The 57,671-nt window shown below is 57.2% G+C and carries 49 protein-coding genes and 8 pseudogenes (1 of these 57 only partly in view); 37 read left to right on the forward strand and 20 right to left on the reverse strand.

The genetic code is table 11. The annotated features are described in order from the left end of the window. Positions 1-794 precede the first annotated feature (794 nt). Positions 795-1,025 carry a hypothetical protein gene (locus ELQ88_RS12445; RefSeq protein WP_138965320.1) on the forward strand — a complete coding sequence of 77 codons (231 nt, stop codon included), beginning with the start codon at positions 795-797 and terminating at the stop codon, positions 1,023-1,025. Positions 1,026-1,115: 90 nt separating this feature from the next. Here ELQ88_RS12445 and ELQ88_RS12450 read toward each other — a convergent pair whose 3' ends face one another. Further along, positions 1,116-1,463, reverse strand: a complete 348-nt coding sequence (locus ELQ88_RS12450; protein ID WP_138965322.1) for a hypothetical protein — start codon at positions 1,461-1,463, stop codon at positions 1,116-1,118. Between the two features lie 199 nt (positions 1,464-1,662). Between ELQ88_RS12450 and ELQ88_RS12455 the strand changes: the two genes are divergently transcribed. Further along, positions 1,663-2,856 carry a cytochrome P450 gene (locus tag ELQ88_RS12455; RefSeq protein ID WP_138965324.1) on the forward strand — a complete coding sequence of 398 codons (1,194 nt, stop codon included), beginning with the start codon at positions 1,663-1,665 and terminating at the stop codon, positions 2,854-2,856. Between the two features lie 214 nt (positions 2,857-3,070). On the opposite strand, the gene norR is transcribed toward ELQ88_RS12455, so the two are convergent. Further along, the gene (gene norR / locus ELQ88_RS12460; protein WP_138965326.1) at positions 3,071-4,594 is read right to left on the reverse strand and encodes a nitric oxide reductase transcriptional regulator NorR; all 1,524 of its coding nucleotides are present in this window, start codon (positions 4,592-4,594) and stop codon (positions 3,071-3,073) included. Positions 4,595-4,753: 159 nt separating this feature from the next. Here norR and norV point away from each other — a divergent pair, with 159 nt between their 5' ends. Together norV and norW are read left to right on the forward strand one after the other, a co-directional pair. Then, positions 4,754-6,196: an anaerobic nitric oxide reductase flavorubredoxin gene (gene norV, locus ELQ88_RS12465; protein ID WP_138965328.1), complete on the forward strand. Its 1,443-nt coding sequence runs from the start codon at positions 4,754-4,756 to the stop codon at positions 6,194-6,196. Beyond that, a complete protein-coding gene (gene norW, locus ELQ88_RS12470) occupies positions 6,193-7,326 on the forward strand; it encodes an NADH:flavorubredoxin reductase NorW (protein ID WP_138965330.1) in 1,134 nt (377 codons plus the stop codon). The genes norV and norW overlap by 4 nt, the downstream gene beginning before the upstream one ends. Before the next feature lie 255 nt (positions 7,327-7,581). Here the strand turns inward: norW and ELQ88_RS12475 are convergent, their stop codons facing one another. Continuing rightward, the gene (locus ELQ88_RS12475; RefSeq protein ID WP_138965332.1) at positions 7,582-9,036 is read right to left on the reverse strand and encodes a site-specific integrase; all 1,455 of its coding nucleotides are present in this window, start codon (positions 9,034-9,036) and stop codon (positions 7,582-7,584) included. 1,069 nt (positions 9,037-10,105) lie between these two features. Between ELQ88_RS12475 and atpD the strand changes: the two genes are divergently transcribed. The 10 genes from atpD to ELQ88_RS12525 all read left to right on the forward strand — a co-directional run bounded on the left by atpD (position 10,106) and on the right by ELQ88_RS12525 (position 17,279). Then, entirely contained in the window at positions 10,106-11,569 is a 1,464-nt protein-coding gene (gene atpD / locus ELQ88_RS12480) for a F0F1 ATP synthase subunit beta (protein WP_346342819.1), read from the forward strand. Next, the gene (locus ELQ88_RS12485; protein WP_138965336.1) at positions 11,550-11,954 is read left to right on the forward strand and encodes a F0F1 ATP synthase subunit epsilon; all 405 of its coding nucleotides are present in this window, start codon (positions 11,550-11,552) and stop codon (positions 11,952-11,954) included. Before atpD ends, ELQ88_RS12485 begins: the two co-directional genes overlap by 20 nt. Continuing rightward, positions 11,951-12,292, forward strand: coding sequence for an AtpZ/AtpI family protein (locus ELQ88_RS12490; protein WP_138965337.1), 342 nt, complete (start codon positions 11,951-11,953; stop codon positions 12,290-12,292). Before ELQ88_RS12485 ends, ELQ88_RS12490 begins: the two co-directional genes overlap by 4 nt. Then, on the forward strand, positions 12,285-12,611 hold the full coding sequence (locus ELQ88_RS12495; protein ID WP_138965339.1) for an ATP synthase subunit I: 327 nt from the start codon (positions 12,285-12,287) through the stop codon (positions 12,609-12,611). The genes ELQ88_RS12490 and ELQ88_RS12495 overlap by 8 nt, the downstream gene beginning before the upstream one ends. After that, positions 12,602-13,303, forward strand: coding sequence for a F0F1 ATP synthase subunit A (locus ELQ88_RS12500; RefSeq protein ID WP_138965341.1), 702 nt, complete (start codon positions 12,602-12,604; stop codon positions 13,301-13,303). The genes ELQ88_RS12495 and ELQ88_RS12500 overlap by 10 nt, the downstream gene beginning before the upstream one ends. 42 nt (positions 13,304-13,345) lie before the next feature. After that, positions 13,346-13,636 carry a F0F1 ATP synthase subunit C gene (locus ELQ88_RS12505; protein ID WP_138965343.1) on the forward strand — a complete coding sequence of 97 codons (291 nt, stop codon included), beginning with the start codon at positions 13,346-13,348 and terminating at the stop codon, positions 13,634-13,636. Positions 13,637-13,639: 3 nt separating this feature from the next. Further along, entirely contained in the window at positions 13,640-14,413 is a 774-nt protein-coding gene (locus ELQ88_RS12510) for a F0F1 ATP synthase subunit B (RefSeq protein WP_138965345.1), read from the forward strand. Then, positions 14,410-15,987 (forward strand): alternate F1F0 ATPase, F1 subunit alpha, encoded by a 1,578-nt coding sequence (locus ELQ88_RS12515; protein ID WP_138965347.1) that lies wholly within the window; start codon positions 14,410-14,412, stop codon positions 15,985-15,987. Before ELQ88_RS12510 ends, ELQ88_RS12515 begins: the two co-directional genes overlap by 4 nt. Further along, a complete protein-coding gene (locus ELQ88_RS12520; protein WP_138965349.1) occupies positions 15,987-16,901 on the forward strand; it encodes a F0F1 ATP synthase subunit gamma in 915 nt (304 codons plus the stop codon). The genes ELQ88_RS12515 and ELQ88_RS12520 overlap by 1 nt, the downstream gene beginning before the upstream one ends. A gap of 120 nt (positions 16,902-17,021) precedes the next feature. Further along, positions 17,022-17,279 carry a hypothetical protein gene (locus ELQ88_RS12525; RefSeq protein ID WP_138965351.1) on the forward strand — a complete coding sequence of 86 codons (258 nt, stop codon included), beginning with the start codon at positions 17,022-17,024 and terminating at the stop codon, positions 17,277-17,279. 559 nt (positions 17,280-17,838) lie between these two features. Here ELQ88_RS12525 and ELQ88_RS12530 read toward each other — a convergent pair. The 5 genes from ELQ88_RS12530 to ELQ88_RS12550 form a co-directional block, all read right to left on the reverse strand. Further along, a complete protein-coding gene (locus ELQ88_RS12530) occupies positions 17,839-18,543 on the reverse strand; it encodes an ROK family protein (protein ID WP_138965353.1) in 705 nt (234 codons plus the stop codon). Beyond that, on the reverse strand, positions 18,540-20,369 hold the full coding sequence (locus ELQ88_RS12535) for a glycoside hydrolase family 15 protein (RefSeq protein WP_138965356.1): 1,830 nt from the start codon (positions 20,367-20,369) through the stop codon (positions 18,540-18,542). The genes ELQ88_RS12530 and ELQ88_RS12535 overlap by 4 nt, the downstream gene beginning before the upstream one ends. Before the next feature lie 3 nt (positions 20,370-20,372). Further along, positions 20,373-21,779 (reverse strand): glucose-6-phosphate dehydrogenase, encoded by a 1,407-nt coding sequence (gene zwf / locus ELQ88_RS12540; protein WP_178084685.1) that lies wholly within the window; start codon positions 21,777-21,779, stop codon positions 20,373-20,375. Between the two features lies 1 nt (position 21,780). Then, positions 21,781-22,311 (reverse strand): NAD(P)-binding domain-containing protein, encoded by a 531-nt coding sequence (locus tag ELQ88_RS12545; protein WP_138965357.1) that lies wholly within the window; start codon positions 22,309-22,311, stop codon positions 21,781-21,783. A 1,012-nt stretch (positions 22,312-23,323) separates the two neighbouring features. Next, complete coding sequence (locus ELQ88_RS12550; RefSeq protein ID WP_228761601.1) at positions 23,324-25,810, reverse strand: arylsulfatase; 2,487 nt, start codon at positions 25,808-25,810, stop codon at positions 23,324-23,326. A 180-nt stretch (positions 25,811-25,990) separates the two neighbouring features. Here ELQ88_RS12550 and ELQ88_RS12555 point away from each other — a divergent pair, with 180 nt between their 5' ends. After that, a complete protein-coding gene (locus ELQ88_RS12555; protein WP_138965359.1) occupies positions 25,991-27,106 on the forward strand; it encodes a formylglycine-generating enzyme family protein in 1,116 nt (371 codons plus the stop codon). Positions 27,107-27,350: 244 nt separating this feature from the next. Here ELQ88_RS12555 and ELQ88_RS12560 read toward each other — a convergent pair whose 3' ends face one another. Further along, positions 27,351-27,992: a DUF1109 domain-containing protein gene (locus tag ELQ88_RS12560; protein ID WP_138965362.1), complete on the reverse strand. Its 642-nt coding sequence runs from the start codon at positions 27,990-27,992 to the stop codon at positions 27,351-27,353. After that, entirely contained in the window at positions 27,989-28,561 is a 573-nt protein-coding gene (locus ELQ88_RS12565; protein ID WP_138965364.1) for a sigma-70 family RNA polymerase sigma factor, read from the reverse strand. Before ELQ88_RS12565 ends, ELQ88_RS12560 begins: the two co-directional genes overlap by 4 nt. Positions 28,562-28,636: 75 nt before the next feature. Here ELQ88_RS12565 and ELQ88_RS34100 point away from each other — a divergent pair, with 75 nt between their 5' ends. The 7 genes from ELQ88_RS34100 (at position 28,637) to ELQ88_RS12595 (ending at position 33,451) form a co-directional block, all read left to right on the forward strand. Then, positions 28,637-28,774 carry a hypothetical protein gene (locus ELQ88_RS34100; protein WP_161599957.1) on the forward strand — a complete coding sequence of 46 codons (138 nt, stop codon included), beginning with the start codon at positions 28,637-28,639 and terminating at the stop codon, positions 28,772-28,774. A 36-nt stretch (positions 28,775-28,810) separates the two neighbouring features. Continuing rightward, positions 28,811-29,083: a DUF2282 domain-containing protein gene (locus ELQ88_RS12570; protein ID WP_010461569.1), complete on the forward strand. Its 273-nt coding sequence runs from the start codon at positions 28,811-28,813 to the stop codon at positions 29,081-29,083. A 28-nt stretch (positions 29,084-29,111) separates the two neighbouring features. Further along, complete coding sequence (locus tag ELQ88_RS12575) at positions 29,112-29,966, forward strand: DUF692 domain-containing protein (protein WP_138965366.1); 855 nt, start codon at positions 29,112-29,114, stop codon at positions 29,964-29,966. After that, positions 29,963-30,730, forward strand: coding sequence for a DNA-binding domain-containing protein (locus tag ELQ88_RS12580; RefSeq protein ID WP_138965368.1), 768 nt, complete (start codon positions 29,963-29,965; stop codon positions 30,728-30,730). The genes ELQ88_RS12575 and ELQ88_RS12580 overlap by 4 nt, the downstream gene beginning before the upstream one ends. A 20-nt stretch (positions 30,731-30,750) precedes the next feature. Next, the gene (locus ELQ88_RS12585) at positions 30,751-31,224 is read left to right on the forward strand and encodes a DoxX family protein (protein WP_138965370.1); all 474 of its coding nucleotides are present in this window, start codon (positions 30,751-30,753) and stop codon (positions 31,222-31,224) included. Between the two features lie 181 nt (positions 31,225-31,405). Further along, positions 31,406-32,152 (forward strand): YkgJ family cysteine cluster protein, encoded by a 747-nt coding sequence (locus ELQ88_RS12590; RefSeq protein WP_138965372.1) that lies wholly within the window; start codon positions 31,406-31,408, stop codon positions 32,150-32,152. A gap of 387 nt (positions 32,153-32,539) precedes the next feature. Further along, complete coding sequence (locus ELQ88_RS12595; protein WP_138965374.1) at positions 32,540-33,451, forward strand: YeeE/YedE thiosulfate transporter family protein; 912 nt, start codon at positions 32,540-32,542, stop codon at positions 33,449-33,451. A 405-nt stretch (positions 33,452-33,856) separates the two neighbouring features. Here the strand turns inward: ELQ88_RS12595 and ELQ88_RS12600 are convergent. Further along, positions 33,857-34,836: pseudogene (locus tag ELQ88_RS12600) on the reverse strand (IS5 family transposase). A 96-nt stretch (positions 34,837-34,932) separates the two neighbouring features. Here ELQ88_RS12600 and ELQ88_RS12605 point away from each other — a divergent pair. From ELQ88_RS12605 to ELQ88_RS12660, 13 genes and pseudogenes are all read left to right on the forward strand, one after another. Next, positions 34,933-35,160 (forward strand): annotated as a pseudogene (locus tag ELQ88_RS12605) (serine dehydratase beta chain); the annotation flags it as partial. Between the two features lie 46 nt (positions 35,161-35,206). Beyond that, positions 35,207-35,293: pseudogene (locus ELQ88_RS35045) on the forward strand (RidA family protein); the annotation flags it as partial. Between the two features lie 71 nt (positions 35,294-35,364). Next, a complete protein-coding gene (locus ELQ88_RS12615) occupies positions 35,365-36,300 on the forward strand; it encodes a LysR substrate-binding domain-containing protein (RefSeq protein WP_138965376.1) in 936 nt (311 codons plus the stop codon). 326 nt (positions 36,301-36,626) lie between these two features. Beyond that, positions 36,627-37,817 (forward strand): aromatic ring-hydroxylating dioxygenase subunit alpha, encoded by a 1,191-nt coding sequence (locus ELQ88_RS12620; RefSeq protein ID WP_178084686.1) that lies wholly within the window; start codon positions 36,627-36,629, stop codon positions 37,815-37,817. 10 nt (positions 37,818-37,827) lie between these two features. Next, entirely contained in the window at positions 37,828-39,273 is a 1,446-nt protein-coding gene (locus ELQ88_RS12625) for an aldehyde dehydrogenase family protein (protein WP_138965378.1), read from the forward strand. A 5-nt stretch (positions 39,274-39,278) separates the two neighbouring features. Continuing rightward, a pseudogene (locus ELQ88_RS34625) lies at positions 39,279-39,443 on the forward strand (rubredoxin); the annotation flags it as partial. After that, complete coding sequence (locus ELQ88_RS12630; RefSeq protein WP_228761642.1) at positions 39,432-40,685, forward strand: FAD-dependent oxidoreductase; 1,254 nt, start codon at positions 39,432-39,434, stop codon at positions 40,683-40,685. The pseudogene ELQ88_RS34625 and the gene ELQ88_RS12630, both read left to right, overlap by 12 nt. Before the next feature lie 10 nt (positions 40,686-40,695). Then, positions 40,696-42,024 (forward strand): FAD-binding oxidoreductase, encoded by a 1,329-nt coding sequence (locus ELQ88_RS12635; protein ID WP_138965382.1) that lies wholly within the window; start codon positions 40,696-40,698, stop codon positions 42,022-42,024. Further along, the gene (locus ELQ88_RS12640) at positions 42,021-42,392 is read left to right on the forward strand and encodes an ethanolamine utilization protein EutQ (protein WP_138965384.1); all 372 of its coding nucleotides are present in this window, start codon (positions 42,021-42,023) and stop codon (positions 42,390-42,392) included. The genes ELQ88_RS12635 and ELQ88_RS12640 overlap by 4 nt, the downstream gene beginning before the upstream one ends. 100 nt (positions 42,393-42,492) lie before the next feature. After that, a complete protein-coding gene (locus ELQ88_RS12645; RefSeq protein ID WP_138965386.1) occupies positions 42,493-43,794 on the forward strand; it encodes an MFS transporter in 1,302 nt (433 codons plus the stop codon). A gap of 51 nt (positions 43,795-43,845) precedes the next feature. After that, complete coding sequence (locus ELQ88_RS12650) at positions 43,846-45,093, forward strand: Xaa-Pro peptidase family protein (RefSeq protein ID WP_138965388.1); 1,248 nt, start codon at positions 43,846-43,848, stop codon at positions 45,091-45,093. A 229-nt stretch (positions 45,094-45,322) separates the two neighbouring features. Further along, complete coding sequence (locus tag ELQ88_RS12655) at positions 45,323-46,879, forward strand: BCCT family transporter (protein ID WP_138965390.1); 1,557 nt, start codon at positions 45,323-45,325, stop codon at positions 46,877-46,879. Positions 46,880-46,969: 90 nt separating this feature from the next. Beyond that, a complete protein-coding gene (locus tag ELQ88_RS12660; RefSeq protein WP_138965392.1) occupies positions 46,970-47,533 on the forward strand; it encodes a hypothetical protein in 564 nt (187 codons plus the stop codon). Positions 47,534-47,561: 28 nt separating this feature from the next. On the opposite strand, the gene ELQ88_RS12665 is transcribed toward ELQ88_RS12660, so the two are convergent. Beyond that, entirely contained in the window at positions 47,562-48,227 is a 666-nt protein-coding gene (locus ELQ88_RS12665) for a LysR substrate-binding domain-containing protein (protein WP_138965394.1), read from the reverse strand. 48 nt (positions 48,228-48,275) lie between these two features. After that, positions 48,276-48,536: pseudogene (locus ELQ88_RS12670) on the reverse strand (hypothetical protein); the annotation flags it as partial. Position 48,537: 1 nt separating this feature from the next. Between ELQ88_RS12670 and ccmE the strand changes: the two are divergent. Together ccmE and ELQ88_RS12680 are read left to right on the forward strand one after the other, a co-directional pair. Continuing rightward, positions 48,538-48,873: pseudogene (gene ccmE / locus ELQ88_RS12675) on the forward strand (cytochrome c maturation protein CcmE); the annotation flags it as partial. 45 nt (positions 48,874-48,918) lie between these two features. Beyond that, positions 48,919-49,269 (forward strand): annotated as a pseudogene (locus ELQ88_RS12680) (heme lyase NrfEFG subunit NrfE); the annotation flags it as partial. A gap of 138 nt (positions 49,270-49,407) precedes the next feature. Here the strand turns inward: ELQ88_RS12680 and ELQ88_RS12685 are convergent. From ELQ88_RS12685 to ELQ88_RS12715, 7 genes and pseudogenes are all read right to left on the reverse strand, one after another. Further along, positions 49,408-50,862, reverse strand: a pseudogene (locus ELQ88_RS12685) (tyrosine-type recombinase/integrase). 385 nt (positions 50,863-51,247) lie between these two features. Beyond that, on the reverse strand, positions 51,248-52,240 hold the full coding sequence (locus ELQ88_RS12690; RefSeq protein WP_138965396.1) for a LacI family DNA-binding transcriptional regulator: 993 nt from the start codon (positions 52,238-52,240) through the stop codon (positions 51,248-51,250). A 75-nt stretch (positions 52,241-52,315) separates the two neighbouring features. Then, positions 52,316-53,815 carry a sucrose-6-phosphate hydrolase gene (locus ELQ88_RS12695; RefSeq protein WP_138965398.1) on the reverse strand — a complete coding sequence of 500 codons (1,500 nt, stop codon included), beginning with the start codon at positions 53,813-53,815 and terminating at the stop codon, positions 52,316-52,318. Then, a complete protein-coding gene (gene ugpC, locus ELQ88_RS12700; protein ID WP_138965400.1) occupies positions 53,812-54,957 on the reverse strand; it encodes a sn-glycerol-3-phosphate ABC transporter ATP-binding protein UgpC in 1,146 nt (381 codons plus the stop codon). Before ugpC ends, ELQ88_RS12695 begins: the two co-directional genes overlap by 4 nt. 27 nt (positions 54,958-54,984) lie before the next feature. Further along, on the reverse strand, positions 54,985-55,827 hold the full coding sequence (locus ELQ88_RS12705) for a carbohydrate ABC transporter permease (protein WP_138965402.1): 843 nt from the start codon (positions 55,825-55,827) through the stop codon (positions 54,985-54,987). After that, positions 55,824-56,786 carry a sugar ABC transporter permease gene (locus tag ELQ88_RS12710; RefSeq protein WP_138965404.1) on the reverse strand — a complete coding sequence of 321 codons (963 nt, stop codon included), beginning with the start codon at positions 56,784-56,786 and terminating at the stop codon, positions 55,824-55,826. The genes ELQ88_RS12705 and ELQ88_RS12710 overlap by 4 nt, the downstream gene beginning before the upstream one ends. Positions 56,787-56,806: 20 nt before the next feature. Then, positions 56,807-57,671: the 3' portion of an ABC transporter substrate-binding protein gene (locus ELQ88_RS12715; protein WP_138965406.1), read on the reverse strand. It continues 410 nt past the right edge of the window; 865 of the gene's 1,275 nt are visible here — the last part of the coding sequence; its start codon lies beyond the right edge, outside the window; the stop codon is at positions 56,807-56,809.

Below are 57,671 nucleotides of genomic sequence, written 5' to 3' on the forward strand. Positions count from 1 at the left end.
AGCAGATTCGAAACGACCCGCTTCCGGTTTATTCAACAGGCATCGCATTGAATATTGTTAGGGTGAATTTGTCGGCAATACAAACTCACTTCTTCATGTGCTGATGATTGTCGGTGGGGAGCCGAATTGTGTAAAAACGCTCTTTTCACCTGTATTAGATTTGCCATTTTGAGCAATCGTTCAATTTTATCAGGATGTATTGGAAGGCGTGTGGTTAATTTTCGCCAATGGAGAATTAATTGTTACATGCTAAGTGTGTCGTATTCGCAACTCCCGGAGTTGAGTGCTGGTTATTTGTCTTGATCATCGTTCCTTGAAGTTGTGTTGCGTAAGTCACTAAAATATATTGAATTTAAAGTATGGCGTGGAGGATATGTTGGACGTCAGCAAAGCCCTGTGTAAGCTCGGCAATATGTCCGCGGTGGTAAATTAAAAATAGCTTCTCGAAAAGAAAGAAAACTTGTTTGAAGTAAGGCTTTGCTGAAATCATTGTTGTTTTGACTATGAGGAACTCGGAGTCCATCCTATCATCGTCGGAGTCGGGGTAGGAGGTGCTGGAGCATTTGGGGGTGGGCGCTGCCGGCAGAGTGCCGGCAGTGGATCGTTTATCAGCGTGAGTGGCGGCAGTTATCGATGTCTGTCGTTTTTAGTCATATCAGCGTTGCGACGATCTTAGCCGCAAGAGTTGCTGATGTGCAGCAGTCTTCTCTCCGTCAAGTCATTTTCAAGTGCCTGTAATTCGTTGAAGGGAAGGGTTGAACTGCGCTTAACGTTCTACAGAGCGGCTATGCGACATGAGCGAAGATCGAGTTGTTGCGCTTGAGATAGCGTTGAAAACGGTGATGGCGATCGCCAGAAATCATGGACTTGATATTGATCAACTATGCAGACAATCAATTGGCGCGATAATCGGTGACTCCGCAATGACCTGGGTAAAGGCTGATCACGCCGGGATGCCATCGTCGGGATTGAAATCGCCCAGGCTGACATTGCGCGCCTGCCGCTGTTTTCGACGTGATAGCTGAGGGGTTTACTGAGGCTTGACCAGATCGAGAAGGTAAATAGTCAGGGCTTTAACGTTCAAGTCCCACATTGAGGGCCCTGGTTATTTGGGGTTAAAAAGGGAGCGGCAGGGGGAAGGCAATGGCATTCAGATGGCCCAGGAAGAGAAACCCCGAAACCAATACCGCGTTGATCGACCAGGCCACTGTGAGGAAACGGGCGATCTGACCGTAAATGGGGTCACTGACATTGTCCGCATTGCGCCATACAGCATTGAGCATGCACGCGGTGTAGGCCACAAAACCCAGCAGCATTAGACCAAACAGGGAGGGGGCAACTTTGTTGAAGGCGACCAGGATCAGGCCAAACAGTACATTGCTGAGCACTACGCCGTAGAGCCAGAAAGCCACCCACAGTGCAGTGCTGCCTTGCGAGTTTAACCACCGCTGAAGCTTACTCATCACATCTCCCTAGCTAGCTAGTGGCCCGATTTTCCCTACAAGCCCGTACAGACTTCACCCGGGTGATGCCGACGTAGGGACGTCGTGCACGGTTTCAGTCTAGCGGGTTTTTCCAACATGTCCCGACCGAGTACGGGTAGGTCGACTAACCTTGCTACCTTGTTTCCGGATTCAGCGGGACGGTTTTATGGAGTAAACGATGGACAAGAAATCACTACCTGATTGGGATCCCAGGTCTGAATCCGTATTAAAGGATCAGACGACAGCCTACGACGACATGCGCCACCGTTGCCCGGTCGCATACAGTCAATATGGCTATACGTCATTATTCAGGCATGAGGATGTGCTCCGCGTACTTAAGGATCATGAAACCTTCAGCAATGCCGTCTCGCGTTTCCCCTCGGTCCCCAATGGAATGGATCCGCCCGAGCATACGGTGTACCGGAACCTCACCGAGCCTTATTTTAGCCCGGAGCATATGGATGCCTTTGCCCCGGCGTGCCGTGATATAGCGGTTCGTCTGGTGCGGGCATTACCGGATGAAGGCCCTTCAGAACTGATAGGCGAATTTGCCCAGATCTTTGCGTTGCAGACCCAGTGTGCATGGCTGGGCTGGCCGGCAGATCTTCATGAACCGCTGCGCCTATGGACGCTGAAGAATCACTCGGCCACCCTGTCCAGAGACGACGCTGCCCTGAGTGCCGTGGCCCTCGAGTTTGACGGTTACATCAAGGATCTGCTGGACGTGCGCCGTACGGCCGGCGCTGCTGCGCCGAATGACATCACGACCATCTTGCTACGCGATCAGTCCTTGGGAAGGCCCCTGACAGACGACGAGATCGTCAGCATTTTACGCAACCGGACGGTCGGCGAACTCGGAACCATTTCCGCCTCAGTTGGCATTCTCGCGCATCATTTGGCCATCAACTCCGGATGGCAGCAGCAATTGCGCGAACAACCCGCGCTGTTACCTGCCGCCATCGATGAAATACTGCGTATTCATGCACCACTGATCATGAACCGTCGGGTGACTACGAAACAGGTCTCGCTGGGCGGGCGCACGCTGGCAAAGGGGTCGCGTATCGCCCTCAACTGGGCGTCCGCCAATCGGGACGAAGCGGTCTTTGGAGATCCCGATGAATTGCGCCTCGATCGCGATCCCGAGCTGAACCTGCTCTATGGTGCCGGCATTCATGTCTGCCCCGGTGCGCCGCTTGCCAGACTGGAGCTACGGATCGTGATGGAAGAATTGCTTGGACGCACCAGCTGGATTGCACTGGCGCCGGATAAGGAACCAGTGAACGCGTTTTTCCCTGCCAGCGGGTTTTCTTCTCTGCCCTTGCGGATTCAAAAACCGTCTTCCCAAGCTTTGGGAGCCTGCCTGACCCCCTAGATCCGATGATCCCAGGACAGTCCTTTAATGCTAGATGGCTTGGCGGCGATACCGGCATGTGGGTCAGCATGATTGACGTCAGCTTAGAGCGGGTAGTGCGTCGGGTAATGCAGCTTCGCAACGCCGGTGTCGGTAGCGGCCTTGACTGACCTGAAATCGGCCAGTCGATCAATGCTTGGTTCTGGCTGAATTGAGCCCTGATCGGCCGTGAGTGTTATTTCAAACCAAGCCGCTTCGCCAGTCGGTGCAGGTTGGCCACGTCCATATCCAGCATTCGAGCACAGGCAGACCATTTCCTTGCGCAATTATTCAGCGCGTTGTCAATCAGCTGACGCTGGAAGTCATCCGTCGCATCCCGCAAACCCTGGTCAACACCGAGGGAAGGAACATCCAGAGCAACAGGCGGCGTATCCATCTGCTCGGGTACTTGATTGAAATGCTGTGCTTCAAGCAGCAGCTCGTCACTTTGCTGGGTCGCACGAGCAATGATTGTCGCTCGATAAACAGCATGCTCCAGTTCGCGAACGTTTCCTGGCCACGTGTACTGCTTGAGCAACGACAGACAGTTGGCAGCCAGAGCCACCCGTTTCAATCCCATGCGTTCCCTGCTCTGCTCACAGAAAAAACCCGCTAGCAACGTGATGTCCTGCCCACGCTCACGCAGTGGTGGTACATGCACAGGGAATACGCTTAAACGGTGGAACAGGTCTGCACGAAACCGATTGTTCAACACCTCCTGCTTCAGATCACGATTGGTCGCGGCAAGCACCCGTACGTTGACCCGCAAGACGTTATCGTCACCAACCCGTTGCAGGTCGCCGTATTGCAGTACCCGCAACAGTTTCGCTTGCAGATTCAGTGACAGTTCACCGATTTCGTCGAGAAACAGTGTGCCGTTATCTGCCATTTCGAACTTGCCGGTGCGATGATGGATAGCGCCGGTAAAAGCCCCTTTGACATGGCCGAACAACTCACTCTCAGCCACTGATTCCGGCAGCGCAGCGCAGTTCAGATAGACCACAGGCTGACCGGCGCGTGATGAACCTTCATGTATGGCCTTGGCGACCAGTTCCTTGCCGACTCCGGTTTCTCCAGTGATCAAGACGTTCAGGTCGGAACCTGCCACCATTTCGATCTCTCTTTTCAACTGACGCATGACTTCGCTGAGCCCGACCATTTCGGTGCCGGGTTTGCCCGCCGGGATATTACTTATGGAGAGAGGAGTAATGGTCTGACTTTCCAGTTGCTCCACCAGCAATGCATTGGTCAAGGCAGCAGACGCGAGGGCTCCCACCAGTCGCAGCTCTTCATCGCTGAAGTGATCAAACTGTGCCGGGTCCATGCCATCGATCGTCAGCGCACCAATCAGTGTCTGGTCCGCGAACAACGGCAATCCGATGCAGGCGTGCACTTTGAGGTCCTGCCGGCTCGGTATCAGTCCGTCATAGGGATCAGGCAAATGACTTTCTGCCGGAAAGCGCACCACGTCACCGGCGCGAGCGATGGCTTCCAGTCGCGGATGTGCATCAAGGCTGAAGCGACGCCCCAGAACATCCGGTGCCAGGCCGTCAATCGCCAGCGGACGGAACTGTCGCTGTTCATAACGCAACAAGGCAGAAGCGTCGCAACCCAGCAATTGGCGCAAGGTATTGATTAGACGTTGAAAGCGGTCCTGATGGGAAATGCCGCTTTGCAACTGAATAGCGATGCGTGCCAGGGACTCAACGGATAGACTCATGTTTTGTCACTTTGACAATGATTAGTCATAAAGACAGTAAATGGGTAATGTCATATTGACAATGGTTGTTTTTTTTATCCTTTGTAATCAACAGCTTATTGTCTGGCGCGAACATTGCTATCTTCGGTGTAGGACATCATTTCTATACCGAGGTAGGTCATGTCAATTCACGTCAAGAACAACATCCATTGGGTCGGTCAGCGCGATTGGGAAGTGCGGGACTTTCATGGCACAGAATACAAATGCCACAAAGGCAGCAGTTACAACAGCTATCTGATCCGTGAAGAAAAGACCGTACTGATTGACACGGTTGATCACAGGTTCAGCCGGGAGTTCATACAGAACCTGGCGATGGAAATCGACCTGAACACGCTGGACTATATCGTCATCAATCATGCCGAAGAGGACCATGCGGGGGCGCTGACAGAGTTGATGTCGCTGATCCCGAATACGCCGATCTATTGCACCGCCAATGGCGTGGACTCGATCAACGGTCATCACCATCATCCAGAGTGGAATTTCCACGTCGTACATACCGGCGACACTCTGGACGTCGGCAATGGCAAACAGTTGGTTTTCGTGGAAACCCCGATGCTGCATTGGCCGGACAGCATGATGACGTACATGACCGGCGATGCCGTACTGTTCAGTAACGACGCCTTTGGCCAACATTACTGCGACGAACACCTGTTTAATGATGAAGTGGATCAAAACGAACTATTCGATCAGTGCCAACGCTACTACGCCAACATCCTCACGCCCTTCAGTCGTCTGGTCATTCCCAAGATTACCGAGATCCTCGGTTTCAATCTGCCGGTCGATATGATTGCAACCGCGCATGGTGTGGTGTGGCGTGATAATCCGACGCAGATTGTGCACCGCTATCTGGAATGGGCGGCGGACTATCAGGAGGACCGCATCACACTGTTTTACGACACCATGTCGAACAACACCCGCATGATGGCCGATGCCATCGCACAAGGGATTCACGAAGGCGATCCGCGTGTGGCGGTGAAGATTTTCAACGTCGCGCGCCACGACAAGAATGAGATTCTGACCAACGTGTTCCGCTCAAAAGGTGTTCTGGTGGGCTCGTCCACCATGAACAACGTCATGATGCCGAAAGTCGCTGCCCTGCTGGAGGAAATAACCGGTCTGCGTTTTCGTAACAAAAAGGCTTCGGCGTTTGGCAGTTATGGCTGGAATGGTGGGGCGGTGGACCGTATCCAGACGCGTTTGATGGACGCTGGTTTTGAAACCACATTGGCGCTCAAAGCCAAGTGGCGGCCAGACGGTGACTCGCTTGAGGTTTGCCGGGCTCATGGCCGTGAAATCGCTCGGCAATGGGCGCTGCATCCATCGACTGACGCACAAATCGCACGACCGGCAGCCGCTGCAACTGCCCAGGCAGAACCAAGCGCGGACAACGGCCCGCGCATGCAGTGCAGTGTCTGCCAATGGATTTACGACCCGGCGATTGGCGAGCCGATGCAGGATGTGCAGGCCGGTACGGCCTGGTGTGATGTGCCTGATTACTTCCTGTGCCCTGAATGTTCACTGGGTAAATCGGTATTCGATGAGCTTGCTTCGGAGGCGAAATGAACAAGGAAATCGTCATTGTGGGCTCCGGCTTCGCGGCTCGTCAGGTGGTCAAGAACTTGCGAAGGCTCGATGCAGCGGTGCCCATTCGGTTGATCGCTGCAGACAGTTGCGATGAGTACAACAAGCCCGACCTGAGTCACGTCATCAGTCTCAATCAGACAGCGGACGACATGACTCGTCAGTCTGCGGCGGAGTTTGCCGAGATGTATCGGTTAACCCTGAATGCTGGTTGCCAGCTGACTGCAATTGATCGCGAAAACAAGTGTATCAGCGCCGGCAGCGAGGCATTCAGCTACGACAAACTGATTCTTGCCACGGGTGCGCAAGCCATCGTTCCGCCGATTCCCGGACGGGAGTGGATGGTGACTTTGAACAGTCAGCAAGAATACCGTCATGCACAACATGCTCTGAGAGCGGCGGAGCGCGTACTGATCCTGGGGGCCGGCTTGATTGGCAGTGAACTGGCCATGGATGTCAATCGTGCCGGAAAGCAAGTGGTACTGATGGATAAGTCCTGCAGCCTGCTGGCATCGTTGCTGCCTGTTGAGGTGAGTAGTCGCTTGCAGCATCGGTTATGCCAGATGGGTGTGGAAATGGTGTTCAACCAGGCTTTGGAATCCATTGAAAAGAGAGACGATAGCCTGTTGGCGACTTTGTCCACTGGCCGGCAAATCTCCACCGATGTGATCATTGCCTCAATCGGATTGAAACCTGATACGACGTTAGCGGCGCAGGCTGGCCTACGGGTTGATCGTGGCATTGAAGTTGATGAACGCATGTGCACCTCTGACCCACACATATTTGCCGTTGGCGATTGCGCGCAAATCCAGGGCAAGCTGCTGCCGTTTCTACAACCCATTCAGTTAAGCGCCATGACCCTGGCGCGTAATGTGCTGGGTGGCAATGAGCAGGTGAAGTTCCCGGCGATGCTGGTGAAGATCAAGACCCCGGAAATGCCGCTGCACCTGGCCGGAGAAACCAACCGGAAGGACTTGCAATGGCAGATCAGCCTTGAGTCGCAGGGGCTGGTAGCCAAAGGTCTGGACATGGCAGGGCAGCTACGGGCGTTCGTCGTCAGTGAAGACCAAATGAAGCAGGCCTTTACATTACTACGGCAACTTTCGTTGTAAATTAAATTGGCAGAACTCACCCGGATCGACCAGTCGCGCTGTGTGTTTTGTTCTTCCTAGACTTATTGTCGGCGCCAAGTCTGCAATCGCCAGATCGGTTTTGAGTAATTGACGTTAGACCGTTTTGCCGAACTAAAGCCGGAGTTGTGTGATCGCGACTTGTATATCGTGCAACCCGGCCTCGACCTGCGTTGGCATGGATTGCAGCAACACAACACGGGTTCGCAATTCCGGAGAGCGCTGGGTGCAACAGCCCTATGACGGCGTCCGCGTCTCTGTCGCCGCGTACGCTGGAAAAGACAGCATCGACTCGGTTGGCGAATGCTCGTAGGTTGAGGACAGCACTGCACTGAGGCGATCGCCCAAGAGGTTCCAGGCGCGTTTCTTCTCTTCGGCATAGTCGTGATGCAGGTAGTGGCGCCTCACCCGGGAGCCAGCTAGCACATGGTTTTGGCAGCGGTCGATGACGTCCAGGCTGACCCCCAAAGCCTGCATCATGGTTGCGCCGGTGCGGCGCAGGTCATGCGGCGTCCAGTCGCCGTTTTGGCCGTCGGCCAGGACCAGAGTGTCGTCATGACGCCGTCTGGAGAGAGCCTTACGTTTTTTGAACCGGGCCTGGCGATCGCCGACCTGTTTACTCACCACCTTTACGTCCACATGCCCATCATCCTGCTTGTTCGGAAAGCACCACTGGGAGTCTCCCGTCAGGGTCTTGAGTTCCTGAAAGAAATGCAGGGCGAAGGGGGAGAGGAAGACATGGTGGTCCTGTTTCTTGCCGCGAGTGCCTTTGACGTTTTCGCTGGGGAGGAACCACGTCTGCCGCTCCAGATCGACATTTTTCCATTCGGCCTGGAGCAACTCGCCGATCCGGCACAAGGTGCCCAGGCTGATCCAGAGCGCGATCTGCGTTTCCTTCTTTAGCGGCCGAATGCCGTCGTATTTTTGGCCTGCGGGGAGAGCGTTGTAATCGGCGGTCATTTGCTGGAAGCGGTTGTGCAGTTCCAACAGCTCAGCCGGCGAAAGGATGCGGCTTCTTTCCGGTTCGTAGTCGGCAGGGATCAAGGGGGAGATGTCGACCAGCTCAGTTGGATCACCCTCGATCAATAAGGTCCGCCAAGGTTGGCGCTTTCTGGCCCAGCTAAACATCTGGGTAAGGTCGGCGAAGAAGCTGATGGCTTGCCGGTAAGCGCCGCGGTTGAGCACGGCCCGGATCAGAGCGCGAACATCGTGTTCGGAAACATTGTTCACCGCTGTCCTACCGAGTGCCGGGTATAGGTCCTTGTTAAAACGGCGCTGCAGCTCGGCATTGCCGTCTTTACGCGCGACGCCATCCAACAGCCAGGCCTTGGCCAGATCCTGGACGGTCAGCGTTTGCACCTTGATCGTTTTTACTTGTTCGGCCTCTACGTTAGCCGCGGCGTATGCCTGTGCCTTGGCGGTTTTCTTTTGCTCGTTGGGATTGATCTGCTCATCGATGAGCGCCCTGGCCTGGTTACGCGCCTTGCGGATGTCCGTCAGGGATTTGCGTGGCCAGGACCCACAGGCGTACTCTTTGTTCTGGTCGCCCCACCGATAGCGATAGAAAAAGCTGACCGACACGCCGTCCTTGCGCGCGGAAATTCGACCGGCGAGATTGCCATCCTCCCGGAGGATTCGGCCTGCATCGTTGGCGGTCAGCGACTCGAGTTCTTTGATGGTGATTTTGGCCATAAAATGGGTTCCCCCTACTTTTACCCCCACAAAAACGTCGGCTCTTGATGGACGTTACTGGACTCTCGTAGAGCAGAACACCGCTGGAGCTCAAGTAAATACTAGCTTAGAAAAATCCAGAGTAAAATTTTGGAAGCTTTCAAGAAGTATGAAAAAGGAGATGGGGTGCTAGGGGTCGAGTGTTCGAATCACTCCGTCCCGACCATTTATTCTTTAAGAAATCCAGTCACTTAGCGGTGGCTGGATTTTTTTATGGCCTACCGTTTTTTCGAGATCTTGATTTTTGCCCCACTTTTTGCCCCGCCGCGAGTTTTTCCAGATTTTGGCGTGTGCTGCTTGGCACAGCTGTATGAGCTGTTAAGAACCGCTCAGGGACCTGAACCTGATTGGTTGGGGGCTAGGTGAGTTACCTGCTGAAAGAAAAGACTTGGGTCTCACGCGCATCCTGAAAGTGGATCGCTTGCGAATACGTGGCGTGAATGGCGCATCCGATGAGTTCACGCTGACTGCCGCGTACAGAACCTGCGACGGCTGGCGAAACTTACTCTCAAGGGCCACCGCTTATGGATAGGTGCGTCTGCATTCCGCAAAAAACGTCAACCCAACCGACTAAGAGAGCAGCAAAGTCAACGAAGAGCCGAGAAACCACTCAACGTGGTGAGTAGGCTCTCCGGTAGTGCTCGTGCCTGAGTTGAGGCGAGTTAAAAGTCGGACTTTTCAATAGAATCGGTCTAAAGCGGTTGTTCGTGGCAGGCTAGTACTGAGGTTTTCAACGAGCAACAGCATATACTTGTCCCCCATCTGGTCCCCGATTTTTAGGTTGGCTTCCCCTTGTGCTTGGCGGATTGTGGTGGACGTGTTGCGTTCGCCATAGCGCCTTACCCGTCTGTCATGCGCTCACAGCGCATGTTCATTGACGCTATTACGGCCCTTTGTGTTCGCTACCGAACGGTTAATGGGAGGGTGGGCGGGCAAGATGTAAACAGCAAGGTATTGGTGACTGTGCTATGACTCTCCATAGGTACGCTACGAGGACCCTGCGGGAGAAGGTGTGATGACGGAACGCCGAATGACGACCGAGGAGGGTGCAGCGAGCGTTGGTGTGGTAGCTGCGGTGCGCGGTAGTGTTGTGGACGTGCGTTTCGACGGCACGCTGCCGCCCATCCACACCCTGCTGCGCGCCGCGGACGGCGGCCAAGTGGCCATCGAGGTATTGGCCCAGCGCGACGAGCACCACGTACGTGGCATCGCGCTGACACCCACGCAGGGTCTGGCACGAGGGATGCTTGTGCATAACACCGGTGGGCCTTTGAAAGCCCCTGTTGGAAAGCAGATCCTGTCGCGGATGTTCGATGTCTTTGGCTCCACGATCGATCGCCAGCCTGAGCTGGACGGTGTGGAATGGCGCTCTGTGCACCAACCACCACCATCGCTGGTGCGCCGCTCAACCAAATCGGAAGTGTTCGAGACCGGTATCAAGGGCATTGACGTACTCACCCCGCTGGAGCGCGGTGGCAAGGCCGGTCTCTTTGGCGGAGCCGGCGTCGGCAAGACGGTGTTGCTGACCGAAATGATCCATAACATGATCGGTCACCAGGCAGGTGTGAGCATCTTCTGCGGTATCGGTGAGCGCTCGCGAGAGGGTGAGGAGTTGTACCGCGAAATGAAGGCCGCCGGGGTGCTGCCTAACATGGTGATGATCTTCGCCCAGATGAACGAGCCGCCCGGCGCGCGCTTCCGGGTAGGGCATGCCGCGCTGACGATGGCTGAGTACTTCCGTGACGACGAACACCGTGATGTGCTGCTGCTCATCGACAATATTTTTCGCTTCATCCAGGCCGGCTCGGAGGTGTCGGGCTTGATGGGACAGATGCCGTCCCGTTTGGGGTACCAACCGACGATGGGCACCGAACTCTCGGCGCTGGAAGAGCGGATCGCCAACACTGACAGTGGCGCGATCACCTCTATTCAGGCGGTGTATGTGCCGGCCGACGACTTCACCGACCCGGCGGCGGTGCATACCTTCTCGCACCTTTCGGCGTCGATCGTGCTGTCGCGCAAGCGTGCCAGCGAAGGGTTGTTTCCAGCCATCGACCCGCTTCAGTCCAGTTCCAAAGTGCTCACGCCGGGTATCGTCGGCGAACGCCATTACCAACTTGCGCAGGCTATCCGTCGCACGTTGGCCCAGTACGCAGAGCTCAAGGACATCATCGCCATGCTCGGGCTGGAGCAGTTGTCGCCTGACGACCGCAAAGTAGTGGCCCGTGCGCGGCGTCTGGAACGCTTCCTCACGCAGCCATTCTTCACCACCGAGCAGTTCACCAACATGAGCGGCAAGCTCGTCAGCCTGCAAGATTCGCTGGATGGCTGCGAGCGCATTCTGGCGGACGAATTCAAGGACTTTCCCGAGAGCGCGCTCTACATGATAGGTGCGGTCGATGAAGCCAAGACCAAGGTTAACGCCAAAGCTGAGGTCGATCCGCAGGCCAGCAAGGCTGCCAAGGAGCCAACTCATGCCGTTGATGACACTTAAGGTGTTGCTGCCCTTCGAAGTGTTTGCCGTCGAAACGAACGTGTCGAGCATTATTGTCGAGACGGCACAAGGGGCATTCGGCTTGCTGCCCCGGCGTCTGGACTGCGTGGCGGCACTTGTGCCGGGCATCCTCAGTTTCGAGAGCGAATCGCAAGGTGAAGTATTCCTGGCGCTGGACGAGGGCGTATTGGTCAAGACCGGGCCGGATGTCGTGATTTCGGCGCGACGGGCGTTGCGCGGCGCTGATCTGGCTCGGTTGCGCGACGCCGTCGAGCAGGAGTTCCTGACGCTGGACGCACAAGAACAAGCCATGCGCCAGACCATGGCTCGGCTGGAAACCGGTTTTATGCGCCGGTTCGCTTCTTTGCGCGATCACTCGTCATGAAACCGGACCCCAAGCGCACGCCTGTCGAGCAAACGCTAGCTGAACAGGTCGGCGCCAAGGCGGCCCGCAAACTCAAGGCGCGCCGCAGGGACACTCCAGGGGTGTGGTTTGGCTTGGGCATGATGGGTTTGATTGGTTGGTCGGTGGTCGTGCCAACGTTGCTTGGTGCGGCCCTCGGACTTTGGCTTGATCGGCACCATCCCGGCGGTCGCTCCTGGACGCTGGCGCTTCTGGTGGCGGGACTCACCATCGGTTGCCTTAACGCTTGGCACTGGGTGGCAAAGGAAGACCAGGCCATGCACGACGAACGTGATGAAAAGGAGCGGGGCGATGATTGATCATGGTAGTTGGGTGCTGGTATGGGTGGCCGTGCTGTTGGTGGGAGCCGCGTTGGGGGGCATTTTTTTCGCCGGACTGTGGTGGACCGTGCGCCGCGGCGCTTCGTCGCCGACACCGGCACGCTGGTTTCTTGCCAGCCTGATACTGCGAACCGCTATCGTGTTGTTTGGCTTTTATCTTGTCGGTGCCGGGCAACCGCTGCGGCTGGGTCTATGCATGCTGGGTTTTCTACTCGCACGCGTGATCGTCTTGCGTGCCACACAACCGACTGCGGCCGCGTTGGTGGTGCCAACATCCGGACCGCCACCATGCGCCTGACCCCTGATGCCTGGATTTTTTGGCAATACGGCTTCTTCAAGCTCAATGCCACCATCGTGTTCACTTGGGCCCTGATGACCGTGCTGGTGTTGGGCGCAGCGCTGATCACGCGTCGCCTCTCCACCGGTCATCAACGGTCACGTTGGCAGAACCTGCTGGAGATCGTGGTGACGGCGATTGTCGGACAGATCAAAGACGTTGGCCTGCAGCAGCCTCTTCGCTACCTGAGCTTTCTCGGCACGTTGTTCCTGTTCATTGCTGCGGCGGCGTTGGCCACGGTGATTCCGGGTTACGAGCCTCCCACCGCGTCGCTGTCGACTACCGTAGCGCTGGCCCTGTGCGTGCTGGTAGCGGTACCGCTGTTCGGCATCTGGGGGCAGGGACTGGCGGGGTACCTGAAGTCTTATATGCAACCGACGCCGATCATGTTGCCTTTCAACCTCATCAGTGAGGTGTCGCGTACGCTGGCGCTGGCTGTGCGTCTGTTTGGCAACATGATGAGCGGCGCGATGATCATCGCCATCCTGTTGTCCATAACGCCGTTTGTCTTCCCGATCCTGATGACGGTGCTGGGCTTACTCACCGGCATGGTGCAGGCCTACATCTTTACCATCCTTGCGGCGGTATACATCGCCGCCGCCACGCGCACCAGCAAAGCGGCCAACAACCCTTCATCGACGTCGGACACCTGAGCGGCTATACCGTTATCTGTCAATACACATAGAGGCACGCCTATGGACTCTCTCACCTGGATCGCCGTCACCTCCATCGTCATGGCGGGCCTGACTACCGGCTTCGGTACGATGGGGCCTGCGTTGGCCGAGGGCAGGGCTGTTGCCACCGCGCTCAGCTCTTTGGCCCAGCAGCCTGACGCGTCGGCCACCATCACCCGTACGCTGTTCGTCGGTCTGGCAATGATTGAGTCAACGGCGATTTATTGCTTTGTCGTGTCGATGATTTTGATCTTCGCCAATCCTTTCTGGAATGCCGCTGTCACCGCAGCGACCCAAGCGGCAGGAAAGTAAATCGTGCTAATCGACTGGTTCACTGTCGGTGCGCAGTTGCTGAACTTCCTCATTCTGGTGTGGTTGATGAAGCGCTTTTTGTACCAACCCGTACTGAACGCTATCGCTGCGCGAGAGGCGAAAATAGCAGCCGAACTCAAAGACGCCGCCGAAACCAAGGCCAAGGCCCATCAGCAGCAGGACGAGTTCGATAAGAAGAACCAGTCCTTTGACGAGCAGCGGGCAGCGTTGCTGAGGAAGGCCACTGATGAAGCAAATGATCAGCGTGTGCGGCTGCTGGCCGAGGCTCGTCAAACGGCCGATTCTGCAAGCGAAATGAGAGCAAAAGCACTGGTGATCGAGAGACAGCATCTGCATGCCGATTTCGTCCGTCACACGCAACAACAGGTCTACGACATTTCACGCCGGGTGCTCAGTGACTTGGCATCGGTTAGCCTTGAGCAGCAGGCTTGCGAAGTCTTCATCCAGCGCCTGCGGGCTCTCGACGGCACCGCGCTGGACGAGTTGGCCGCCGGGCTCAAGGCCGGGTCTGATGACGATCCGGCTCGGTTGCGCAGCGCATTCGAATTGCCGGTGGCGCAACGTACCTTGATCCAGGCTGCTCTGGATGAGTTTTTCGGGCAGGCGATTGCACTCAAGTTCGAGACAGCTCCTGAGCTGGTCAGCGGTATCGAACTCAGCTTTCAGGGGCTTAAGCTGGCCTGGAGCATTTCTGACTACCTCGATGCTCTGTCATCGGCCGTGAACGAACAACTGCGCTCAACGGACCGTACATGACGAAGACCACGTCGGTAGAACCAACGCTGCAAAGCGCCCTGGAAAATGCGTTCGCCAGCATCAGTCAGCGACTCCAGGCCTTCAAGCCGCAACTGGCACTGCACGAGGTAGGCACGGTCGTCAGCGTCTCCACTGGCATTGCCCGTGTCCATGGTTTACCGCACTTGGGTTTCGAGGAATTACTTCTGTTTTCCGGTGGCTTGTCGGGCATCGCGTTCAATCTGGACGAGGAGGGCGTCGATGTAGTGCTGCTGGGCGATTATGCCCACCTGCGCGCCGGTCAGGAGGTGCGGCGTACCGGCCGGGTGATGGACGTAGCCGTGGGCGATGCGCTGTTGGGCCGAGTGATTGACCCGCTCGGCCGGCCGCTTGACGGCGGTGCAAAGGTGGCGACCCAAGAGCGCCTGCCCATCGAACGGCCGGCCGCCGACATCATGGACCGTGCACCTGTGACTGAGCCATTGCAAAGCGGGCTTAAAGTCATCGACGCACTGATCCCGATCGGTCGGGGGCAGCGCGAACTGATCCTGGGCGACCGCCAGACCGGTAAGACAGCGATCGCCATTGACACCATCTTCAATCAGCGTGACAAGAACGTGTTGTGCGTGTACTGCGCCATCGGCCAGCGAGCATCGGCAGTGGCCAAGACGGTGGCCAACCTGCGCGAGAAGGGGGCAATGGCCTATACCGTGGTGGTGGTAGCCGAAGGCAACGAGGCGCCCGGACTGTCCTACATCGCACCGTATGCAGCCACCAGCATTGCCGAGTACTTCATGGAGGCAGGCCGCGACGTGCTGATTGTCTACGATGACCTGACTCACCACGCGCGGGCCTACCGCGAACTGTCGCTGCTACTGCGTCGGCCGCCAGGCCGTGAGGCCTTTCCGGGCGATATTTTTTACATCCATTCGCGCATGCTGGAGCGCTCCACCCATCTGAATGACGAGCGCGGGGGGGGTTCAATGACGGCACTGCCCATCATCGAAACCGAAGCCCAGAATATATCGGCCTACATCCCGACCAATCTAATCTCCATTACCGACGGGCAGATTGTGCTATCGCCATCGCTGTTTGAACTGGGTGTGCTGCCGGCGATTGATGTCGGGCAGTCTGTCTCGCGAGTGGGTGGCAAGGCGCAGCGATCGGCCTATCGAGCGGTAGCAGGCGACCTCAAGCTAGCCTATGCGCAATTCGAGGAGCTGGAGACCTTTGCGCGCTTCGGTGCCCGACTGGATCAAGAGACACGACAGTCAATCGATCACGGAAAGCGTATCCGCGCCTGCCTGGGCCAGTCGGAATTCTCGCCGGTGACGATGCTCGCGCAGATCGCCATCTTGCTTGCATTGAATGCGGCACTTTTCGACTCGGTACCGCTTGATCGCATGGCTGCTGCACAGCATGCCGTGGAGGAAGCTGCCAATGGACTCCCGGATGACGTGGGCAAGCGACTGGCAGATGTCGGCAAGATGAGCGACACCGATCGTGAGCGGGTCACCGAAGCCGCGCGTCATGCCCTTGCGGTGTTTTTGGCGACGCCCGAGACTGGGGCCGTGACTGATACCAAGGAAACCTGATGGCCGTCACCATCACCTCGTTGCGCCGCCAGATCAGTAGCGCAGCAGATCTTAAGTCCGTGGTAGGGGTCATGAAAGCCTCGGCCGCCTCAGCGATCGGGCAGTACGAACGATCAGTGGCGGCACTCGCCGACTACGCGCGCACGGTTGAACTGGGGTTGGGTGTGTGTCTGCGTTCGGTCGATCCTGGTGGGGCACGCATTCAGTCCTCCCCGACGCGCGTCGATGACATTGTGGTGCACGCCGTTGTATTTGGCTCTGATCAAGGGCTGGTAGGTCGGTTCAATGAGGAGGTGGTCGACTACGCGATGGCGCAGGTCGCGTCTTCCTCGGTGAAGGTTTGGGCGGTCGGCGAGCGCGTGTATGAACGACTGCTCGATGCCGGTATGGCGCTCGAAGGCTCATTTGCCGTTCCCGGATCGGTAGAACAAATCACGCAACTCGTCGGACAGATTCTGCAAAAAGTACCGATCCCGGAAAGCGCAGCAGTGGGTGAGCAGCATAGCGCAACGCTGATCCTTTTCTATAACCGTCCGACTGGCAAAGGTTATAACCCCGTGAGTCAGCGACTCCTGCCTCTGGACGACCGTTGGCAACGCGGACTGGCTAAGCATCCCTGGCCCACGAGTCAACGGCCCGAAGTCCTGAGCGCAAACAAGCAGACGCTGCGTGCCTTCATCCGCGAGCACCTGTTCGTCTCGCTGTTTCGTGCCAGTGCCGAGTCGTTGGCCAGTGAAAACGCCAGCCGTCTCGCCGCGATGCAGCGCGCAGACCGCAACATCGGCGAGCTTCTGGAAGACCTCTACGCCACCTATCACCGTTTACGCCAAGCCGGCATCGACGAGGAGCTTTTCGACGTGATCTCCGGTTTTGACGCCTTGTCGTCGAACGCCGATACAGGCCCTCAACGCTGAACGCACTGTGTGTGGTATCGAACAGACAGCCCAAGGTACGGCTTTCAGAATGAGGGCAGATGTTCTGCCAACCCACGCGGTTGAAATAGTGGCTGGCGATAACCTATTGAGGCAATTCCCATGACCCAGCCGAAATCTGCCGTTTACCAATACATCGTCAGGGAGCTCGCACCCACCGAACACGCGTTGGACGAAGCCCCGGTCTCGATCGTTTGCGAGCCGGTCAACGTGCCAGGCAGCCCAAGTGCACATGGCAGAATAACAATGCATCTTGAGGCGGGCACAACTCTTGAAGAAGCGCAGGCCATCGCGAAAACGCTCCAGTCCAAGGTCAAGGGGCTGTTTCATCTGAAAGCTTCGGCGGATGAGTCAATTTAGTTTGAGTTTAGCGACCGGGCTATCGTGAATGAAGCCTGGAGGTGCGTATCGAGAGCGGTACTTTATTGATGTTTTTGCCGCTGCGCCTGCGTTACCTGGCATGCGTATGGCGGGCGTAGCCTATCTTCCGCGTCAGGCGCTAACGCCAGCAAGATGTTACTCATCACTCTGCTCGCGCTCGGCTTGCCAGACGCCGGCCTCCGGCGGCTACTGATCGCAACTGAGGTGGTCTCCTTGTGAGGGTGAACCAGGTCGAATCACCTCTGCAATCGATCCATGAATCTGCATGAGCGAGGTCCTGCAAGCCCGAGTAAAGATTTCGCAATGCAGGGCTAAAGTCTCTGATTCTGACGTTAGATTAGCGTTTGCAGTCTAGAACCGTTCCAGCGACAAAAGGTCAGATTGACCCAAAAGGATAAGTGGAATTGTGTGTTCGAAGATCGTCGGATTGCAGGGCAGACCGGTCACGACAGTTCCTTGCTACAGCATGCCAGCGTACGAGCGCAGAAGCGCTCGCCGGGTTAATACAATGCCGAGTTCACGCTCATGAAAGATCTTTTTAGGTATTCGGTGACTTGGCCGGCGGCGACTCGTCCCACAGGCGAAAGCCACCGAGAAAGGCCGCCGCGTTATTGCCCAGTCGGCTTCGCGGTGGAAGCGTCTTGAGTCGATCGGCCTGTCCGCCGCCGATGACGATTTCGTCGGGCAACAATGCCGCGCTGAAACCCTCGACGACGGCATGTACCTTGTGTCGCCACTTCTTCTTGCCGAGGCGCTTGTAGCCGCGCTTGCCGAGCAGGTCCTCGTAATCCTGCCGCTTGCTACGCCGCAGGTGACCCAGTTCCATCGCCACGATATGCCCATCCACGATCAGTGCAGACCCCAGGCCGGTGCCCAGGCCTAGAAACAGCATCTTGCCGCCCCGATAGCTGCCGAGGGCCTGCATGGCCGCGTCGTTGACGATACGAACCGGGCGACCAAATGCGCCCTCGAAATCGAAGCCGAGCCACCCTGGCGCCAAGTGGTGCGGATCGCGTGCCGGAGAGCCCTGAGTAACGACACCGGGGTAGCCGATCGATATCGCATCGAAACGCCAGTCGGCGGTAATCTTGAGTATCCCGTCGACCATCTGCTGCGGTGTGAGTTTTGGCCCGGATTTGAACTTGCGCCGAGTCTTCTCGCCACTGAGTAGACATTTGATGTGTGAACCACCGACGTCGATGACCAGGATCTTCGGTTGCACTGACTTTCGCAGAGTGTTCATGGTACGTCCTTGGCAGTGACCGGTCGCTCGCCTTTGCGGCTTGATTCATCGATCTGATCCCGCGCCAGCGAGAGCAGCCGTGCGGTATTGACCAGTGCCATGTGGCTGAGGGCTTGCGGAAAGTTTCCCTGCATGTGTCCGCTTCGGGGATCGAACTCCTCGGCGAGCAGGCCGACGTCGTTGCGCAACGCAAGTAGACGCTCGAACAGCGTTTCGGCCTCGTGGCGACGGCCGATGACGGCGAGGCAATCGGCCAGCCAAAAACTGCAAGGCAGAAAAACACCTTCGCCAGGTGGAAGGCCGTCGACAGTCGTCGCAGTCTCAACTCGGTAGCGCAACACCAGGCCGTCGACGATCAGTTCGCGTTCGATCGCGGCGATCGTGGTCCTCACTCGCGGATCGTCCGGCGGCAGAAAGCCCACCAGGGGAATCAGCAGCAGGCTGGCATCGAGTGCCGTGCTGCCGTAATACTGAACGAAGCATTTGCGCTTCGCATCGAAGCCTTCTTCGCACACCTGCGCGTGGATCTGGTCGCGGGTGCGACGCCAGGCCTCGACCGGGCCTTCCAGTCCATAGCGTTCGATGGCCTTGACTCCGCGGTCGAAGGCGACCCAGGCCATCACCTTGGAGTGGGTGAAGTGCCGGCGCGGACCACGGACTTCCCAGATGCCTTCATCCGGCTCTTGCCAATGGCTGTCGAGGAAGTCCAGCAAGACGCGCTGGATGTCCCAGGCATGCGGCGGCAGTACCTGCCCGGCCGCACGCGCCAGATGCAGGGTGTCCATCACCTCGCCGTAGACGTCGAGCTGGAACTGTTCGGCCGCTGCATTGCCAATACGCACCGGGGAGGCCAGTAGATACCCCGGCAGCCACGCGATTTCGGTCTCTTCGAGCCGGCGCTCTCCGGTCACGCTGTACAGAATCTGCATATCGGCTGGACTGCCCGCGACGGCACGCAGTAGCCAGCCGCACCAAGCCAGCGCCTCGTCGGTGTAGCCTGAGAGCAGTAAGGCATTCAGCGTGAAGGTCGCATCGCGCAGCCAGCAATAGCGGTAGTCCCAGTTGCGCACGCCGCCCGGGTGCTCCGGCAGCGAGGTGGTTGGCGCTGCAACGATGCCGCCTGTGGGCTGGTAGATGAGCGCTTTGAGCGTTAGCAAAGATCGCAGCACCGCGTCCTGCCACCGGCACTCGAAGCGGCAGCGCCCTGACCATTCCTGCCAGTGACGCTCGGTCTGCACAAGTGTGCTTTCGGCGTCGATGGCCTGCTGCACGGGCGCATAGGACGGCCGGTAGTTGAGCACGAAAGGTACACGTTCACCGGCGCCAATCTCGAAGTTGGCCCGCGTAGTCATTTGCTCACCGCGCGTGTGCACCGGCGTATGCAACTCGAGTGTGTCTGGCCCGGCGGTCGCGAACAGTATGCCCTCGCGCCGGCTCACCCAAGGGACGATGGAGCCGTAGTCGAAACGAATGATAAGCTCCATGCTCATGGCCACGCGCCCACGTAGACCCACGACGATGCGCAACACGTCCCAACGTTCGTTTGACAGCGGCATGCAGTCGATCAAGCGCACTGCACCCGACGCTGTCTCGAAGTCTGTTTCCAGGATCAGGGTGCCTTCGCGGTAGCGACGACTCACCACGGTGGTTTTTTCGCGTGGTGCGATCACCCAGCGACCGTACTCTGGGCCGCCCAAAATGGCCGCGAAGCAGGCGCCCGAGTCGAAACGAGGCAAGCATAGCCAATCGATTGAACCATCGCGGCCCACCAGTGCAGCGGTGTGGCCGTCACCGATCATGGCGTAATCCTCAATGGGCAGGGGCACGATTCAGCTCGCCGCTTCGGGATTACGCCAGCCGCCATCGGCGGCCATGAAAGGATCCGCGGCTGACGGGCCCCACGAGCCCGCAACATAGAAGTGGACCGCGGGGGGATCGACCAGCACAGGCTCAACCACCGCCCAGGACGATTCGATGGTCTCCTCATGGGCAAATAGCGCGCCGTCACCGTTTATAGCGTCGGTCAGCAGACGCTCATAGGGGGATTGCTCGCCGGACTGCTCTTCAAGCAGCAAGAGCTCTCGCTGCACGCCGACGAATGCCTTGCCGGCCCGTTTTACGCGAGCGGCGAGCGCAATTGTCGAGTGCGGTGACAAATGGAAGCGTAAATAGTTGGCACTCTCGCCCATCGCTGCGTCGCCAAAAAGGTCCTGCGGCGGCGGCTTGAAGCGCACCACCACTTCACAGGAGGTGGCCGGCAGGCACTTTCCTGAGCGCAGGTACCAGGGCACTCCACCCCAGCGCCAGGAATCGATATGGAGGCGCAGCGCGCAAAATGTTTCGACATCGGAATCGCTCGCGACCTGCGGCTCGTTACGATAGCCCTGGTACTGACCGCGCAGGATGTCCTCGGCGCCCAGCGGTCGCATCGCGGAGAAGACATCGGCCTTGTGGCGATGCACCGCCTCGAAATTGCGGCTCGCCGGAGGCTCCATCGCCAACAGCGCGACGATCTGGAACAGATGGTTTTGCATCACGTCGCGCAGGCAGCCTGCGCTTTCGTAGAATGCCCCCCGGGCCTCAACGCCGAACTGCTCGGCCAACGTTATCTGCACGCTCGCGATGTGGTTACGATTCCAGATCGGTTCAAGAAAGGAATTGGCGAAGCGAAAGTACAGAATGTTCATGATCGCTTCCTTGCCCAGGAAGTGATCGATGCGAAAGATGGCGTCTTCGGAAAAGGCCTCCCGTGCGATCCGGTTGAGTTCGCGTGCCGAAGCCAGATCACGGCCGAACGGCTTTTCGATGATGACTCGTCCGCCATCGGCCAAACCGGCGGCCTTGAGCGCGCGGATGACTGTGGGGAACAGTGTCGGTGGGATAGCGAGGTAGAACGCTGGGCGTTGTGCGCCGTGCAGGGCAAGTCGCAACGCATCGAAGGTGGCGGCGTCTTTATAGTTACCACTGACGTATTGCAGCGTTGACAATAAGCGGTCCAACGCACGCGGGTCGACTTTTCCGCCAACATGATTGATGCTTTCGCGGGCTCGCGTGCGCAGTTGTTCGACACTCCACTTTGACGAGGCCACGCCGATAGCCGGCACCTTCAGTGCACCGCTTCGGCACATCGCATAGAGCGCAGGAAAGATCATTTTATGCGCCAGGTCGCCGGTGGCGCCGAATACGACTAATGCGTCGGCGGGTTGCGCGTGAGGATCGCTGATGTCGGAATTCATTTCATGTCTCCGCCGACGGAGTCCTGAACGGACTTCTCGACTTGGTTACCGAGTTCATGGCGCATGGCTGATTGGACGCGCTTAGCGAAATCGGCATCGCGCGCGAGCCGATGCGGACATATGACGCCTTACTCAACAACGGTGCAGACACGGCTCCGTCGATGGCCGCCCGCACAGTCCAGCGTCCTTCAGCGGAATCCGATATACGGCCTTTATAGCCACGCAGCTTGGGGGCGGCCGCTCGAGTCGCGGCGGTCAGATCCAGTAGCCATAATACGATCACGCTGCCGTGCCGCCCGACATCCGCGATCTCTGGGAGGTCAATCTCGTATTGATAGTGAGCGGGGCAATGCACCGGCATCGTCTCAGCAACGACGGCGTAGTCGTGCTGGACGAGATTCGCGTGGTACGCGACGCGGCATTCGATGTCTTCGGACGCTTGGTCATGGACCGCGCACTCTTGACCGTCGCGAGGCAGGCGGGTCGCCGTGCTGGCGCCCATGAGACCAAGGCCTATCATCCCGATCTTCATCTTTATGTTCCTCTGCGTCGCAATTGCGCGATCACCACACAATCGCGGCGATCATTTGTCATGGTGACGGCGGGGGCACGTCCAACCATCCAGCGACCATGCTGAACACAGGACGTCTGCGGCATATGAATCAATCCGGTAGAGTTTTTCGAGCCGGTAATAGTTCAAGTCGAATGGAGACCAATCCGTAGGGTAGAACGTACTCATATTCAAATGGTCGTTTCGACAACCTGGTCGAACGCCCACTTGACCTTCGTCGGTGGATGTTCACGCTCCTGTATCGCCCCTGGTTTCGTAGAAGTTGAATAACTGCTCCTGGCCTTACACCGCCGGTCGTTTTAGCTGAGTAGCGGGGACATATCCGATGCGAACGGCTGGTTCGGTCGAATGCAAGTGGGTGGTCAAATCAGAGTAATTACCCAAGTATCAGCGGAACTGGGAAAGTGGTTCGAGCCAGCAGCCAGCAGTGAGTTTAGCTAGTCTCCACGAACCTGTTACTCAAGGACGATCCCCATGCCAAATAACTCTGAAGCCAACATTGCCACAGCTGACGCTCTCACAATGCTCTTGCACAACCAGTACGCCATAAGCGCGGCCATTGAAGAGGTGACTGGGTAATTGCACGGACTTGCCCACCCATTTGCATTCGACCTGACCAGTCATTTACATCGGATTTGACCAGCACGATTCGTGAGCATGACCGGCAGAGATCGACCGATTCTGTTGAAAAAGTCGGCCATGGTTTTCGCAGCTGAAAAGTACGCGTCCGAGATTGAAATCTTGACTTTTGGCAGAGGTTCAAGACGCAAATTTCACGTAGCAGCGTGTAAAAAAGGCGTTTTCACCGGTCAATGATCAGGCAGTTTGGGATCACCGACTTTTTCAACAGAATCGACCCAAAGCGGACCCTCAGGAAAAGTTGCAACAGGCGAACTCGATCCGATGATTACAAAGGAGGCTGTCACAGGTAAGCCGCGGATCATCTCGTGCGAGTTGACCCGCGTGCTTTTTCCTAGTCTTTGGTGCCGACCTTGTTCTGAACGGCTTCCTTGCCTGCGACATTCAACTGCGTTGGTTCGAGCTTGACGGTAAGTTTGTGCAGTGAACCGGTGAATGCAAACGGTACCTGGTAATCCTTGTCATCGACGGGGGTGCCGGTGTCGGAACCGACATCGAAACTTTCATCCACGCCGAAGACGAATGGAACGCTGTGGGGTATCGTCTGACTAGCCAGTTGCTTGCCATCCACTGACAGTACGCCGGTGCCGCCCTTACCGAATCCGGGCCCGGCATATTTGAAATCAAAGCTGATGCTGTGCTTGCCGGGAGTGAGCGCCTCGGTCCCTTCCCAACGGAATCGCGCAACACCTTCGAGGTTGTAGTTGAAAATCGGCTTACCTTTCAGGAGGTAGAGCGCGTAGCCCCCGAAGCGACCGCCGTCGGTCACCAAGACACCGTCGCCGCCGTTTTCCGGAACAGTGATATCAGCCGTAATGAGGTAGGACTTGTTCAACACGTTGGGCTCGTTGCCTGGAAGAATGCCCGTCACAGGCGAAAGGTAATTGAACTCGGTGCGTCCGGCCACGATGCTCGGCCTTTGTGCAATGACGCGCGTAAATGCGGAGGCGTCTAGCGGCAGCACTTGATATTTGTTCGCTGCCACCCAGAACAGATCCTGTAGTTCCTTGAGTTTCGTAGGGTTGGCGGCGGCGATATCGTCATTCTGCGTCCAGTCCTTGGTGATGTCGTACAGCTCCCATTTGACGCCATTGACGATGTCCTTGGGCGGCTGAGAAGTAATGTCCCAAGGTGCGCGGTAGGGCGTCGTCGATGCCATCCAGCCTTCGTGATAAAGCGCGCGCATTCCAAACATCTCGAAATACTGCGTGGTGCGTGTAGACGGCTTTTCGGCATTCTGCTTGTCGAAGAGGTAAGCCATGCTCGTGCCTTCGATGGGTTTTTGCGCAATGCCGTCTACCTGGAGCGGCGCATCAATGCCGGTGGCTTCAAGAATCGTCGGCTCGATGTCAATGACGTGGTGGAACTGGTTACGGATGCCGCCGGCATCCTTGATCCTGTTCGGCCAGGAGATGGCCATGCCCTGGCGGGTGCCGCCAAAATGCGATGCGATTTGCTTGGTCCACTTGAAGGGGGTGTCCATGGCCCAGGTCCAACCCACGGCCATGTGCGGATAGGTCTGGTCCGAACCCCAGGCATCCAGATACTTCATCTGTTCGGCGACCGGCACGTCGATTCCGTTGAAAGTGGTCATTTCGTTTGGTGTGCCGTTAGGGGTGCCTTCTGCGCTACCGCCGTTGTCACCACTGATGTAGATAATCAGCGTGTTATCGAGCTTGCCCATGTCATCAATCGCCTGGATCACCCGACCGATTTCATGATCGGTGTACGCGAGATAGGCCGCATAGACTTCCATCTGGTGGGCATACAGTTTTTTCTCTTCCGCCGAAAGTTCGTCCCATTTTTTCAGTGAATCCGGCCAGGGTGTGAGCTTGGCAGTCGGCGGGATGACGCCGAGGCGCTTCTGATTGGCGAAGATCTGTTCGCGCGCAGCATTCCACCCCATGTCGAATTTGCCCTTGAACTTGTCAACCCATTCGGGCGTCGGGTGATGCGGCGCGTGGGTACCGCCGGGCGCGTAGTAAAGAAAGAACGGTTTCTTCGGATCGAGCGCATTCAATTCGTTGACATAACCAACGGCGTCATCCGCCATCGCAGTGATCAGGTTCCACCCCGGTTTGCCGACGTAAGGATGAATTGGCGTGGTGTTTCGCATCAGATTGCCCGGTTGCCACTGGCTGGTTTCGCCGCCCATGAACCCGAAAAAATAATCAAAGCCCATACCAATAGGCCACTGATCAAACGGACCGGCCTGACTGATCTGGAATGACGGCGTGTTGTGGTTTTTGCCAAACCACGACGTTGCATAGCCGTTGTCCTTAAGGACTTTGCCAATGGTCACTTTGTCCTTGGTGATGACGCTGTTGTAGCCGGGGTATCCCGTTGAAATTTCTGAGATGACACCGAAACCGACGGAGTGGTGGTTACGTCCGGTGATCAAGGCTGCACGTGTGGGCGAGCACAGTGCCGTCGAATTGAATTGCGTGAAGCGCAATCCAGCTGCCGCAACGCGATCCATGCTCGGCGTCGGGATGAGACCGCCGAACGTACTGGGCGCGCCGAAGCCGACGTCGTCAGTGATGATCAACAAGACATTTGGCGCGTTTTTGGGAGGTACGACGGTCGGGGACCAGTAGGGCGTCGAGGTCTGGGCGTCGAGGTTGATGACGCCGCCAAACGCCGGGGGAGGGTTGGGCAGGTATCTGCCATCGATGGTCGTGGTCGCACTGGGTGAACCGGGCGTGCCGTTGACTTCCTGTGGCGCTGCATTGGCACAAGAGAGCGTAAGCATGGCAAACGCCAGTCCTGCACCAAGCCTGTTATTTAGCCAAGTTGATTGAGTCCAGTATGCATTGGCCATGGCCAGCTCCTGTAACCCCCCGAAACCCCAAGTTCCGAGTGTAGAACCGTTTTCGTCGCTTGCCAGTCCATCTCATGGGCAACCCGCATGTCGTTGACTTTGGAGGTGTGGTGTCTATACCTGATCTTGATACCCAGCAGGTTCAGCAAGGGCCGCAGACTGATATGAGGAGGAGCGAAAATGCTTGCCAGGAAACGGCGTTTCGGTATCGCTATCGTCTGCACCGGGATCGTGTTGGCTTGCGTGGCGTTTGCGGGTTACCAGCATATTCGCGGCCCCGTGCCGTTGACGCTGGGTGATGGAAAGAATGGCCCCCTGGATATGGTCTGGCTTCCTGGTGGCGAGTTTTTGATGGGGAGCGATCACAAGCAGGCTCGTCCGAACGAGGGGCCGGCACACAAGGTTCGGCTGGATGGCTACTGGATCGACCGCTATGACGTCACCAATGCCGATTTCGCCCGGTTCATTGCTGAAACGCATTACGTCACCACCGCCGAACGCAAACCCAAATGGGAAGATCTGAAAGTCCAACTACCGCCAGGGACTCCTGAGCCGGATGACGGCAACCTGGTGCCTGGCGCATTGGTTTTTGTCGGCACAGACAGGCCAATCCCGCTCAATGATTTCAGCCAGTGGTGGGCATTTGTACCGGGGGCTGACTGGCGTCACCCGCTGGGGCCAGACAGTACAATCGAGGGCAAGGAAACCCATCCTGTTGTTCAGGTTTCACGTGAAGATGTGCAGGCGTACGCAGCGTGGGCGCACAAGCGCCTACTCACCGAGGCTGAATGGGAAAACGCCGCAAGAGGCGGGCTGGAACAAGCGAATTATGCGTGGGGGAATGACTTCTCGCCTGGAGGAGAAAAGATGGCGAATACCTGGGATGAGATACAGCCATTTCCAGTGACCGGTGCCAGTAATAAATTCAAAATTGGTACCAAGCCGGTAGGCAGTTACCGACCCAACGCCTACGGGCTCTACGATATGTCCGGGAATGTCTGGCAATGGGTCGCCGATTGGTATCGTGCCGACGCGTTTAGAGGTGGGCTCAAGCGTCAACCGGCGGGCGAAGCAGCGGTAAATCCGGTGGGGCCTTCCGACAGCTATGACCCCGAACTTGGGGTGACGGCTAATGCGCCGCAGCGTGTCATCCGAGGTGGATCTTTTCTTTGTAGCGACAGCTACTGCACGAGTTTTCGAACCAGTGCCAGGCAGGGCGCAGATCCTATGAACTCCATGTCGCATCTCGGCTTTCGCTTGGCGATGAGTAATGACCAATGGGAAAAGAACCGTTGAATACAAAGTGCATGCGGGCCATGCGTGAAAACACGAATGACCGCTATTGGCCGATTCTGTTGAAAAAGTCGGATGTTCAGTTGACCTGAACTCAAGCACGACTACCACTGGAATGAAGAGACAGAGGAATACCGCTGTCCGGCTGCGAAACTGCACCCTACTTGACCCGGTAGCTGTACTGATCTCCCACTTGCGACGATAGTCAGTGGTGGAGTCGCTGGATAACTAGTGATTTTCAACCCCACTACCATTGAAGCCAGCGCGGTCCGAGCCGCGCACCGATAACGGTTGGTATCAACATGCCAAGCAAGTACCAGACGCCCCAGAACGGGACTTCCATTTCAGGGCAATGCAGGCAATAGGCAATGGTAGCCATCGCCCCTGAAAGCAGCCCGCCGCAGGCGCCGGCCAGTCTCAGGCGAGTGGGTGCCAACCCGCGCAGCGCCCAAAAGACAGCAATGAACCCCGGAATCGAAAGCAAGGTGATGTTCAGAGAACACACGCGCCACGTTTCACCGAAGATCATCGAAGCACGCACGTCCGGGGCTGCTGTCATCAGGACATAGAGGGCGCCGGCCCAAACCGCTGCAACCGCAGCAATGACCAGCAGTTGTCCGACACCTGGCGTAAGTCCGGGCCTCGCCAGGCGCACAACCTGGCTCAGCGCGCCGACCATTAGGCACAGGGGCAAGGCAATCTTTGCCCAGAAAATCGGAGTTGCCGCCACTTCGGCCAAATCCGGACGTGCGCCAAACATGACCATCACTAGCAAGAAGGCCGTTATCAGACCGACCAGTACCGCGACGCCGAAACGCTTTGCGAGCGCATGCCGGTCGACCGGTGTAACACCGGTCGCCAGCATGGAAATAAGATCGTCAGTTTTCATCGTGTACCTCTAATCCTGTCGGCTAACGCCTTAAGCCCGCGATGGATGCCAATCTTTACCGCTGACTCCGAAAGGCCGGTCATTTGCGCGGACTCGGCGACCGACAAGCCTTCAAGCTTCACCTGCTGAATCGGCAAACGCTGCCGCTCAGGCAGTTGCTCAAGTAACTTGCCGAGGTCGCGATGGGCCTGCTCCGGCTCCAGATGCGGCTCGGCAAACAGCTCCGCCACATCGTCGAGCGAGTCATTGAGCACTTCATTGCGCGACCTGCCACGAAAAAAATCCGTGAGTTTGTAGCGGGTGATGGCAAACACCCAGGCCGTCAGCGGTTGGTCCGCACGGTACGTTTGTCGACCGTTATGGACGGCCAGCAAAACCTCTTGCAGCAAATCCTCTACTTCATCCGGTTGCCGCTGAAGTCGGGTTCGAACAAAGCCGCGTATATGACCACTCAGCTCCTTGAGGAAAGTGCCATAAGCCCGCTCGTCTCCACCAAGGCCCGCGAGGAACAAGGTCTGAAGATGAATTTCCCGGCTGCGCAATGCGTCGTTATGTGTAGTTCGTTCCATCGTCCACTCTGGTTACACGAGGATGAAAATATTCTGTACTTGCATAACGCCAGCGCCAATAACGGGCGGTGGATCATGCTTGCCGCCAAAGGCATAAGGCAACAAGCAGATTCATTTTGCGGTTCTAAAAAATATTTTGCGATGGCTGTAACCGGATTTGAAAACTCAGCGAACTACCTTTCGGATCTGAAGCACAGCGCACTCCTGCACTGATGCGACGACCCACCCTCATGATCCCGGAGAATAACCATGAACAATCTGAAGCTTGCTGCCATCGCCGTTGCCTTTTCCTCCTTTGCTGCCGGCGCCATTGCCGCCGAGACCCCTGCCGCCGCAGGCGCCATGGAAAAATGCTACGGCGTCGCCATGGCCGGTCACAACGATTGCAAGGCCGGTGCAGGTACCACATGCGCAGGTACGGCAAAAATGGATTACCAGCCTAATGCCTGGAAAAACGTTCCCGCTGGCACTTGCACCACCATCAAGACACCAAAAGGCACCGGCACCCTCACACCAATGTAACGTCAACGCCACGGGGCACGTACTTATCATGAACAAGGCATTCCAGATCGGGGCCGGACTTGGCCTCAAACCGAACCATTACCAAGAGGCCCACGACTGCACGGTCAAAGGTCTCTGGTTCGAAGTTCATCCGGAAAACTACATGGTTGGTGGCGGCCCCCGTCTGGCATGGCTGGAGGCCATTGGCGAGCGGCACCCATTGTCGTTGCACGGGGTGTCACTTTCGCTGGCGGCCGATTGCCCGCCGGACCCGGAGCACTTGAAACGCCTGAAACAGCTCGCTGATCGCGTTCAACCGGCACTGATTTCCGAGCACCTGGCCTGGTCAGCCTGGCGCGACCAATACCACCCCGACCTGTTGCCTTTTCCCCGAACAAATGAAGCGTTACAGCGTATAGCAAGCAATATCCAGCGCACACAAGACGCCCTCGGACGTCGCATTGCCATCGAAAACCCGACCCATTATTTGCACCTGGACGGGCATGACTACAGCGAACTGGAATTTCTCACCGAATTGAGCACGGTGACTGGCTGCGGCTTGTTGCTGGACGTCAACAACGTGCACATCAGTGCGCACAACCTGGGTTTTAACGCCGCCGATTATCTGGATGCCTTTGCGGCCGACGCCATCATGGAGATTCATCTGGCGGGGTTCACCAAGGATCCGGGTGAATCCTCATTACTGATCGACAGCCATGATGCCCCTGTCGCCGAAGATGTCTGGTCGCTGTACCAGCGGCTGATCGAGCGGATCGGCCAGCGTCCGACACTGATCGAACGCGACGACCATATCCCCGCTTTCGACGTTTTACTGGCCGAGCGCAACCGAGCGCAGACGTTATTGAACCTTGAGCAAAATCAGCGAATGAAGGTGGCGATATGAAGCCCTCTCTCGCAAGCTTTCAGGATGCCTTCGTCGATGCGTTATACGGCACTGAATCATCCACGATGGATTCGCTGACCCAACAACCAGGCTTTGCGGTCTATCGCAATACCGTACTCAAAGGCACGACGGATGCGTTGCTAGCCAACTTCCCTACCGTAGAGCGCCTGGTGGGTACTGACTGGCTTAAAAGCGCCGCCGCCATACATGCCCGGCTTTCACCGCCAACAGATGCACGTTTACTGAATTACGGAGCGGGCTTCCCCGACTTTCTCGACAAATTCGAGCACGCGCAAGACATGCCGTATCTGGGCGACGTCGCCCGTCTGGACCTGCTCTGGACACAGGTTCATTGCGCCGCTGATGAGCCTGGTCTTGGGCTGAACGACTTGGCGCAGATTCCCGCTACGGAATTGGGCAACTTGCGGCTTAAACCACGGGACACCGCCCGTTGGGTCTGGTTGCCGGACTGTCCCGCCTACACGATCTGGTGCGTCAATCGTGAACAACGGGAAATGCCTGAAAAACTCGAATGGCAAGGTGAAGGTGCACTACTGACACGCAAGGCCGGCCGCGTGTATTGGCAAGCTGCCAGCGCCGCAGACTGTGCCTTTCTCGACGCCTGCGCGGCTCACCTGCCCCTCGATGTCGCTGCCGACTGGGCCATTGATGTCGAGTCTGACCTGAATCTGGAAAACCTCATTATTCGCCTGGTGAGTGCTGACGCGTTTGTAACGGCGGAACTCCTGACAACCAGTTACTGAAGCCATCAACGGAGCACAGCATGGATACCATCAACACCCGCTCACCTGCCGCCGACAATTCCTTGCGTGGCCTCTGGAACCGCGTTGCAACCCGATTGGGCAATCTGATCAGCGATTCGTTTCTGGTGTTGGTGGCACGCATCGCCATCGCCGCCATTTTCTTCATGTCAGGGCGCACCAAAGTCAGCGACGTTCTGACGATTACGCCGAGTACCTACGAACTGTTCCGCACGGAATACGCCTTGCCTGTGATCTCTCCAGAACTGGCGGCACACCTTTCGACCTACAGCGAGCACCTATTTCCACTGCTGCTGGTCCTCGGGCTGTTCACCCGTCTATCCGCCTTGGCGTTGCTGGGTATGACCTTTGTCATTGAGGTTTTCGTTTACCCCGATGCCTGGCCGACGCACCTGTCCTGGGCGGGATTACTGCTAATCATCATCGCACGTGGTGCAGGAGCACTTTCGCTGGATAGCAGACTGGGCATCCGGTGATCCATTCACGTATGGGGAACTCTCTAGCAGAGGGCTTGCACGCGCATTGCGTAGGCAATACGCAACTAAATAAGCGGATACAGCCGATTTATCTTCAGCTAATTCATCTTTGACGCGATCCACGTCATGCAAATACAACACCTAGCTGTCGTTAGGTTGTCTCTACGTACTGGTGAAAAATATGCAAAACAACACCGTCCGATTTTCCTGTGTAGGCTGCGGTATTTGCTGCAAGGGCCGCCTGATACCGCTGACATTGGCTGAGGCACAACAATGGTTAAACCGCGGTCACGACATCGCGGTGATTCTTGAGGCCTTTGATGAATCGAGTTGGCCTCATTCATCAGCGGAGTTTGCCCACGCCAAAGGCCGATCTGTAAGTGTAATTTGTGGCAAGACCCAGATACAGGTCATCGCTGTGTTTGCCGGCAAAGCACTTGAGCAATGCCCTAATCTCAGAGCTGACAATCTTTGCGGCATCTACGAAGAACGCCCCCTGGTTTGCCGCATTTATCCGATGGAAATCAACCCATTCATCGCTTTACGTCAAGATAACAAAGCGTGCCCGCCGCAGGCTTGGGAGAGCGACGACATTCTCTGCACAGATGGGCGTTCAGATCCGGCTCTGGAAGCACTCGTCAATCAATCTCGACAAGCAGACAGAACCGATGCATCAAGCAAAATCGCCATCTGCGCGCAACTGGGCCTGAATGTGGCGAGTTGGAAAGACAACGCGCTGGCCGTTTACTTTCCACCACGAGGAAAACTGCTCGAAGCGATACACAGCGTTACTGGCACTCCAGAGGACTATCCTGACTTAGAGTGGCAAGTTCGGGTTGATGAACCAGGGCTGCGCGAGCGATTGGCCGCATCGAAGGTGTCTCTGGCTGCCAACGAGTACGCTGACTACATCTTTCATGTTTTTTAACGCCCAAAGGTCCTCGCTGGACACCTGCGCTGCCTCGGCGAGCCGTTGACGCATTTGAGTGGCTGCGATTGGCCCAGAGTGTTTAAAAACGCTCCGCCAAAATTGAAGTGTGCGCGTCTGCGTTAAATCCGAAATTTATCGGCATGTCAGCAGATGCCGATTTCGTGTAGAAGTGCGATTTACAGTCCGGTTTCGAGTACCAGTCGCGCTCAAAAACGTTCTTACACAGCCTCGGACAGGAGCAGTCATTCAACCTCTACGAAACCAGAGGGCGAAACAAAGCGACCGTCAGCTTACAACTGTGTCCGATACACAGGTAGCCTGATCGAGGGCTACGCTGATGCCTGGCGAGGCCTGGTCCATCCAAATCAGCGGTGGCGCACGAACATGGTTTTCTCTTTATTGATGGCGTTGGTATTAGCGTTCCTGATTGGCTGGGTTTCGCAGCGCATGGGCATGTGCCTTGTCAAAGCGAGCGAACAATTGCTGGCGGGGCGCCCGACGTTGTTTGTGGCACTGACATCGTGTGGATTGTTCGGGTTGCTGCTGGCCCCGCTCTATCGTTTCTCCGAGGTCAGCCTGCCGCTGTACTTGCCGGGTATTTCCTATCCTTTACTGGTTTCGGGAGGCTTGTTGTTCGGGGTGGCATCGGTGCTGAACAACGGTTGCAGCGTAGGTACGCTGACCAGGTTTGCCAGTGGCAATTTCAATAAACTGTTCACAATGATCGGCTGGGTCCTGGGGATCGTGCTCTGGTATTACATGCGCATGATGCCCGAACAGAAGACCATTCTGATGCCGGAAATTTCCAGCCGCCATTACTGGCTGTTGATCGGTGTAGTGGCGTTAGTGCTGATTTTTTTGGTTTGCATACATGGTAATAAACACCTTGTTTTCTCCAGCATGCTGCTGGGTGCGTTGACGAGTGCGCTCTATACGTTCGAGCCGTTATGGACACCGAGTGTGTTCTTTTACAATGTTTCGCAGTTGTTCTGGCAAGCCGATATGGCAATCAGCGCCCGGCGTATTGCTGTGTTTGTCATGTTGCTGGCAGGCATGCTGAGTTTTACCGTGTACAGGAAAATGTTTCGTTTCGAGGCCTTTACCCCATCAAAGGCTGGCGTTCATTTGTTGGCGGGTATTTTGATGGGGATTGGGGCTTCGATGATGCTCGGCGGTAACGACTCGCAAATACTGTTGGTGTTTCCAACATTGAGCGTTGCTTCAAGCATTCCAATGGTGTCGATTGCCACAGGCATTCTGGTGTCATTGTGGTGCAAAAAACGCTTTACGAATTGAACACCCTCAAGATGGTTCCGCTTTCGACTGAATAATATAGACAGTGATGACAGACAGAAATCGACCCATAGTGGTCATTGCAGTCGCTAAGTCGCACGGGCAGTTTGGACAGACCGATTTTTCAAAAAATTCGTCGAATGCTGCCGGTAGTGATCCCAGAATCCCAGCTCACCTAAAAGCGAGGTTATTGAGCTCCAGCTCAACACGTTTCAAAAGCGCGGATACATCTTTGCCCTCCAATAAGTAACTTTTTGCCAAAAGGGTAATTGGGTGGATACCTAAGGATGCTCCGATCAACTTGCCGCACGGCGGCGGCAAGTCGAAATTTCCTCGGGACGCACCGCTATTTGCCAAAAAACGACCGATGCTTCGTGTATTGAGGGCTATTTCGTCTGGTCTTCCGTGTTAAGCACGCAACTCGCCCATACCCATCAGCTGTTTTCGAGCCATCCACAGGTTTGACAGGGCGAACAGCGTGGTCAACTGAGCTGTGTTTTTCATCAGTCCACGTAAGCGCACTTTAACGTAACCAAACTGCCGCTTGATAACCGGAACGGATGCTCAACCTTCGCCCGTGTCTGAGCTTTGCAGTACTCGATCTTGCGCTTGGCTTTGTACAGCAGGCTGCGTTTATTCAACTTGGAATAGGTGCTGCGGCGCGCTGCGATTTGCCAGATCACTTCACGATTTTCATGCTCTTCACGCTTCTCGACACCAGCGTATCCAGCGTCCGCATACACCGCGTTTTCTTCGTCGTGCAGTAGCTCGGCGACCTGTGTGACATCGGCCACATTGGCGGCGGTGCCATGGACGTGATGAACCAATCCCGACTCTGCATCGGCGCCAATATGGGCCTTCATCCCGAAGAAATACTGATTACCTTTCTTGGTCTGATGCATCTCGGGATCGCGCTTGCCTTCCTCGTTCTTGGTGGAACTGGGGGCATGAATAATGGTGGCATCGACGATAGTGCCTTGACGCAGCGACAGGCCTTTTTCTTGTAAATAACCGTTGATGACCGCGAGGATCGCAGGTGCGAGTTGATGCTTCTCCAGCAAGTGCCGGAAGTTCATGATCGTAGTGTCTTCCGAGATCGGCGCGCTCAACGTCAGGCGTGCGAATTGGCGAATGGGCGTGATTTCGTAGAGCGCTTCTTCCATGGCCGGATCGCTCAGGGAGAACCAGTTCTGCAACAGATGGATGCGCAGCATGGTTTCCAGCGGATACGGTTTACGGCCACCGCCGGCCTTGGGGTAGAACGGCTCGATCAGCCACAGCAGGCCTGTCCAGGGCACGACCTGATCCATCTCAGCGAGGAAGCGTTCGCGGCGTGTCTGCTTACGTTTTCCGGCGTATTCGAAATCGGAAAAGCTCATCTGGCTCATGGGCAGCTCGGATCAGGTTGTCAGGCGTATTTCAGCACAGTTGAAGACTTGTTCGGAGATTCCTTAAGGAACATCGCCGCGGCGCGGAGATCGACGATGGCTATCAGTGTGCTTGACTTGTTCAAGATAGGAGTCGGCCTCTACAGCTCGCATACCGTAGGCCCGATGCGCGCCGGGGCTCTGTTTGTCGAGGCCTTGCGCGAACGGGAAATGCTGGCGTAAGTGCAGCGTATCGACGTGCGGTTGTATGGTTCGCTGTCGGCCACGGGTATCGGCCCTGGCACCGATAAAGCGACCCTGCCGAACGTAATAAATCAGAAACCGTATTGCATGAGCTTCGCCGTCTTGCTGTCGATCCGCGATCTGGAACCCTTACCCAAATCGGGCGGCCATGATCATTGCCGGGCTGGTACTTGAAAAAATGTTGGTTGAGCTCGTGGTGTATGCCGTGACTTGACGCTGTCATCGTTGGGCGGCAGGGGCTAGACTGATTCAATAAAATCACAATACAGATGTGACCTTGCCTGCATGAAAATCAATCCTCTACCGCCACTCAACAGTCTGGTGGCATTTGAAGCGGCCGCGCGCCATTTGAGTTTTACGCTGGCAGCACAGGAACTGAATGTCACCCAAGGGGCGATCAGTCGGCAAGTGCGTCTGCTCGAGAACTACCTGGGAAAGACTTTGTTCGAGCGCACCACGCGCTCGATCCACCTTAGCCCAACCGCCAGCCAGTACTATGAAACGGTGCGAGCATCACTGATGCAGGTAGCCCAGGCGACAGGTGAAATTCGCCACTGGCAGGGCGCGCAGCAGGTCACAGTGGCCACCAGTTCCGCGATGGCTTCACTCTGGTTGCTACCCAAGGTGTCTGAGTTTCAGAGCAATAACGAAGACATTGATCTGCGCATTATCGCCTACGATCAAGTAAAGGACTTCTCACGACTCGATTGTGACTTGGCGTTGTACTACTGCCGAACCCCACCGCAAGACATGCAGGTAACGCCACTGTTTTCGGAAGAGGTGTTCCCGGTCTGCAGCCCGGGCTACCTGTCAAAATACCCGGAATTGAAAACGCCTGAGCAATTGGCTGATTGCACCTGGTTATGGTTAGAAGATCCGCAGCGTGACTGGATTGGTTGGACTGAGTGGTTCCAGCGTCTCGGGCTAAAGAGCGTTGAGCCAAGGCGCCGGATCAATATCAACAGTTACTCCATGCTGATCCAATCGGCACTCAGTGGGCAGGGTATCGCTTTGGCTTGGTCGAACCTGGTCGACAATCACCTGCAAACCGGTGCTTTGGTGCGGCCGATCGATACGGTATTGAGTTCAGACGCACAATTCTGCCTGCTAGAGCCGAAGGGCCAGGGGAGGATGCGGCAAAGTGTTAAATGTTTTCGCACCTGGTTGATCGAGCAGTTACCGACCACGCTTAGTGGCTCAGAATTCGGTGCCAGCGAATAGATTCCGTTCTTGAATGAAACATGCCGCAGGCTGTTGGCCTGCGGCACGCATGCAATATGCCTCCACTGCCTCCCCGTCTTTGCACATCATAAAAATCTGCTGCATTCCCAATGCCTGAAAGCGTTGATCAACGATCTTCGGACATTGCGTGCCTGTCGCTCTGATGCATGAATATGGCCTGTTTGAATTTATGATTAAAAGTCATAAATGGTGATGTAAATATCGTTTGTCGAACACTGCTCGTTTTCTCGAAACTCACTGCCAACGGACCAAGGCCAGTGAGCCTGCCGAACATTTCACACCGTGCCCAGCAGGGGAAAACAATAATGAGCAATACCGCCTTGCAACAAATTCCTGTGCATCATCTGGAAACTGTACTTAACCCGATTCATCAAGCCACCGGGTTGAGCAACGAGTTCTATACCCATCAGCATTACTTCGAATTGGAACGCGACCAGGTGATGGGCAAGACTTGGGCGTGTGTCGGTTTCGCCAGCGACCTGACCAAGAACGGCTCGGTCAAGCCGGTCGACTTCATGGGACTGCCACTGCTGCTGATGCGCAACCGCGAAGGCCTGGTGCAGGTCTTCCATAACGTCTGCAGCCACCGCGGCATGAAGCTGGTGCAGGAAGAAGGTGAAGTACAGGGTGTTATTCGTTGCCCCTACCACTCCTGGACTTATGACCTCAATGGCGCCTTGCGTGGCACTCCGCATGTCGGCGGTATCGATAAGCACAAGGACGAGCGTTTTGCTTGCGAAAAGCACGGTTTGAAAGCAATCAACAGCGCCATCTGGATGGACATGGTGTTCATCAATCTGTCGGGTGACGCACAGCCGCTCGAAGAAATGCTTGCTCCCTTGACCGCGCGCTGGACGCAGTTCCTTGGCGAGGACGGTATGAGCCAGCTGCGCCGCCGTCCGGGTCATGACGCGACCACATTGGATATCAACTGCAACTGGAAGTTGGCCGTCGAGAACTACTGCGAAGCCTATCACCTGCCGTGGGTGCACCCGAGCCTGAACTCGTATTCGCGCCTGGAGGATCACTACAACATCCTCTTTGACGAGCGTTTCGGCGGTCAGGGCAGCTATGCCTACAACCTGTCCGACGTGGCGGGTACGCATTTGCCGAAGTTTCCGAGCTGGCCACAAGACCGCCTGCGCAACGCTGAATACGTAGCCTTCTTCCCTAACGTACTGCTTGGCATCCAGGCGGATCATGCCTTCGCCATGCAGTTGGAGCCGGTTGCACCAGGCAGGACGATTGAACACCTGCGCCTGTTCTATGTGGGAGACGAGGCCTTGGGTGATGAATACGCCGCCTGCCGTAACGCCATTCTGGAGTCCTGGAAGGTGGTATTTGCCGAAGACATCAGCTCGGTCGAAGGCATGCAGAAAGGCCGTCACTCTCCTGCTTACAAAGGCGGTGCGTTCTCGCCGGAAATGGACGTTCCGACTCACTTCTTCCATCAGTGGGCTGCGCGTCAGCTGCTAGCCACCGTACCGGACGCCTGAGGAGATGAGCATGTATCCAATTGCATCCCATTGGCTCAACTACATCGATGGTGAATGGCTCGATAGCGCGCAGCAGCTGACGGTGAACAACCCAGGCACTGCCGAGCCGCTGGCGACCATCGCCCAGGCCACTGTCGCCGATGCCGAGCGTGCCGTGCTGGCGGCTCGTCGTTGCGCCGACAGCGGTGAGTTGACCCGCGTTCGTCCGGCGCAGCGTGTCACCTGGTTGCTGCGCATTGCCGAAGAAATCCGCGCCGTGGCCGAAGAGGGCGCCTGGGTGTTGTGCCAGGAAAATGGCAAGAGCCTCAACGATGCCAAAGATGAGTTCGTCGAGGCGGCACGCTACTTCGAATACTACGCAGGCATGGCTGACAAGATCGAAGGCACTTCGATTCCATTAGGCAATGGCTACATGGATTTCACCCTGTATGACCCGATGGGTGTATCCGCGCAAATCGTGCCGTGGAACTTCCCGGTTTCGATCTGTGCCCGCTCGCTTGCACCGGCGTTGGCGGCTGGCAATGCGGTGGTGATCAAATCGCCCGAACTGTCGCCTTTGGGGATGTGCGTGCTGATCCGCGCTATTGCCAAGGCCGGGTTGCCCAAGGGCGCGGTCAACCTGATTTGCGGTCGTGGCCGTGAGGTTGGCGCGCACCTGGTTGGCCATCGTGCTGTCGATCAGATTGTCTTCACCGGCTCAGTGCCGACCGGTCAATCGATTCTGCGCGATGCCGCCGAACATGCCATCCCCAGCGTTATGGAGTTGGGTGGCAAGTCAGCCGCGATTGCTTTCGCCGATGCGGATCGCGAACAACTGCTTGCCAGCGTCAAGGGCGGTATTTTCTTCAACGCCGGACAGGTGTGCTCTGCCATGTCGCGCCTGCTGGTGCAGCGTGAAATTTATGAAGAGGTCGTCGAGTCTGTTGTCGCCTTGGCCGAAGGTTTCAGCGTGGGCGTCGGCCACGACAACCCAGACCTCACACCAGTGGTCAGTGCCGGGCAACTGGCAGGCATCGAAGCCTTGTGTCGGCGCGCCATTGAAGAGGGCGCAGTAGCGGCCACTGGCGGTGAGGGGTTCAGTGACCGTGCCGGGCACTTCATGCGACCGACCGTGTTCCGCGACGTGAGCCCCGAGATGTGCATCGCCCAGGAAGAGGTCTTCGGTCCGGTGTTGGCGGTGATCCCGTTCGACAGCGAAGAAGAGGCGATCGCGATCGCCAATGGCACCGCTTTTGGCCTGGTCGCGGGTGTGTTCACCCAGGACATCAGTCGCGCCATGCGCTGCACCCGTCGCCTGAAAGCTGGCCAAGTGTTTGTGAACGAGTGGTATGCCGGTGGAATTGAAACCCCGTTTGGCGGTGTCGGCCTGTCCGGTTTTGGCCGGGAAAAAGGGCAGGAGGCCTTGTACAGCTACGTGCGTACCAAGAACGTGGCGATCCGCGTAGCGGGGGAGTGAGCAACATGTTCAAGACTTGGCTTTGTGTGGTCTGTGGGCTGATCTACGACGAGGTCCTCGGTTGGCCGCAGGACGGCATCATCGCTGGCACGCGTTGGGAGGATGTGCCAGAAGACTGGAAATGCCCCGAGTGTGGCGTCGGCAAAAGCGATTTCGAGATGTTGGATATCAGTGAGCCGGTGGTGGCGACCGCAGCCGTCAGTGCGCCGGTAGTGCCTGCAGTGCAGCTGCAAACGCCGCCAGCGGCCACACTGCCACGCCAGCCGATCGTCATCATCGGCAGTGGCTATGCTGGTTACGGTCTGGCCCAGGCGTTGCGCAAGGCCGACCCTAAGGTCGAGATCCGCGTGCTGACTCAAGAGTCTGGCCACCTGTATTCCAAGCCGGCGTTGTCCATCGGCCTGGCACAGGGCAAAAGCGCCGCGGCATTGTCCGGCGAAACTCCGCTGGCGATCGAGAAGCGCTTGAATATCCGCGTCTATCCGCACTGTACGGTGGAGCGTATCGACAGCGCGGCGCAGCGGCTGCACACCAACTTCGGTGAAATGGAATATGGCCAGTTGGTACTGGCCAGTGGTGCGCAGCCCATCCGACTGCCGATCGAGGGTGATACTGCGGCGTTACTCAGTGTCAACAACCTGCACGATTACCAGCGCTTGCGTGAACGCCTGGTGGGTGTGCGGCGAGTGGCAATCCTGGGTGACGGCCTGATCGGCTGCGAGTTTGCCAACGACTTGGCCAGCAGTGGCTTTGCCGTCAGCGTTATCGGCCTCGGCCATTGGCCGATGGAGCGTCTGTTGCCGGAGGAGGCCGGGCGGCAGTTGCAACTCGCCTTGAGCGAACTGGGGGTGAACTGGCACCTGGAGAACACCCTGCAACGCATTGAGCCGGCTGAAGACGGCTATCGCCTGAGCCTGGCCGATGGCCAAAGCGTGGAAGCCGACCTGGTGTTGTCTGCCGTGGGTCTGCGTCCCAACCTGAGCCTGGCCGAGACCGCCGGGGTCGCCGTTGGTCGCGGCATTCAGGTGGACGCACAGTTGCAGACTTCGCAACCGGGGATCTATGCCCTGGGCGACTGCATCGAGATCGACGGCCAATTGCTCCCGTACCTGGCGCCCATCAATCAGGGCATCCAGGCGCTGTGCAAGACCTTGCTCGGTCGGCCTGTCAAGGTCAGCTATCCGTTGATGCCTGTCACGGTGAAGACCCCGGCGGCGCCGCTGTGCCTGCTGCCACCCACCGTCGGCGTAGCCGGAGAGTGGCGTTGCACACTGACTGCCGATGGCCTCAGTGCCGGTTATTACGACATCGAGGGGGCACTCTGCGGGTTTGTCCTGCTCGGTCGCCAAGCACAATTGCAGCGCAATACATTGCTGCAGTCCTGTCAGAACGCTCAACGGGCCGTCGCCTGAGGGCAGTACCATGAAAAACACCATCAACCTTCCCCATGACGATGCCAGCTGTGGCTGGTATGCGGCCTTGCCCGAGCAGCCACCCTGCAAACGCTTGCAGGGTGAACAGCGCGCCGACTACACCGTAATTGGCGCCGGCTTCGCTGGCCTGGCTGCGGCCCGCCGGTTGGCCGAGCACTATCCTGAGGCCCGAATCCTGCTGGTCGATGCCCAGCGCGTCGCTTATGGCGCCTCAGGGCGCAACTCGGGTTTTGTCATCGACCTGCCACACAAATTCGCCCTGGAACATCCGGACCCGGCGCACAAACAGCGTTTGCTCGCGCTCAATCGCGCCGCCATCGCCCAGTTGCAGGGATTGATTCAAACCCATGGAATCGATTGCCAATGGTCCCATGCCGGCAAGTATCAAGGTGCTGTAGGCCCTCGCGGGCTGGCTTATCTGGATCATTTTGAACACTTGATGAGCGACCTTGGTGAGCCGTTCCGTCGGGTCGAGCGTGCCGAGTTGGCTCAGGTGGTGGGCTCCAGTCATTACAGCGGCGCTATTTACACCCCGGGTTGCTACTTGATGCAGCCGGCAGCGTTGGTCAATGGCCTGGGGCGCACACTGCCGAGTAATGTCGAACTGCTTGAGGAATCACCGATCCAGCGCCTGGAACGTGACGGCCAGGGCGGCTGGATTCTGCACGGCAATCAGGGGCGGATTCGCACTGCACAGTTGTTGCTGGGTACCAGTATTTTCACGCAAGAGTTCGGTTTCCTGCGCAATCGCCTGTTGCCGGTGATGACCTTCGCCAGCTGGACTCGCCCCCTGACCGATGCCGAGTTGGCGGCCTACGGCGGTCAGCTCGATTGGGGGCTGACCCCGGCAGACCACGCCGGTACCACGGTGCGCATGACTCAGGACCGCCGCTTGATCATCCGCAATACCTACAAGCATGTCCCCAAGTACGGCCAAAGTACCAACGATGCCATGCGCGATAGTGTGCGCAAGGATCACCGCAAAGCCTTCCTGACGCGGTTTCCGCAGCTCGCCGAAGTGCCTTTCAGCCATACCTGGGGCGGCGTTTACGCCATCTCGCGCAACTTCACCAACTTCTTTGGCGAACTGGAGAAAGGTGTCTACGCCTCAGCTTGCGATAACGGCGTCGGCGCGGCCTGGGGCACCATTTCAGGCACCTTGCTCGCGGACCTCGCCGTGGGTGCCGATTCAGCGCAACTGCGCGACATTCAGGCCGTCACTGGCATGCCTTCACTCAACCCGCCGGAACCCTTTCTCGGCCTCGGTGTGCGTTCACGTATCCGCCTGGCGGCCTGGAACAGTCGGAGTGAGCTATGAGCAAGGTCGTTACTGGAAAAGGCCCCGTGCTGCGGGTCGACCATCATGATCTGGAGTTCACGCAGCGTGGTGGTCCCCCCGGTGCCGCCTATGTCGCCCGTGCGATCAGCAATGAAATATCGCCAAATATCGGGGTCGGCTTTGCCCGTTGGGAGGGCGCTGAAGTGGCGTGGACCCTGCTGTATGACGAGGTGATCTTCGTCATCGAAGGCTGCTTCGAATTGCAGGCCAACGGTGAGCTGTACCGGGTTGAACCGGGACAGTTGCTGTGGATTCCCGAAGGCACCGAACTGGTCTATGGCGGCCATGCGTTGTTCGGGTATGTGGTTCAGCCTGGCGACTGGAAACAGCGGCACGGTTTAGCCTGAGTCGGGAGCGTAGAGCAATGCAGAATGTACAGAGCGATGTCAGGGGGCGGCAACGTTGCAGCTTGCAATCTCACGCACACATCATTGACGAGGCTGCTCAGTGCTTGGACTGACGAAGGCGTTCGGCGCCCTGTATCTGAGCAGCTTATTGATGCAGTTGGGTTCGACCCTGTTGATGACCTACCTGGCGCTGCGCCTGAACGCGGGGGGTGGGGCCGAGACGTGGAGCGGTGCATTGATGGCCGCCAACGCCTTGGGCATGGTGTTGGGAGGCAAAGTCGGGCACTACCTGATTGAGCGGGTCGGACACATCCGCAGTTACGTCACCTGCGCTGGCGGGATTGCCGCGGCAGTGCTGGCTCATGAATTCAGTAGTGCCTTGCCATTTTGGCTGCTGCTGCGAGCGCTGGTGGGGGTGGCCATGATGTGTCAGTTCATGGTGTTGGAAAGTTGGCTCAACGATCAGGCTCGGACTGAACAGCGCGGCAGCGTGCTGGCCCTCTATATGGTTGCCAGCTACGTTGGCATGATGCTTGGTCAGCTGGCACTGAGTCTCAATGGCGACTTGGGGATCCATGCGTTGCTTGGCGTGGCCATCGCTTTTGCGTTGAGCCTGGTGCCGGTGGCGTTGACCCGCTGCCCGCATCCGACGCCCATCCTTGCGGCGCCTGTCGACGTTAAATTGTTCCTGCGTCGAATACCGCAGTCGTTAGTGACCCTGGTGGTGTCGGGCATGATGACGGGTGGCTTTTACGGTCTGGCCTCGATCTATGCCAGTCAGCAGGGACTCGATACGGTCGAAATTGGTCAGTTCATGGCCTTGGTGATTGGGGCCGGATTACTGGCCCAGCTACCCTTGGGCTGGCTTTCGGATCGATTGCCACGTGCCAGCTTGATTCGCGCTGTGGCAGTGCTGCTGATGCTCGTCACGCTGCCGCTGGGTTTTTGTCAAAGCCCTTCGTTCAACACCCTGATGCTGTTCGGTGCAGGGATAGGCTTTTTGCAGTTTTGCCTGTATCCGCTCGGTGTGGCACTGGCCAACGACAATATTGAGCCGCAATTGCGTGTTTCATTGGCCAGCGTGTTGTTGGTGGCGTTTGGTGTGGGTGCCGGCATCGGTCCGCTGCTGGCCGGTTCACTGATGGAGCACTTCGGCGCATCGAGTCTTTATTTCTTCTTCGCTGCCTGCGCTGCGCTGCTTGTCGTGTTTGTAGGGCAGGGCAAGGTCACCGGTGAGCATTTGCAAGAGGATGCTCCCCTTCATCACCCGTCAACGCCCAATGGCCTGGCCAGTTCCAGTCTGGTGGCGGTTGTCGAGTCGGTCGGGGCAAACGCCCAGAGCTCGCAGTGCGACAGAGTGATCAACGAGACTGAAATCGCCACCGCGCTGAATTGTCCATGACGCCAAATGGTGACGTTCCTTTCTCCTATTGTGATTAACGGAATCGAAAGCATGTTCGAAAATAAGAATAAGTACCGTACGGGCGATGACTCCACGCAACCCTTGCACAACCCGGTCACGCTGGAAACGCTGCTATCGGCGCGTACCTACCGCCTGCAGCGGGTGCGCGATCAGTTACTGGCGCGCGATTGTGCCGCCATCCTGCTCTATGATCCGGTCAATATCCGCTATGCCACTGACACCTCGAACATGCAGGTGTGGACCTTGCATAACTTCGCTCGTTACGCGTTGGTGTTTGCCAATGGGCCCGTGATCCTGTGGGAGTTCCACAATTGCGAACACCTGCATGAGGGCATCAGTCTGATCGATGAAGTGCGCGAAGCGGTCAGTTGGAGTTATTTCGGTGCCGGTTCGCGCATATCCGAGAAGGCTGCCATTTGGGCCCGAGAAATTGTCGAGGTGGTGGGTGAGCACGCTGGTGCCAACGCGCGTCTGGCCGTGGATAAGGCAGACTTCGAAGGGCTTGAGCTACTCCAAGCTGAGGGGTTGAGCCTGGTCGAGGGGCACAGTCTGATGGAGGAGGCGCGCAAGATCAAATCAGCTTCCGAACTGGAGCTGATGCGCTGGACCATCGAGGTTTGCGAGAAAGGCATTCAGCGCATGCATGATGAGCAGCGTCCAGGCATGACCGAGAACCAACTGTGGGCCTGGCTTCACTACGAGAATATCCGACACGGTGGAGAGTGGATCGAAACCCGCCTGCTCGCTTCCGGACCTAGAACTAACCCGTGGATGCAGGAGTCAAGCGATCGGGTGATGCAGGAAGGTGAAATCATTTCCTTCGACACGGATCTGATCGGCCCCTATGGCTATTGCGCGGATATCTCGCGAGCTTGGACCGTCGGTCACGTTGCCCCTACGGCCGAGCAGCGCAAGCTGTATGCGCTGGCCCATGAACAGATTCAGCACAACATGGCGCTCTTGCGCCCTGGCCTGAGCCATCACGAGTTCGTTCAGCGATCCTGGGACATTCCACAGCCCTATCAGCACAACCGTTACTGCTGTGTAGTGCACGGTGTTGGTTTGGCGGATGAATATCCGGCACTGGCGCATAAAGGCATTGATTGGGAAAACAGTGGTTATGACGGTGTTTTCGAAGAGAATATGGTGATTTGCGTGGAAAGTTACATGGGCGAGCGAGGAGGGAGGGAAGGTATAAAACTTGAACAGCAAGTTTTAATTACCCAAAACGGCTGCGAGGTGCTTTCACATTATCCGTGGCAGGAGGACTGGTTGTAAGTCGTTCCTCGCTGGTGGTTGCAGTGATGCGCACAGCCCAATCTGGAACATGAGCACTCATGAGAAATAGTCATTAGTGGCGCAGATAAAATGATTTGTCGTGCACCGCTTCCTGTTTGAACATCAATCCCAATGCGTTGCCGTGCGTACTGGTCTGGATAACGTTACGCCTAATTGGCGGTTATTCGATGTTGGCTGTAAATACAAAAATAATAGAGAGGCCCTTAGCATGAAAGAGTTAGTTGTCGATGAAGGATCCTATTCTCGAGCGTTCAATACCCGAATATTAGGATTGAATATTCATCGGGTTATTTTTCCTGTTTCATTCTTGATTGTATTGGCGCTGGTTTTAGTGGCATTGCATGACCCGATAACCTTCAGCCAGTCCCTGGAGGGGGCCAAAGGCTGGATCCTGAAGAACTGCGACTGGTTCATAATGATCATGGGCAATCTGGCCGTGCTGTTTTGCGCCGGGGTGGCCATTTCACCTTTTGGTAAAATTCGCTTGGGTGGCAAGGAGGCTACGCCGGAGTTCAGCACACTGTCCTGGTTTTCGATGCTGTTTGCCGCCGGGATGGGTGTTGGCCTTCTGTATTGGGGCGTGGCTGAGCCGGTAGCACAATACACAGCTTGGTGGAAAACGCCACTCAATGTCCTTGCGACCACCCCGCAGGCCGAGCATGCAGCAATGGGTGCGACGATCTTTCACTGGGGCTTTCATCCTTGGGCCATCTACCTGACCAGTGCGTTGGTGGTTGGCTTTTTTGCCTTTAACAAAGGCCTCCCATTTGCCCTTAGTTCGGGGCTGCAGCCATTGATTGGTAAAGCACATCGAGGGCTGCCAGGGCAGTTGGTGGACGTTTTTACTGTGGTGCTTACTGTGTTCGGCTTGGCCACCTCTCTAGGCCTCGGCGCCATGCAGTCGACTGCCGGTATCTCACAAGTACTGGGCATTCCCAACTCCTTTGGATTGCAGTTGTTGTTCATCTTGGTCGTGACTGGCCTCGCCGGATTTTCCCTATGGCGCGGCATGGATGCTGGAGTCAAGTTGCTAAGTAACATCAATATGTTGCTGGCGTTGGGCTTATTCATACTGGTCGTGATCGGTATTGGGGTGTCTACCTTTTTTTCTGGTGTGCTGAGTACGACCGTTGATTATGTCGAGTTCTTCCTGCCGCTGAGTAACTGGGTCAATCGTCCAGACCAGGATTGGTTCCATGGATGGACGGTGTTCTATTGGGCGTGGTGGTGCACATGGGGCCCATTGGTCGGTGTATTCGTTGCGCGTGTTTCCCGAGGCCGTACGCTCCGTCAGATGGTCGGTGTGGTGATGTTGGTGCCAACCCTGGTGGCTATCGCCTGGTTCACAGCGTTCGGAGCGGGCGCCATCGATCAAGTCATCTCCGGTAGTGGATCCCTCGCGGCCGGTCTAACCGACGTCAATATGGCGATCTTTCAGTTCCTCCAAATGCTTCCGATGCCGCTCATTAGCTCAGGACTGGTGGTCATTCTGCTGGTCATCTTTATGGTGACCTCCATGGACTCTGGCGCCTTGGTAGTCGACAACCTGGCCGCTGGCGGTGACCCGGACACTTCGCCAGTACAGCGGGTGCTTTGGTTAGTGATGATTGCATTAGTCACCATCACGCTGTTCGTAATCGGTGGCGACACCGCGCTGAAAGGCATCCAGGCCGGTGCAGTGGCCATGGGGTTACCGTTCATGGTGCTGATGCTGTTGCTAATGATCGGCTTTGTTAAAGCGCTGGCCAAGGAGCCTCGTGACTAAGGTTGTTTCAAGGAGAGCGGGCCTACCTCTTCGGGGGCAGTCCGCTGGCCAATGTGTGGAAGGCAAACCGGCCAAAGGGGGACGTTGAAGATGGAATCGCAACAAGACGACATACAGATTTTGGTCGGTGAACTAAGGAACGTTGTGCGCGAGGCGGCGAATGAGGCCGAACTGCTTTCGCTCGTCGGACCTTTGGTTCAACGAATGGTGCAAAAGCGTAGTTGGCTAGGTGCCGATATGTATAAGGCCGACCCGGAGATGGGGTATGGCACGACGCTGTTACACGTAGAGCCCGACCAGTCATTATTCATGGTGGTCGATAGCTGGCTACCCGGACGTGGCGTACCGCCCCATGACCACGATACCTGGGCGGTTGTGGTGGGTGTCGATGGCACCGAACGTAACCTGTTTTGGCAGCGTCTGGACGATGCGCAACGTCCTGGATACGCCGAGCTGCAGCTAATGGGTGAGCAATGCATCACAGTTGGAGAGGCGCTACTGTTACCAAGCGGCAGTATCCACAGTGTGATCAATGAAACTGAGCACACCAGCCTTTCGTTTCATGTGTATGGCCGGCATTTGAATTACACCGAGCGACGTCAGTTCGACCCGGAAAACAATCTTGAGCGGCCGTTCAAAATATCCCCGCGCTGATGCAGTTTTGTCTCGAGCGTTGCGCCGCTCAGTTGAAGGTCACCTCACGTGCAACAAACCCCCTGACATGTTGAAGGAAGCTCTCGTGAAACTTCGAGTTTTTTTTCTGCTGCGGTACTAGCATACTGAAGTCAATTTCGATGATCGGTTCGAAGGGGCGAAAAATGACTTTTTCTCCACTGTATTCAAGTGCGCTGATGGGATTCACCAAGGCGACTCCCGCCCCCAGTCCAACGAACTTACACATTGGCATCGAGAGCTGGGTTTCAAGGTTCATCCTGCGCTCCACCCCATACGCGGCAAAGATAGAGTCGATGTGTTGACGCGAGGCGACTGCGTGCGGATAGGAAATAAAGCACTCCCCCTCAAGGTCCTGCGGGACGATCACCGCCTTGTCGCGTAGTCCGTGATCGAAGGGCAGGGCGTATCGCAGAGATAACTGAATAATCTTCTCGCCACGTGGGCAGGGATAAGCGTTGGGTTGAGCAATAAACCCGACATCGCATCGTTCGCCCACAATCGCGTCCACCACTTCTCTGGAAAATTGAACTACCAGGGTTATTTGTGCGTGCTCATGCATTTCGAGAAACGCACTGATGACACGCGGCAAAAACGACAATCCCCGTGCCGGAGCGCAGGCTATCTGAAGTGAGCTGCGCTTGATATCAATGATTTCACACGCCGTGCGGGCAATACGCTCGACTCCGCAAGTAGACGAAGCCTAAGCCTGCCCTGACTCATCTCACAATGATTGAATCTGTTGCGCATGATCTATCAGTTTCGTATTTGTGAGCGACTCCAAGCGCTCGCCAAGTAATTTCCACGCCGCGGCCATTTCGGCAGCGTAACTGTGACGCTGATAAATTCGTTTCATTTTGTTGTCTTCGGTGTGATTGAGGCAGCGCTCAGCAACTTCAGGCGAAACCCCGAGCGCAGTCATCAGTGTTGCCCCTGTGCGGCGAAGGTCGTGCGGTGTCCATTTCCCGCCTGAAAGCAGCAGGGCGACCCAGATCGCCAACGGCGAAGCCCCGCATGACACGCGCATCCGCGCCGGCGGCATGGTCGAGAAGGGGGCGCTGCAACGTTCCAGCGACTCCCTGGACGTGAAGTTCATCGTCACCGACTTCAACAAGTCCGTCACCATCACCTATCGCGGCATCCTCCCGGACCTGTTCCGCGAAGGGCAGGGCATTGTCGCCCTGGGCAAACTCAACGCCGACGGCGTGGTGGTGGCCGATGAAGTGCTGGCCAAGCACGATGAGAAATACATGCGACCGGAAGTGACCAAGGCCCTAAAAAACAGTGGTCAAACCGCTCCAACACCTGCGAAGGAGGGTTGATCCATTACGTCCGCAATCTTCATCCCGGAACTGGGCCACCTGGCCATGATCCTGGCACTGGTTCAGGCCGTGGTGCTGTTGCTCGGTGCCTGGCGTGGCGACCGCTTGTGGATGAGCCTCGCCCAGCCCGCTGCCTGGGGCCAGTTCGCCTTTCTGGTATTCGCTTTCGGTTGCCTGACGTACGCCTTCATGGCCGACGATTTTTCCGTGGCCTATGTCGCCGGTAACTCCAACAGCGCCTTGCCCTGGTACTACATATTCAGCGCCGTGTGGGGCGCGCACAAAGGTTCGTTGCTGCTCTGGGCGCTGATCCTTGGCCGCTGGACCTTCGCGGTGTCGGTGTTCTCCGTGCAGTTGCCGCAAGTGATGCTGGCCCGTGTACTGGCTGTTCTAGGTTAGTACCAATTTTGAGATGGGTTAGTCTTACGTCGTCACGTGGGTCAATTTGGCATCGGCGTCAAAATGCTGGGATCGATTGGAAGAAGGCACTCGACGTCCATGAAACTATGAGGAATTTGCACTAAAGATGCTGATTTAAGAAGGCGGTAAAGAGCCAGTCGCGGTATACGCACGAAAAGACATCATCGATTCTGCTGGCGGATGCTCGTAGGTGGAGGACAATACGGCACTGAGTCGATCGCCCAAGAGGTTCCAGGCGCGCTTCTTTTCTTCGGCATAATCGTGATGCAGGTAATGGCGTCTCACCCGCGAGCCGGCCAGTACATGGTTTTGGCAGCGGTCGATGACGTCCAGGCTGACCCCCAACGCCTGCATCATGGTCGCGCCTGTGCGGCGCAGGTCATGCGGCGTCCAGTCGCCGTTTTGTCCGTCGGCAAGGACCAGAGTGTCGTCGTGACGCCGTCTTGAGAGGGCCTTGCGGTTTTTGAACCGGGCCTGACGATCGCCCACCTGCTTGCTCACCACTTTCACATCCACATGCTGATCATCCTGCTTGTTCGGAAAGCACCATTGCGAATCTCCCGTCAGGGTTTTGAGTTCCTGAAAGAAATGCAGGGCAAAGGGGGAGAGGAAGACATGGTGATCTTGTTTCTTACCACGGGTGCCTTTGACGTTTTCGCTGGGAAGGAACCACGTTTGCCGCTCCAAATCGACATTTTTCCATTCGGCCTGCAGCAACTCGCCAATCCTGCACAGCGTGCCCAGACTGATCCAGAGTGCGAGTTAGGTTTCTTTCTTTAGCGGCCGTATGCCGTCGTATTTTTGCCCGGCGGGCAGGGCGTTGTAATCGGCGGTCATTTGCTGGAATCGGTTGTGCAATTCCAACAGCTCCGCCGGGGAAAGGATGCGGCTTCTTTCTGCCTCGTAGTCGGCTGGGATCAGAGGGGAGATGTTGACCAGCTCAGTCGGATCGCCCTCGATCAATAAGGCCCGCCAGGGCTGACGCTTTCTGGCCCAGCTGAACATCTGGGTGAGGTCGGCGAAGAAACTGATGGCTTGTCGGTGAGCGCCGCGGTTGACCACGGTGCGGATCAGCGCCCGAATATCGTGTTCCGACACACTGCTCACTGCTGTCATGCCAAGTGCCGGGAATAGGTCCTTGTTAAAGCGTCGCTGCAACTCGGCATTGCCGTCTTTGCGCGCGACTCCATCCAACAGCCAGGCCTTGGCCAGATCCTGGACCGTCAGTGCTTGCACCTTCGACGTCTTTACCTGTTCGGCCTCCACGTTAGCAGCGGCATGCGCTTGTGCCTTGGCGTTTTTCTTCTGTTCGTTGGGATTGATTTGCTCATCAATGAGCGCCCGGGCCTGGTTGCGGGCCTTGCGGATGTCGGTCAGGGATTTGCGCGGCCAGGACCCGCAGGCGTACTCTTTGTTCTGGTCGCCCCAGCGATACCGATAGAAAAAACTGACCGACACGCCGTCCTTACGCACCGAAATTCGACCGGCGAGGTTGCCATCCTCCCTGAGGATTCGGCCGGCATCGTTGACGGTCAGCGACTCGAGTTCTTTGATGGTGATTTTGGCCATAAAACGGACTCCCCCTACTTTTACCCCCACAAAAACGTCGGCTCTTGATGGACGTTTCTGGACTCTCGTAGAGCAGAACACCGCTGTAGCTCAAGTAAATACTGGATTAGAAAAATCCAGAGTAAAATTCTGGAAGCTTTCAAGAAGTATGAAAAAGGAGATGGGGTGCTAGGGGTCGAGTGTTCGAATCACTCCGTACCGACCATATTTCCTGAGTAAAATCAGACAGTTAAGCCGATCAACTAGATCGGCTTTTTTGTGCCTGCGCAAAACCGCCGCCCATGTGCGGCGGCGGCTATAAGTGCCCGTGCAACATCACGTGCATCGACAACTGAGACACTACCGGGGATCAACCCGGGCAATTTGCCGTTCACGACATCGTTTCCTAGAGTGATGACCTGACCACCAATGGACAATCAACTGGCTGGGTTCCCGATACCTCAAGGGTCTCGATCAGGTGCCGGGCAGCCTGGCGACCGATTTCATAGTAGGGCAGTTGCACCGTGGTCAGCGGCGGGATGAACAGCTCGGCGATACCGATCATGTTGTCGTAGCCAAGCACGGCGACATCGTCGGGGATTTTCAGGCCACGGCCGAACAACAACTGATAGGCACAAAAGGCAATGCGGTCGTTGCCACAGATCAGAATGTCGAATTGCGGGCGACCGTCGAGGATGTGTCGGTCGAGGATGGCTGCGGTTTCACCATAGGCGTCATGATCGGAAAGGTCGTATTGCAGGAGTGAGTCAGGCGCCAGGCCGAATGCCTCACAGGCGCGCAGCAGGCCTTTTTGTCGCAGACCCCAGGCCAGGCTCTGTTTGGGCAGATTGATACACAGCGGGCGCCGATAGCCCTGGCTCAACGCATGATGTACGGCTCGGTACTGCCCTGTTTCGTCGTCCGGCACATAACTCACCAGGTGCCTGTCATCTGCCAGGCAATTGGCGAGTACCAGGGGTTTGCTCTTCAAGCGCTCGGGAATGCACACCTGGCGAAACCCCATGGCGCTGAAGATCAAGCCGTCGGGACGGTGCGACAACATCAGGTCGATGTTCTGGTCGGTGGGCGGGTTGCTCAACAGGTTGAGAATAAAGACATTCCAGCCGGCTTGCTGTGCGGTCTGTTCGATGGACAGCAGCAACTCGACCGCAAACGGTGTGGTCGCGGTGTCCAGCGCGAACACACCAATGGTTCGGGACTGCAGATTGTCGCCGCGCATTCTGCGCGCCGACAGGCTCGGCACGAATTGCAGTTCATCAATGGCGCGACGCACCCGCTGAAGGGTTTCGGGACTCAATTTTTCCGGATTGTTGAGCGCTCGAGAAACGGTCATCAGGGACACGCCGGCCAGCTGTGCAACGTCTTTCACTGAAGTCATGCGAGGCGAAACCTGTCAGGTTGACGCAGAATCATGACACATGGCCCGCGCTTCTCGCGACTCCAATGACGCGGCTCATATCCAGCCCGAGGCAAGAGGCCATGCCTTGGGGATGGAGACACGCCCGCCACTTCCACTGGCAAGCAGCTTCACGCCCAGACTGTCTGGCCGCGGATAAAGGCGACTGCTGAGGGTGAAGTGCCCGTTTTCGTCGAACACCTCGATGGACGAGCGATCGAGGAACACATGCAGTTCCAGGTGCTCTTGTGCAGGGTCTATCGCCACGCTGCGCTGACCGCTGACTTGCGCACCCGAGCGGCTGCGGTCAAGCACCAGTCGATGCAGCGACGCATCGTAGTAGAGCAGCGTTTCCTCTTGACCGTCATCACTGCAACGCAAGGCGACTCCCAACTGCCCAGTGCAGCCGAGCAGATCCAAATGCACATGGATTTCGAGCATGTCGCCATTCACTTCCGGCACCCAGCGGGTTCCCGATTCATCCCACCACGGCGTACCCGGCAATGGCGCTTTGCGCAGAGCGGTGAGTTCCCGTGCCGGATACATGTACAGGCGATCGGCGCACAGTTCCAGCTCGCGCGGCAAGCCGAGCATGCCGCACCAGTGATGGGCCTGGCTCGGCATCGGGCTTTCCCACATGTCGAGCCACGCCCACACCAGGCGCCGACCGTCGGCGGCGAGTAGCGTTTGCGCGGCATAGAAATCATGGCCGTTATCCAGTTCGATAAAAGGCCCGCCCGTGAAGTGCCATTCGCTGTCGAGTCGGCCCACTCGATAACCGGTCTGGTACTTGTTGAGCCGTTCGTAACCCTGGGAATGCATGCCTTGGGGGGAATACAGCAGTACATCGCGTCCGTTCAGGCGGAACAGATCCGGGCACTCCCACATATAACCATCACCCTCGCTGCCGCTGGACACATAGTCGAGGAACTCCCAGGTATGCAGATCCGTGGAACGGTACAGCGGGAGCAACGGCACATCGCCCAGGCGGGCTCCGGCAATCAGGTACCAGCAGTCATTCTCCTGCCATACCTTGGGGTCCCGAAAGTGCATGATAGCGTCTTGCGGCGCGGCCTCGATGACGACGCCATGCTTGACGAACCGGTTGCCGTCGCGGCTGGTGGCCAGGCACTGGACTTGACGGATGAAACGCTCGTCACCGACTTCCCCAAGCCAGGTGTGCCCGGTGTAGATCAGCGCCAGGGTATCGCCACAGACCACCGCGCTACCGGAAAAACAACCGTCACGGTCGAAGTCATCGCCGGGCGCCAATGCAATGGGCAGATGCTGCCAATGGACCAGATCGGCACTCTTTGCATGCCCCCAATACATGGGGCCCCATTTCGCTTCGAAGGGGTAGTGCTGATAAAACACGTGATATTCGCCACGAAAGTACACCACCCCGTTAGGGTCGTTCATCCAGCCCGCTGGAGGGGCAATGTGATACCCGGGTCGATAATCGTGGATAACGCGAGACAGGCCGTCACGCAGCGCATGCTGCGCAAGCTCAAGGGCGCCAGGCATGGGAACGCTCATGGGATTCAAGGACTCAGTCATAGGGCGCCTGCTCGTACCGAGCGCAACGGAACGCCATCTGATGGGGTTTCAATCGTGTGTGGGTGGCGCTTCAAGGCCGCGCCGTCGGCGTCGAACAGGTGCAGATAGGCGATCTCCAGTTGCAGCTCGACCCGATCGCCGACCTGCCATCCGGCGCTGACCTCGCAACGACAGACCAGCGGTTCGTCCTGCTCTGTCTTGAGGTGCACATAGGTTTCGCTGCCCAGGTATTCAACCCCGGTCACGGCGATGCCGGCGCTGCCCGTCGCCGCCTTGAGTGACATGTGCTCCGGGCGAATCCCCAGGCTCAGCGGCGTGCCCGGCGCCAGATTCGAGCTGTCGAAGGGCAGGGACGTGATGCCCCATACACCGGTATCGACCAGGCTGTTTTCACCGGGTGCCTGCAGGTGCGCGGGCAGAAAATTCATGGTGGGCGAACCCAGGAAACCGGCGACAAAGCGGCTGGCCGGGCGCTCATAGAGTTCGCGCGGTGAGCCGACCTGTTCGACGCGACCACCATTGAGCACGACAATTTTGTCGGCCAGGGTCATCGCTTCGACCTGATCGTGGGTGACATAGATCATGGTCGAGCCCAGCCGATCATGCAGCCGGGCGATTTCGTTGCGCATCTGTACGCGCAAGGATGCATCCAGATTGGAGAGCGGCTCATCGAACAACAAAATGTCCGGTTCCCGCGCCATGGCCCTGCCCATGGCCACACGCTGGCGTTGTCCTCCAGACAGCTCCCTTGGCTTGCGTTGCAGCAGTTTGTCCAATTGCAGGATTTGCGCGGTTTTCAGCACGCGTTCGCGCAGGGTGCTCTTTTGCGTCTTGGCCAATTTGAGACCAAAACTGATGTTGTCGTAGACGCTCATGTGCGGGTACAGCGCATAAGACTGAAACACCATGCCGACGCCACGTTCGCGTGGCTCCAGGTCGTTGGCTCGCCGCCCGTCGATCAGCAGGTCGCCGCCGCAGATCGAATCCAGCCCGGCGATCAGTCGCAGCAGGGTCGACTTTCCGCAGCCCGAAGGACCGACGAACACCACGAATTCACCCGCCGCGATTTCGAGGCTGACATCGCGCAGAATCCGCGCGCCGCCCAATTGTTTGTTTACGTTGTCTAGTTTCAATTTGATCACGATGCTGTTCCTTGTCTTTGTTGGGCATCAACCCTTTAACGCGCCGGCAGTGAGACCGGAAACGATTCGGCGCTGGAAGATCAACACCAGAATCACCAGTGGGACGGTGACCAGCACCGAGGCAGCCATCAACAACCCCCAAGGCAGCTCGTGGGGGCTGCCGCCGGAAATCAAGGCGATGGCGACCGGCACTGTGCGTTGCGTGTCGGTGAGGGTGAAGGTCAGGGCAAACAGGAACTCGTTCCACGCGGCAATGAACGCCAATAAGCCAGTGGTAACCAGTGCGGGCCAGAGCAGCGGCAACAGCACTCGGGTCAGCGTGACCCAGGGTGAAGCGCCATCCATGATTGCCGCTTCCTCCAGTTCATGGGGCAGTTGTCCCATGAACGTGGTCAGCACCCAGACGGTGAAGGGCAGGGTGAAAATCGTATAGCTCAAAATCAACGCCCAGGACGTGTTGTACAGGCCCAGCGCGCGGATCACCTCGAACAGCCCCGACAGCACCGCGACCTGGGGAAACATCGACACCCCCAGGACCAGCATCAAGACCGTGCCACGGCCACGAAACTTCACCCGGCCCAAGGCGTAGGCCGCGGTCAGGCTGAGGAATAGCGCCAGCGCCACCACGCACAGAGCAACCACCAGCGAATTGCCGATTGCCTGCAGGAATGAGGCTTGATGCAGGACCGCCGCATAATTGGAGAAGTCGGGGTTTTTGATCCAGTAGCTCACCTCGAACAAGGCGCTGGACGGCTTCAGCGATGTCACGATGGCGTAGTAGAAAGGGAAGACCGCATACAGCAGCAATACCCCGATCAGACACCAGAACCCGAGGCGCAACAGCGCTTTTTTCAGTAGACGCGGGCTCATGAGCGCACCTCCAATTGACGACGTCCGAGGTACAGGTAAAGCAGGGCGATGACCGCAACCACCAGAAACAGCAGCGTCGAGGCTGCGCTGCCGTAGCCAACGTCCTGAAACTCCACCAGATGCTGGCGGGCGTAGACCGACATACTCATGGTGCTCGATGAGTTCGAGGTCAGCACATAGATAACGTCGAATACCCGCAGCGAGTCGAGGATGCGGAAGATCGCCGCCACCAGCAGTGCAGGCATCAGCAGGGGAAGCGTGACACGCCAGAACACCTTCAGCGGGTGAATGCCATCGACCCTGGCGGCCTCATAGCAATCGCTCGGTAACATCTGCAAGGCCGCCAGCATCAGCAGCGTGACAAAAGGCACGGTCTTCCAGACATCGACGATGATCACCGCCCACATCGACAGATCCGCATCGGCCGTCCAGGCCAGGGGCGCATCAATCAGGCCGAGGCTGAGCATCATGTGATTGATGATGCCGAACTGGTCGTTCAGCATCCATGACCAGATTTTCGCCGAGACAATGGTCGGAATCGCCCAGGGAATCAGAATCAACGCACGCACCAGAGAGCGTCCGGTGAACTTGATGTTGAGCAGCAACGCCACCAGCAGTCCCAGGACGATTTCCAGGCCCACCGACACCACGGTGAAATGCAAGGTGTTGCGCACCGCGTTCCACCATTGAGGATCAACCAGGATGCCCGACCAGGAGGAACCGTTGTGGAACAGGTAATTGCTCAAGCCGACGAAGGATCCGCCATCGGTGTCCGCCAGGTTGGCGTCGGTCAGGCTGAACCAGAATGTGCGCAGTAGCGGCCAGGCTGCCACCAGGGCCAGACACAGCAGCATGGGTGTCAGAAACAGCCAGGCGGCGCGCACTCGGCGACGTTGTACGGGAGTTTCCCGGGTGAGCAGGAGCTCGTCACCGGGGGCATGGGTAGCGGAGACAGACATGGTGATTTCCTTCCTTTGACTTACCAGTTCCGGCGTTTGATGCGCGTGAGTTCGCTTTCCAGGTCGGCCAGTGCCTGATCGACAGGCAGCTCGCCCGCCAGCACGCCATGCACTCGATCGAAGAACGCATTGGAGACCCGTGGATAGCGATCGGCAGTGACCGAGGCGGGGCGCATTACTCCAGCGTTGAGAATGCTGTGCAGCTGGCTGTAGTAAGGCATTGCCGCGAGCAATTCAGGGTCTTGATAGAGCGACTCGATAACCGGGTTATAGGCGCCGATCAGCGCCCGATGTTTTTGCTCCTTGGCGCTGGTCAGGTAGCTCACCAGCTCGGCGGCAAGTTTTGGATGGGCGCTGTAACGCGATACCGCCAGGCCCCAGCCACCGAGGGTCGATGCATGGCTGCCAGCGTCGCCGCCGCGGGGCAGGGGAGCGACGCCGACCTTGTCTTTTACCGCGCTGTCCTGGCTTTGCACCAAGGCCCAGACATACGGCCAGTTACGCATGAACAGCGCATTTCCCGACTGGAATACGCCACGGCCTTCTTCCTCGGTGTAATTGAGCACACCCCGTGGGGAGATGTCGCCGACCCAGCTTTTCGCCAGGGTCAACGCCGTTCTCGAGGCCTGACTGTTGACCACGATATCGCCTCGTGAATTGACCAGTCCGCCTTCCGGTTGGCTGCTGATCCACTCCAGCGCATTGCAGGTCAGGCCTTCGTAGGCGCGCCCCTGAAAGATGTAACCCCACGCATTGGGGTTCCCGGCCGTGCGTTCGGCCTGTTGAACACTCCTGGCGGTAGCGGTCATTTCCTCCCACGTCTGGGGAACCGGCAGGTTGTACTTCTCGAGCAAGTCTTTGCGGTAATACAGCAGGCCCGAGTCG

This window comes from Pseudomonas sp. MPC6, assembly GCF_006094435.1.
Taxonomy (GTDB): domain Bacteria; phylum Pseudomonadota; class Gammaproteobacteria; order Pseudomonadales; family Pseudomonadaceae; genus Aquipseudomonas.

Excerpts from the sequence above, each read along its gene's own strand:
- ELQ88_RS12445 (WP_138965320.1), top strand. The coding sequence starts at position 795 with ATGAGCGAAGATCGAGTTGTTGCGCTTGAGATAGCGTTGAAAACGGTG.
- ELQ88_RS12450 (WP_138965322.1), bottom strand. The coding sequence starts at position 1,463 with ATGAGTAAGCTTCAGCGGTGGTTAAACTCGCAAGGCAGCACTGCACTG.
- ELQ88_RS12455 (WP_138965324.1), top strand. The coding sequence starts at position 1,663 with ATGGACAAGAAATCACTACCTGATTGGGATCCCAGGTCTGAATCCGTA.
- norR (WP_138965326.1), bottom strand. The coding sequence starts at position 4,594 with ATGAGTCTATCCGTTGAGTCCCTGGCACGCATCGCTATTCAGTTGCAA.
- norV (WP_138965328.1), top strand. The coding sequence starts at position 4,754 with ATGTCAATTCACGTCAAGAACAACATCCATTGGGTCGGTCAGCGCGAT.
- norW (WP_138965330.1), top strand. The coding sequence starts at position 6,193 with ATGAACAAGGAAATCGTCATTGTGGGCTCCGGCTTCGCGGCTCGTCAG.
- ELQ88_RS12475 (WP_138965332.1), bottom strand. The coding sequence starts at position 9,036 with ATGGCCAAAATCACCATCAAAGAACTCGAGTCGCTGACCGCCAACGAT.
- atpD (WP_346342819.1), top strand. The coding sequence starts at position 10,106 with ATGACGACCGAGGAGGGTGCAGCGAGCGTTGGTGTGGTAGCTGCGGTG.
- ELQ88_RS12485 (WP_138965336.1), top strand. The coding sequence starts at position 11,550 with ATGCCGTTGATGACACTTAAGGTGTTGCTGCCCTTCGAAGTGTTTGCC.
- ELQ88_RS12490 (WP_138965337.1), top strand. The coding sequence starts at position 11,951 with ATGAAACCGGACCCCAAGCGCACGCCTGTCGAGCAAACGCTAGCTGAA.
- ELQ88_RS12495 (WP_138965339.1), top strand. The coding sequence starts at position 12,285 with ATGATTGATCATGGTAGTTGGGTGCTGGTATGGGTGGCCGTGCTGTTG.
- ELQ88_RS12500 (WP_138965341.1), top strand. The coding sequence starts at position 12,602 with ATGCGCCTGACCCCTGATGCCTGGATTTTTTGGCAATACGGCTTCTTC.
- ELQ88_RS12505 (WP_138965343.1), top strand. The coding sequence starts at position 13,346 with ATGGACTCTCTCACCTGGATCGCCGTCACCTCCATCGTCATGGCGGGC.
- ELQ88_RS12515 (WP_138965347.1), top strand. The coding sequence starts at position 14,410 with ATGACGAAGACCACGTCGGTAGAACCAACGCTGCAAAGCGCCCTGGAA.
- ELQ88_RS12520 (WP_138965349.1), top strand. The coding sequence starts at position 15,987 with ATGGCCGTCACCATCACCTCGTTGCGCCGCCAGATCAGTAGCGCAGCA.
- ELQ88_RS12525 (WP_138965351.1), top strand. The coding sequence starts at position 17,022 with ATGACCCAGCCGAAATCTGCCGTTTACCAATACATCGTCAGGGAGCTC.
- ELQ88_RS12530 (WP_138965353.1), bottom strand. The coding sequence starts at position 18,543 with ATGAACACTCTGCGAAAGTCAGTGCAACCGAAGATCCTGGTCATCGAC.
- zwf (WP_178084685.1), bottom strand. The coding sequence starts at position 21,779 with ATGAATTCCGACATCAGCGATCCTCACGCGCAACCCGCCGACGCATTA.
- ELQ88_RS12545 (WP_138965357.1), bottom strand. The coding sequence starts at position 22,311 with ATGAAGATCGGGATGATAGGCCTTGGTCTCATGGGCGCCAGCACGGCG.
- ELQ88_RS12550 (WP_228761601.1), bottom strand. The coding sequence starts at position 25,810 with ATGGCCAATGCATACTGGACTCAATCAACTTGGCTAAATAACAGGCTT.
- ELQ88_RS12555 (WP_138965359.1), top strand. The coding sequence starts at position 25,991 with ATGCTTGCCAGGAAACGGCGTTTCGGTATCGCTATCGTCTGCACCGGG.
- ELQ88_RS12560 (WP_138965362.1), bottom strand. The coding sequence starts at position 27,992 with ATGAAAACTGACGATCTTATTTCCATGCTGGCGACCGGTGTTACACCG.
- ELQ88_RS12565 (WP_138965364.1), bottom strand. The coding sequence starts at position 28,561 with ATGGAACGAACTACACATAACGACGCATTGCGCAGCCGGGAAATTCAT.
- ELQ88_RS34100 (WP_161599957.1), top strand. The coding sequence starts at position 28,637 with ATGCTTGCCGCCAAAGGCATAAGGCAACAAGCAGATTCATTTTGCGGT.
- ELQ88_RS12570 (WP_010461569.1), top strand. The coding sequence starts at position 28,811 with ATGAACAATCTGAAGCTTGCTGCCATCGCCGTTGCCTTTTCCTCCTTT.
- ELQ88_RS12575 (WP_138965366.1), top strand. The coding sequence starts at position 29,112 with ATGAACAAGGCATTCCAGATCGGGGCCGGACTTGGCCTCAAACCGAAC.
- ELQ88_RS12580 (WP_138965368.1), top strand. The coding sequence starts at position 29,963 with ATGAAGCCCTCTCTCGCAAGCTTTCAGGATGCCTTCGTCGATGCGTTA.
- ELQ88_RS12585 (WP_138965370.1), top strand. The coding sequence starts at position 30,751 with ATGGATACCATCAACACCCGCTCACCTGCCGCCGACAATTCCTTGCGT.
- ELQ88_RS12590 (WP_138965372.1), top strand. The coding sequence starts at position 31,406 with ATGCAAAACAACACCGTCCGATTTTCCTGTGTAGGCTGCGGTATTTGC.
- ELQ88_RS12595 (WP_138965374.1), top strand. The coding sequence starts at position 32,540 with ATGGTTTTCTCTTTATTGATGGCGTTGGTATTAGCGTTCCTGATTGGC.
- ELQ88_RS12615 (WP_138965376.1), top strand. The coding sequence starts at position 35,365 with ATGAAAATCAATCCTCTACCGCCACTCAACAGTCTGGTGGCATTTGAA.
- ELQ88_RS12620 (WP_178084686.1), top strand. The coding sequence starts at position 36,627 with ATGAGCAATACCGCCTTGCAACAAATTCCTGTGCATCATCTGGAAACT.
- ELQ88_RS12625 (WP_138965378.1), top strand. The coding sequence starts at position 37,828 with ATGTATCCAATTGCATCCCATTGGCTCAACTACATCGATGGTGAATGG.
- ELQ88_RS12630 (WP_228761642.1), top strand. The coding sequence starts at position 39,432 with ATGTTGGATATCAGTGAGCCGGTGGTGGCGACCGCAGCCGTCAGTGCG.
- ELQ88_RS12635 (WP_138965382.1), top strand. The coding sequence starts at position 40,696 with ATGAAAAACACCATCAACCTTCCCCATGACGATGCCAGCTGTGGCTGG.
- ELQ88_RS12640 (WP_138965384.1), top strand. The coding sequence starts at position 42,021 with ATGAGCAAGGTCGTTACTGGAAAAGGCCCCGTGCTGCGGGTCGACCAT.
- ELQ88_RS12650 (WP_138965388.1), top strand. The coding sequence starts at position 43,846 with ATGTTCGAAAATAAGAATAAGTACCGTACGGGCGATGACTCCACGCAA.
- ELQ88_RS12655 (WP_138965390.1), top strand. The coding sequence starts at position 45,323 with ATGAAAGAGTTAGTTGTCGATGAAGGATCCTATTCTCGAGCGTTCAAT.
- ELQ88_RS12660 (WP_138965392.1), top strand. The coding sequence starts at position 46,970 with ATGGAATCGCAACAAGACGACATACAGATTTTGGTCGGTGAACTAAGG.
- ELQ88_RS12690 (WP_138965396.1), bottom strand. The coding sequence starts at position 52,240 with ATGACTTCAGTGAAAGACGTTGCACAGCTGGCCGGCGTGTCCCTGATG.
- ELQ88_RS12695 (WP_138965398.1), bottom strand. The coding sequence starts at position 53,815 with ATGACTGAGTCCTTGAATCCCATGAGCGTTCCCATGCCTGGCGCCCTT.
- ELQ88_RS12705 (WP_138965402.1), bottom strand. The coding sequence starts at position 55,827 with ATGAGCCCGCGTCTACTGAAAAAAGCGCTGTTGCGCCTCGGGTTCTGG.
- ELQ88_RS12710 (WP_138965404.1), bottom strand. The coding sequence starts at position 56,786 with ATGTCTGTCTCCGCTACCCATGCCCCCGGTGACGAGCTCCTGCTCACC.